Below are 50,989 nucleotides of genomic sequence, written 5' to 3' on the forward strand. Positions count from 1 at the left end.
TCACACCTGTTCCCATTCCGAACACAGTAGTTAAGCTCTCCAGCGCCGATGGTAGTTGGGGTTCTTCCCCTGCGAGAGTAGGACGCTGCTGGGCAAACCAAAAGACCTTGGAATCTAAAATGATTCAAGGTCTTTTTTTATGTTTAGTGAAACTCTTTTCTCATAAAAAGTACTCCCTTTAAGCAGCAGTTCAATCTGTTGACTTAGGGGGAGCTTTTCATTAATTGTATTATTTCCTGTTTTTTATTATTTTCTAACGGAATAATTGCTCTCTTTCTTTACAATTTATCACGCATTAACTAGCCGTAATTCCCCACTTCAAGTCTTGAGGGTACCCCACCAAGAGTAAGTGGGGGATAAACGGCCGGTAAATTCCTGATAAGTTCAACTAACCATCAGTGGGGGATGGAGAATCCCCCCATTGATCACTTTATCTATGAAAACTGTGTTAATTGATTAATAACCTTCAGCTTATCGACAAAGTGCTGATAGTTTTCATCACCTGGTTCAGTCTGGATCATTTCCTGCTCGCAGTCTGAGCAGATAAATGCCGTATATACTTTAATACCTTTGGTTTTCTCCTGATTACAAACGTTGCATAGTTTTTTAGTTATGGTTTGTTCACTCATCTTCCCCACCTCCATTTTCTATCATTTCCTAATCTAATAGTTTCTATACATGTTTATTATTTTTACTATCCTATTCATTGTTTTGTGCATTGGGATCGGTCAGGTATATAGTTGACGAAATAAATACAATGAAAATATCGGCCTGGTGATTGAGAGGTTTCATAACGGCCTCCATTTCACAACTTAAATTTTCCATGCTAGTATTAGTATCGTACAATCGAAATTAGGTATATCATCATTAAGGAGTATTTATTTATATGAGTGATTCCCAAAGTCAGTTACCCTTATTTCAAGTATTATTGAAGCACGCAGGTTTAGATGCATCCTCGTTTCATGTTCCTGGTCATAAAAACGGAATGATTTTTTCGAATGAGGGATATGATGTATTTAAGTCGATACTGCCTTATGATTTAACAGAGATTACGGGATTGGATGATTTGCATCACCCGGAATCTGCCATTAAGGAAGCCCAGGAGTTAACGGCTCAATTGTACGGGGTTGAATCAACCTTTTTCTTAGTCGGAGGAACAACAGCGGGGAATCTGGCTATGATTTTATCTGTGTGTGAGCCAGAGGATTGTATTATTGTGCAGCGTAATTGTCATAAATCTATTATGAACGCTATTGAGCTGGCTGGGGCTAAGCCTGTCTTTATTTCCCCGGTTTATGAGGAACAAACCGGACGTTACAGCCGAATAAATGCATCTACTGTTTATGAAGCCTTAGCTGCCTATCCCCATGCAAAGGCACTGGTTCTGACTTATCCTGATTATTTTGGCCATACATACAATATTCAGCCTATGATCGAAGCTGCTCATCAATATCAATTACCTGTTCTCGTAGATGAAGCACATGGAGCTCATTTTATTTTAGGCGATCCATTTCCGCCTTCTTCCGTTTCATTAGGTGCCGATATTGTTGTACATTCCGCTCATAAAATGCTTCCGGCCATGACTATGTCCTCCTTTTTGCATTTTCAGTCAGCACTGGTATCAAAGGATAAAATCAGACACTATTTGCAAATGGTACAATCCAGCAGTCCTTCCTATCCACTGATGGCCTCGCTTGATTTAGCAAGGCATTTTTTGGCCCATATAGATGAAGCGCAGATTAAACAGATGATTGCCCATGCTCACCAAATCAGGAGTATGTTGGATGAATCCCCGCTTTGGGATGTAGTACCTGTTTATAACCAGGTGGATGATCCATTAAAGATCACTTTGCAAATTCACCCAGATTTGGAGGCGCAGAAAGTACTGCATACGTTTGAACAGCATATGGTTTATCCGGAATTAGCAACAACAAGCCAGCTCCTTCTTATTTCAGGATTGGGCATGAATGAAAGAGATCTACAAAGAATACCTCATGTTGTAAATAACTTCGATCATCAATTAAAAAGGGTGAAGGGACATGGTAAAATAGAAGTAACAGCTGTTCAACCTCCTGAAATAAGCGAGTTTCCTTATTCATTAAGGAATTTACAGGAAATGGATAATATGTGGGTTGCCTGGGAGCATGCGATTGGAAAGCCTGCAGGAGAAATGATTATTCCATATCCCCCAGGTATTCCCCTGCTTATTAAGGGAGAACGAATAGAACGCTGGCACAAGGAAGTTATTATGCCCCGTTTAAAGGCAGGACAGCATATACAATCTGAAAGTAATGATTTACAAAAAGGTTTACGAACTTTTGTTGAATAACTACAGAGGAGAATGAACAAGTGAAAGGACTATTTATTACTTTTGAAGGTGGAGAGGGAGCAGGTAAAACCTCTATTATTGAAGAAATAAACGAAAAGCTACTTGAAAAAGGCTATCAAACCATTAAGACCAGAGAACCTGGCGGGATAAAGATTTCGGAAAAAATACGTGACGTTATTCTGGACCGCTCCCATACGGAAATGGATGCACGCACGGAAGCCCTCCTTTATGCGGCTGCCAGAAGACAACATCTGGCAGAAAAGGTGATTCCAAAGCTGGAACAAGGGTTTATTATATTGTGTGACCGTTTCATTGACAGCAGTCTGGTTTATCAGGGCTACGCAAGAGGATTAGGGATTGAGGATGTCTATGATATTAACCGGTTTGCCATTCAGGATTGTATGCCGGATGTAACCTTTCTCTTAGATATACCGCCTGAAAAAGGGATGGAACGAATACAGGGAAATGCTGAAAGAGAACAGAACCGGCTGGATTTAGAGGATCTGTCCTTTCATAAAAAGGTATATGAGGGCTACCAGTTGATCGCTGACCGCTTTCCTGAACGAATTAGACGTATTGATGCGGGACAACCTTTTAAACAGGTTTTGGAAGCCTCATTAAAGGAATTAGATGCATATTTAAGATAATCAACATTTTACGAATCGTTCATATGGTATAATATAGGCCTTCTATTTTAGGCCTATAACCATTGCGATTTTACTTCTTTAACTCTTCTATTCACTCTGCAAGTCCTGATTTTCCCAGTAAATCACTCCAGAATCATTGTATATTGTAAAGCTTGTTTATAGGAAAATATGATAAAATAGATGTAACAACCTGAGCGGTAGGTATTTGTGGTTATTTCATATTTTAAAGGGTTCACGGCCCGGAAAGGACAAGGAGGGAAAAACCATGAAATTATTACTTGCTGTTGTGCAGGATAAGGACGTCAACCGTTTAACCGACGCTCTGTCAGAAGAGAACTTTCAGACAACGAAGCTTTCTTCAACAGGTGGGTTTTTACGGGAGGGAAATACCACATTAATCATCGGTGTGGATGATGATCGTGTGGATCCTGCACTTGATATTATCAGAAAGAATTGCAGTCACAGGGAGCAAATGGTAGCACCGATTTCACCAATGGGCGGAAATGCAGATTCTTATATTCCTAAACCTGTTAAAATTGAAGTCGGCGGAGCAACGGTATTTGTCCTGCCTGTTGATGCATTTTATCAATTTTAAATTGAGAATGAGGAGGGCGTGGGTTTGAAGATAGGCCAGGAGATTCGTTCGCAGTTAGATCCTTCACAAAAAAATCCACCATTAAAATCGGTACAAGGGAACAGCTTTCATTCCGCTATTCGTACAGAACAGCAGCAGATGAGGGAAACAGAGCTGACACGTCTGCTGGAGCAAATAACGGCTCAAGGGGATAAAGTAGCTCGTTTTCGTTCCTTTAAAGACTTATCCAAATTTAAGGGGTTAGTCAAACAATTTGTAAAAGAGACTGTTCAATACGGTTTAGATTTAAAGCAGACGAGGAATTTCTCGATGAACGGACAAAGCCGGAAGTTGACGACGGTGGATACGATTGATGAAAAATTGGTTGAATTAACAGACTCTGTTTTTGACCAGGAAAAAAAATCGATGGACATTTTAGAGCAAATAGGTGAAATCAAAGGATTATTAGTGAATTTATATACGTAGAAAGTAGTGACGGATTGTGAAGACATGGAGTGAGTTTGAAGCTGTTCAGCCAATTGTCTCTCAAATGCTGAAAAACAGTATTAAGAAGGGGAGAATTTCCCACGCCTATTTATTCCAGGGACCCAAAGGCACGGGTAAAAAGGAAGCAGGCTTATTATTAGCCAAAAGCTACTTTTGTCAGTATAAAGAGGATTATAAACCGTGTGATGAGTGTCGCGATTGCAGGCGGATTGATTCTGGAAATCATCCGGATGTCCATATGATTGTCCCTGATGGTCAATCGATTAAAAAGGAGCAAATTGCTCATCTGCAAAAGGAATTCACCTATACAGGTCTGGAATCCAATCAAAAGGTATATATTCTGCAATCGGCTGATACAATGACGACGAATGCTGCAAACCAATTATTAAAGTTCCTGGAAGAGCCTAAACGAAGCACATTAGCCATTCTCTTGACGGAAAATGGACAATCTATTCTTAACACGATTCGTTCCAGGTGCCAGATTATGTCGTTTAAATCCTTAAATACAGATCAGTTGGAAAAGCAGTTGGCAGCCAGTGGTATGAGTGAATCCTTTCGAAAATTAACGGCATCGTTAACGAATGATTTAGAGGAAGCTCAGATGATGGCTGAAGATGATTGGTTTGCTAAAGGCCGAAGTATAGTGATAAAATTAATAAAGGTACTATTAGAAGAAAAAGATGAAGCGTTTCTTTTTCTTCATCAACAATGGTTGCCCCATTTTCAGGATAAGGAACAGAACCAATTGGGCTTGGATTTATTACTCATTTGGTATCGTGATTTTGTTTCCTATACGATAGAAAGAGAAGAAGCCATTATATATACAGACGAAAAGAAGAAGTTTGAAAATTTCTCCTTTTCTTTATCTCGTCATCAGGCTACGCAAGCGTTAAAGCAAATATCTGAAGCCAAAAATAAACTTAAGGCAAATGTAAATCCTGCACTTGTCATGGAGGAATTAGTGCTTCAATTACAGAGGTGATCAAATGGTTGAAGTTATCGGAGTACGGTTCAAACAGGCGGGAAAAATCTATTACTTCGACCCAAATGGTCTGCCATTAACGACAGATAATTATGTTATTGTTGAAACGGCGCGTGGCATTGAATTTGGGAAAGTAGTGATTGCACCCAGACAGGTTGATGAGGAGGATGTTGTCCTTCCTTTAAAGAGAGTGATTCGTGTTGCTGATGATAAGGATAAAGTAACCGTTTTAGAAAATAAAGATAAGTCACAGGAAGCCTATGAGGTCTGCAACGAAAAAATTGCTCATCATGATTTGGATATGAAGCTTGTAGATGCAGAATATACCTTTGATCGAAATAAGGTTATTTTTTACTTTACAGCCGATGGACGTGTCGATTTCCGCAATTTGGTTAAGGACCTGGCAGCTATATTTAAAACACGAATTGAGTTACGGCAGATTGGTGTTCGTGATGAGGCTAAATTACTGGGTGGTATCGGCCCTTGCGGAAGAATGCTTTGCTGTTCAACATTTTTAGGAGATTTTGAACCCGTATCAATAAAAATGGCAAAAGATCAAAACCTATCCTTGAATCCAGCTAAAATTTCAGGTTTATGTGGTCGTTTAATGTGCTGTTTAAAGTATGAAAATGACGATTACGAACAGGCAAAGAAGGAATTGCCGGATATCGGTGAACCTATAGATACACCTCATGGCCCAGGAAAAGTCGTAGGACTAAACATATTAGATCGTGTTGTTCAAATTGAAATTGAAGATGGTACACGAGTGATTGAATATACATTGAAAGAGCTGATCAACGAAGGAGTTGTATCTACGTAAGCCACAAAGTAATGGGGTGGGGAACCAGCGTGAATAAAAAGGAATTATTTGATCGATTTACGTATTTGGAAAAACAAATTGGTGAACTACATGAACAGTTTGGTGAATTAAAAGGAAACTTGGTTCAACTCATTGAGGAAAATCATCATCTTTCAGTAGAAAACCATCACTTACGCAAAAGGTTGGAATCAGAGCAGGACCAAAACGTAGAACAGAAAGATAAGGAAAAAGGAGTACCTGATGACGAAGAAACAGCCCAAAGTGCTGTAGGGGAAGGCTATGATAACCTGGCCCGTATATATGAAGAAGGCTTCCACATTTGCAACGTGCATTTCGGAAGTCCACGAGGAGAAGAGGATTGTTTATTTTGCCTCTTATTTTTAAATAAACAGGCTTAAGAACATAGGCGGAAGTGCCCGTGTGTGTCCAGCTGCGGCTCCACAGTCGTTTATGGAAGGAAGTCCTGCTGGTTTCCGGTCGCTGGAGCTGGTCGTGGCTTCTCCGATTTTTTATCCACAATGGCTCAATTTTACCATTTGCTATATAATAAAAAAAGCTGAGGCAGCTGCCTCAGCTTTTCTGTACCCTTTGTCGGAACGCCGGCAAGGGATGGTATTACATAAGAGAGGTTCGTGGTAAGCGTGATGCTTAAGGATGATGAACGACTGGATTACTTATTATCAGAAGAGGATATGCGCATCATTCAAAGCCCGACTATTTTTGCCTTTTCATTAGATGCGGTTTTATTATCGAAATTTGCATATGTACCGATTAAAAAGGGAAATATCCTGGATTTATGCACCGGAAATGGGGTTATTCCTTTGTTGCTCTCCCGGCGTTCAAAAGCAAAGATTACAGGTGTGGAAATTCAGAATCGGCTGCATGATATGGCGATGCGTAATGTAGAGCTGAACAAGCTGAATGAACAAATTCAGATGGTGAAAGGTGATTTGCGTGATATGCCTGAAACGTTGGGGCATGGAACGTATGATGTTGTAACATGCAATCCCCCTTATTTTCAAACGCAAACCAAAGAGGGGCGAAATCTCAATGATTATCAGGCGATTGCCAGGCATGAGATTTACGGGAATTTAGAGGATGTAGTGAAATCCTGCAGCAAGCTCGTTCGTCCCGGGGGTAAGGTTACCCTGGTCCATCGCCCGGGTCGTTTAGTGGATTTAATCACTTATTTTCGGAAATACCGCCTGGAACCCAAACGAATTCAGCTGGTTTATCCTAAATTCGGAAGGGAAGCGAACACCCTTTTAATAGAAGGAACTCGGGATGGGAAAGCTGATATCAGGATTTTACCTCCTTTGTATGTATACAATGAGGAGAACGAATATACAGAGGAATTACAGGAAATTTTGTATGGCAATAGATAGACAGGAAAGGCAGGAAAACCATGCAAATTCAAAAAAGCTATGAAAACCATGAGGAAGGTGTCCTTTATATTGTTCCAACTCCGATTGGAAACCTGGAGGATATTACATTTCGTGCATTACGAACATTGAAGGAAGTGGATATTATTGCTGCTGAGGATACCAGACAGACCCAAAAGCTGCTGAATCATTTTGAAATATCCACGCCGACGATGAGCTATCACGAGCATAATAAGGAAAGCGCTGGTCACAAAATTGTCGGATTTATGGAAGCCAATAAACAGGTAGCGTTAGTGAGTGATGCAGGTATGCCTGTGATTTCCGACCCTGGCTTTGAAATTATAGCTGAAGCCAATCGGATGGGAAGGGTTATTGTATTACCAGGTGCCAATGCTGCTCTCTGTGCTTTAATAGGCTCAGGATTACCGGCCGAACAGTTTTATTTTTATGGGTTTTTGCCACGGAAAAAGAAAGAGTTAAAAGCAGTTCTGGATGATTTGAAATACATAAAGGCAACCCTTGTTTTTTATGAGTCTCCCCATCGTATAAAAGAAACGGTAAAAGGATTGGAAAGCAGTTTGGGATCTGACCGCAGAATGGTTCTGGCAAGGGAACTTACGAAGCGTTATGAGGAATATATCAGGGGGACGAGCCAGGAGGTTTTACAGTGGTTAGGCAGTGAGGAAGCACAAATACGGGGAGAATTTTGTGTTGTAGTGGAAGGTTCCGATGAAGACAGACTGGAAGAGGACAAGTGGTGGGAAGGCCTCTCTATCATCGATCATGTGAATGCATATACCCAAAATCAGAATATGACAAATAAGGATGCGATAAAGCAGACGGCAAAGGACAGGGGGATGCAGAAAAGAGAGGTTTATCAAATCTTTCATCAATCATAAAAAGGGTTGCCATGAACTGGCAACCCTTTTTCCCATTCCAAACCAATTGAAGACTATGCGTCAACTTTATCTTTAAGTTCGCTTAATAATTGTTCAGCAGCCTGTTTGCTTAGGGTTAACTTCCCATCAGCAAAAGATATATTATCATCAGATACTTCCCCTGTCAGCAGGCAAGTATTTGATGGCGCGTATTTTTTCAAGACGATTTGATCATCATCTACGTAAATTTCTAAAGAATCCTTTTCGTGGATATCCAGTGTGCGACGCAATTCAATTGGAATAACCACACGGCCCAACTCATCTACTTTACGTACGATTCCTGTGGACTTCATGTACATTTCCCCTCTCGATCATTTTTTATGTGTTTTATTTCTCTTTCGCCAACTTTCGACATAAAGTTTATCACTGGCTGACAATGTCTGTCAATTGATTTGTCTGGCATTTATTGCTTGAATAAAACATTTATTTACATGTCTTTTATTACCCTGTGAAAGGAAAGTTAAACCTCATAATTTAAAAATTTTATCAGAATAACCTTACTTCATAAAAAGGCTTCAGATTGAAGTTTCACTTTACCACGTTTAACTGACTGTAATCTCCATGGAAAAGGGAGGGATAACAGTCAGTAAGAACCTGATAAGTTCAACTAACAATCTGAAGTTTATAAAAAGGCTTCAGATTGAAGTTTCACTTTATCACGTATAACTGACTGTAATCTCCCTGGAGAAGAGAGGGGATAACAGTCAGTAAGAACCTGATAAGTTCAACTAACAATCTGAAGTTTATAAAAGGCTTCAGATTGAAGTTTCACTTTATGTATAGTAGTCTGTTAGGTATGGAAATCATGAGGTTAAAGCGTTAAAATGGTAAAGTATAAAGGTAACCGTAATAGGCTATACAAGTGATGGATTCATTTTTTCGAATGATTCGATAAGCTAAGGAGGTAAAGGAAGTGCCTGAGGAAAAAAATACGTTTTATCTTACAACGCCGATTTATTATCCCAGTGGAAATTTACATATTGGGCATGCGTATACGACTGTAGCCGGGGATGCGATGGCTCGTTATAAACGCTTACGTGGCTATGATGTCATGTATTTGACAGGAACGGATGAACACGGGCAGAAAATTCAGCGCAAGGCACAGGAAGAAGGGGTTTCCCCTATTGAGTATGTGGATGACATTGTAGGCGGAATTCAGTCTCTGTGGGATAAGCTGGATATTTCCCATGATGATTTTATTCGTACAACACAGGACCGGCATAAACGGATTGTTGAAAAAATCTTTAAACAGTTGCTGGATCAGGGTGATATTTACCTGGATCAATATGAGGGCTATTATTGTACTCCTTGTGAATCCTTCTTTACTGAACGTCAACTGGATAATGGAAACTGCCCTGACTGTGGACGTCCGGTTGAATTAGTGAAAGAGGAATCCTACTTCTTTAAAATGAGCAAATATGTGGATCGGTTATTACAGTTTTATGAGGATAACCCTCAATTTATACAACCGGAAACACGTAAGAACGAAATGATTAATAATTTCATAAAACCTGGTCTGGAGGATTTAGCTGTTTCCAGAACCACTTTTGATTGGGGAATTGAAGTTCCTGGTGATCCGAAGCACGTCATCTATGTCTGGATTGATGCGTTAACGAACTATATTACCGCTCTGGGCTATGGAACCGATGATGACGAACGCTATCAGAAGTATTGGCCAGCGGATGTTCATTTAGTAGGAAAGGAGATTGTCCGTTTCCACACGATTTATTGGCCAATCATGTTAATGGCCTTAGACCTTCCTCTTCCTAAGAAGGTTTTTGCCCACGGATGGTTACTGATGAAAGACGGTAAAATGTCCAAATCAAAAGGGAATGTAGTTGACCCGGTAGATTTAATTGATCGTTATGGATTAGACTCGCTTCGCTATTATTTATTACGAGAGGTTCCATTTGGCTCTGATGGTGTCTTTACGCCTGAAGGGTTTGTAGAAAGATCCAATTTTGATTTGGCTAATGATTTAGGTAACCTGCTAAATCGTACCGTGGCTATGATTGACAAATATTTTGACGGGGAAATTCCTGCTTTAAAAAATGGTGAGGAAGATGTGGATCAGGAGCTCGAACAGTTTGCCATTGAGACGAAAAATAAAGTTGAGGACTCCATGGAAAATATGCAATTCTCAATTGCCCTGGCTGATTTATGGAAGTTCGTCAGCCGAACCAACAAGTATATTGATGAAACCACTCCATGGATTTTAGCCAAGGACGAATCCAAAAAGGAACGCCTTGGGAATGTGATGGCTCATTTGACAGAATCCATTCGTCATATCGCGATTATGCTTCAGCCATTCTTAACAAGTACGCCGGACAAGATTTTTAACCAGGTTGGTATTAAGGATGAAGCATTGAGATCCTGGGATAGTCTTTCTCAATTCGGTATGATTCAGGCTGGAACCAAAGTTCAAAAGGATCAGCCTATTTTCCCTCGTCTGGATGCGGAGACAGAGGTACAGGCGATAAGGGATATGATGACAGGTTCTGCACAGCCTGAAGAGAGTGAGAATGAGGAAAAAGAAGAAGAGAAGCAGGAAGAGGTTACCATTGATGACTTTATGAAGATTGACTTACGGGTTGCGGAAGTCACTGAGGCTAAAAAAATGAAAAAGGCTGATAAATTGCTCCGTATTCAGTTGGATTTAGGCACAGAAAAACGTCAGGTGGTCTCTGGAATTGCTCAGCATTACTCTCCTGAAGATTTGAAAGGGAAGAAGGTTATCTGTGTAACGAACCTCAAGCCTGTAAAACTCCGCGGAGAACTTTCTCAGGGGATGATCCTGGCCGGAGAGGATGATCAGGGAAACCTGTCCTTAGCCAGTGTAGATCAGACGCTTCCAAATGGAGCAAAAGTAAAATAACTGAAAAAGGTTAGGTGCCTGGCACTTAGCCTTTTTTTACTAACGGCAAGTATGATTTCTATAAGGAAGGTGAGACGATGTTATTTGATACACATGTCCATTTAAATGTAGAGCAGTTTGAAGAAGATCGTGAAGAAGTTATGAAACGTGCAAGAGATGCCGGTGTCGAATATATGGTCATTGTCGGCTTTGACCGGGAAACCATTCCAAAAGCTATTGAAATTGCTGAGCGAAATGATACGATTTACGCTGCGGTGGGCTGGCATCCTGTTGATGCCATAGATATGACAGATGAGGACCTGAATTGGATTGAGGAGCTTTCCTCTCACCCTAAAGTGGTCGCCCTGGGTGAAATGGGGCTTGACTATCATTGGGATAAATCCCCTCATGATGTGCAAAAGGAAGTCTTTAGAAAGCAGATTTCTCTTGCTAAAAAGGTGAATATGCCTATCATCATTCATAATCGTGAAGCTACTGAGGATATAGTTGAAATCCTTGAAGAGGAAAATGCAAAGGAAATTGGCGGCATCATGCATTGCTTCAACTCTACACCTGAGCTCGCCCAGCGCTGTCTGGATATAAACTTTCATATCTCATTAGGAGGAATTGTGACGTTTAAAAATGCCAAGGAACCAAAGGAAGTAGCGAAAATGGTTCCACTAGACCGTCTGCTGATTGAGACTGATTGTCCGTTTTTAGCCCCTCATCCGTACAGAGGAAAGCGGAATGAACCTGCCTATGTGAAACTGGTAGCCGAAAAAATCGCTGAATTAAAAGAGTTATCCTATGATGAGATTGCAACTATAACAACAAAAAATGCCAAGGAATTTTTTAGGATAGAAGATTAAGAGAATGTTACAAAACCTCCTTTGTTTATTACATTTCCATTAAAAAAGGGCCAAAGGTGTTTAAAAATCATAGAAAAACCAATAATATTTAAGGAGTCAAGCACAGGTTTGGCTCCTTTTCATTTTCTGGCCGGACATTTAATGTTTGACAAGTTGTATGTGGTTATATCAGACACTGCGTACAAAAGGAGGCAAAAGCAGATATGCGAAACCTATTAAGTCGTGCATCATCTTTTGTGAAAAATTACAGGAAGATGGTCATGATGGTAGCCAGTACGATTGTGCTCGTTGCCTCACTGGGGATTCTAATCTATGAAACAACGAAAAAAGATGTTGTTCTGGTAATCAATGGTGAAGAGCAATCAGTTCGTACACACGCTGATACTGTAGAAGAGCTATTAAGCAGCAGAGACATAAAAGTAGATAACTATGATGAAATACATCCGGAAACAAGTGAAACCATCGAGCAGGGAATGAAAGTAGCCTATACAAAAGCAAAACAGGTTACTGTAAAAGTAGACGATCAATCTAATCAATATTATACGACTGCACAGACCATTGGTGAGTTTTTAAAGGAAAAAAAGATTACATTTAACTCCCATGATCAGCTTTCCGTTGAAAAATCGGATGAGGTCAAAGAAGGACTGGAGATTAAGGTTGATAAAGCCTTCCAGATTACCTTAAATGACGGCGGAGAGAAGAAAAAGGTCTGGACAACAGCAGATACGGTAGAAGAGTTTCTCAAGCAGGAAGAGATTAAACTGGATGACAACGATAAATTAAAGCAGAAAAAGGATCAGTTAATTGCCAAAAGTGATTCTATTGATATAACGAGAGTTGAAGTTGTAGAAGACGTCGTAAAAGAAAACGTAGAGTATGGTACTACAACCAGAAGTGATGACTCCATGACCAAAGGCCAGCGAAAGGTCATACAGGAGGGTCAGGAAGGTCTTGTCACCAAGCGTTATGAAGTGACACTTGAAAATGGTGAAGAAGTGGATCGGGAACTTATTGATAAACAAGTAGAAAAAGAGAGTCAGGATCAAATTGTAGCTATGGGAACGAAGCCAGCAGGTCCGACTCCGACCGTTTCCCGTGGTGATAATGGTGAGGTTGTTGAGGAGTATATGATGACTGCCACTGTCTATACAGAAAAATGTAACGGCTGCAGTGGTATCACCAGCACAGGTATTGATCTGCGTAATGCACCAAATAAAAAGGTTGTCGCTGTAGATCCAAATGTTATCCCACTAGGCTCTAAAGTATGGGTTGAAGGCTATGGATATGCTGTAGCCGGAGATACAGGCGGAGCCATTAAAGGAAGCCGTATTGATTTATTTAAACATTCCAGTAAATATAATGGCGGTTATGGACACCGTAAAGTAAAGGTGAAGGTATATAAGTAAGACAGAGGATGACCCCTCTGTCTTTTCTTTTGCTTATAAAAGCTTTATTCTAAAAGGATAGAGACTGGAAGTACAGGAGGATAACAGACGTGTACATCAGGGAAATCATTATAGTAGAAGGTAAAGATGATACAACAGCTGTAAGAAGAGCCGTCAATGCAGATACTATTGAAACAAATGGTTCTGCCATCAATCAATCAACCTTAAATCAAATCAGGCATGCTCAGGAAAAACGTGGGGTCATTGTGTTCACCGATCCGGATTATCCTGGACAGCGTATTCGCAGTATTATAGAGGAAAACGTGCCTGGCTGTAAGCATGCATTTTTGCCACGAAAAGAGGCAATAAGTTCAAAAGGTCTCGGTATTGAACATGCTTCTCCGGATGCTATTCGCGAGGCTTTAAGCAATGTATATGAGTTAACCGAGAAACCAGACAATATTTTTACGAAGGCAGACCTGCTTGAATTCGGACTTGTTGGAAATCCAAAAGCGAGTGATAGGAGAAGGAAGTTAGGAGACAAACTAAGAATAGGATTTACCAATGCCAAGCAGCTGGAAAAGCGTCTCAATATGTTTCAAGTCTCAAGATCTGATTTTACATCAGCTATGGAAGAGATATTGCAGGGGGAACAATAAATGGAACACCAAAAGCCAATTGCCACTCCTTCAAGAACGAAGGAGATTTTGAATAAATATGGATTTTCATTTAAAAAAAGCCTGGGTCAAAACTTTATGATTGATTCCAATATTTTAGAAAAACTGGTGACGAATGCCGGAGTGACTGGAGCTGCAGGAGTTATTGAAATAGGACCGGGGATTGGTGCTTTAACAGAGCAACTCGCTAAGCAGGCCAAGGAAGTGCTGGCATTTGAAATTGACCAGCGATTACTTCCGGTCTTAGAGGATACACTTTCTCCCTATTCTAACGTATCCGTTATTCATCAGGATATTTTAAAGACAGATGTCACGCACTTTATTAAGGAGCGGTTTCCTGATCAGGAAGTTAAGGTCGTCGCCAACTTACCGTATTACATTACGACACCGATATTAATGAAACTGCTGATGGATCAATTGCCAATCACGGATATTACGGTGCTTATTCAGAAAGAGGTAGCTGAACGGATGTCAGCACAGCCCAATACGAAGGAGTATGGCTCATTATCTATAGCGGTTCAGTATTATACGGAAGCAAGGGTCGTTATGAATGTTCCTAAATCAGCGTTTATGCCACAGCCTAATGTGGACTCATCCGTTTTGCAGCTCAAGATGCGTAAAGAGGCACCGGTTTACGTGGAAAATGAATCCTTCTTCTTTGACCTTGTACAAGCCTCCTTTGGGCAGCGAAGAAAAACATTAATGAATAATCTCAGTCGGCATTTTAAAGGTCAAATGTCAAAGGATGAAATTTCAGCAATATTGGATAAGGTTCAGATTGACGGGCGGAGACGGGGGGAGTCACTGTCCATTGAAGAATTTGCGAGCCTGGCCAATGGGCTTTATACGTATGTGAATTAAAATATATCTAAGGAAGTAATGGATAGCAGAGGATTGTTCTGAATTTCAGGGCAATCCTTTTTTAAAAGATTTCTTATAGATATTTATATTTTGCATTGGCTCTGAGGGCATGTTTTTTGAAGTGTATATCCACTCCTGCCTCAAAACACCTTTCTGCAATCCCTGGATAACTGTCACACCTTAATTCTCCTTAAAATAAGCTATTGTAGGAGTTCGTGTTTATTTCGAGGAGGATTCGTTATGAAGTGGCAAAAGGGAGACATTGTAACAAGAATATCTTATCAGCATGATCTGTTGTTCCGTGTTCAATCCGTGGAAAACGAGCTTGTGAAGCTTTATGGAGAAGAATATCGTCTGGAGGCTGACGCAGCACCTGATGACCTGGTGATGGTCGAACGGGAGGAATTAACCAGAAGAAAAAAGGCCGAGAAGGAAAAAGAGGATTATTCCTTCCGTCTGTTTAGACAGGATTACCAACTGATGCGCAAAAAAAGGGAGCATGAGACGACGAGCGGATATAACCAAGAAATCAGACACTTCCAGATACCTCCTAGAATTTTACACATAGATGGTGATCCAATCTTTCTGAAAAAATGTATTAACCTGTATCAGCGGCTTGGACTACAGGTGCATGGGGTTCATGTTTATGAAAAGGAAATGCCTGATCAAATCCAGTCCCTATTGAAAAAAATCCAGCCGGATATGATTGTGATCACCGGCCATGATTCCTTTTCAAAAAATAAGGGAGATAAGAACGATTTAAGAGCTTATCGCCATTCAAGATATTTTGCGGACACGGTTCGGAAAGCCCGGGAGTATATGCCTAACCTGGATCAACTCGTTATTTTTGCCGGTGCATGTCAATCCCATTTTGAATCGTTAATCCGGGCAGGAGCTAATTTTGCGAGCTCTCCATCCAGGATTAATATTCATGCTCTGGACCCGGTTTATATTGCAGCCAAAATCGGTTTTACTTCCTTTATGGATCATATTCAGGTCTGGGATGTTCTCCGGAATACACTAACCGGTGAAAAAGGTATTGGCGGCGTGGAAACGAAAGGATTATTTCGAACAGGTATGCCATATTCGGACGACGGTGAGGATGAAGAGATCCGCCCTTATTAGCCTGGATTCGTGAAATGTTATAAAAAGTCAGGAAATGTACAGCAAAGTCGAATAATTGTATTTTTTATGCATTTTTATGCCTGTTTTCGGAAAAATAAGAAGGAATAGTCCATTATGCGTTGACATAGACAACAAGTAGCTGATATAATGTAAGATTTTCTTTGACTAAACGCGTTGTTTGTGTTATTATTAATAACAGTGAGGTGGAGTGAATTGCCAAAAACATTAGCGGAAATTAAGCAATTATTGGATGGACGTATTGGGAAAAGGCTAACCTTAAAGGCAAATGGTGGCCGTAGAAAAACCATTAAACGCAGTGGCATTTTAGCTGAAACATATCCGGCTGTTTTCATCGTTGAACTGGATCAGGACGAAAATTCTTTTGAGCGGGTATCTTACAGCTATGCTGATGTGTTAACCGAAACTGTAGAATTATCATTTGTGGATGACCTTAGTAAAATGGCTTGAGGAAGCAGTAAACCGTGGTTTACTGCTTTTTTACTTATCAGCTGTTCTCTATATGACCTGCTAGGGAGTACATACAGAAACAAGGACAGGTACTAAGACCTGTCCTTGTTTTCGTTGGTTAGCTGACCCTCTGCCATTTGAATGGCCCTTTTCACCATGTTTCCGGCATCTCTGGCACGAATACCGCCCCAGCCTTCTTTCTGCACCGTGTCGTAAAAACCTAAATCCTTAGCGATCTCTTCTTTAAACTGGTCTGACATAATCCCTCTTCGTCTGCCCAAGGTTCCCAGCCCCTTTCGAAGATCAAAAGTTTTTACGACATTCTTATTATCCCACTGAATTTAAGAATAATAAGAGTAAATGATTGGATACCTTCTTCCATTTAATGGGTTTATTACGTATTAACTGGCCGTAATATCCTGATAAGTTCAACGAACCATCAGTGGGGGATGGAGAAAACCCCCCACTGATGGAAGTTTCCCTTTATCGTCAAGCTTTCTCAAGTTATGTTACAATTTAAAGACTGATAATTGAATACGTGAGAAAGTGCAGGTGAGAGCGTATGATTGTGGAAAAGGCTCCCGCTAAAATTAACTTAACCCTTGATGTTTTACATAAACGAGATGACGGTTACCATGAAGTGGAAATGATTATGACGACTGTAGATTTATACGATCAGATACAAATAATGGAGGTAGAAGCAGATACGATCCAAGTACAATCCGAAATGCGATTTGTTCCTGATGATCATCGTAACTTAGCTTATCAGGCTGCCGAAAAAATAAAGGGAAAGTTTAATATTACAAAAGGTGTAAAGATCTGGATTTATAAGCAAATACCGGTGGCAGCAGGACTGGCTGGTGGCAGCAGTGATGCCGCTGCGGTATTACGAGGCTTAAATCAATTGTGGGATTTAAATTTAACGCAGCAGGAACTGGCTGAAATCGGGACAGAAATCGGCTCTGATGTGGCTTTCTGTGTTTATGGAGGTACAGCTCTTGCAAAAGGAAGAGGGGAACAAATCAAACCTCTGCCTGCACCCCCGAAATGCTGGGTGATCTTAGCCAAGCCTGCAATTGGTATTTCGACGGGTACCATTTACGGAAATTTAACAGAAAACCATATCAATCAGGTACAAACAGACAGTATGATCCAGGCCATTACGGATCAGGACTATCAGACGGTCTGCCAAGAATTAGCGAATGTATTAGAAGTCGTTACCATGGAAAATTATCCGGAAGTAAAACGGATGAAGTATCAAATGCTAAAGTCAGGTGCCGACAATGTACTGATGAGCGGAAGCGGCCCTACCATTTTTGGTCTTACACAGAAAGAATCCCGGGCAGAACGGGTGTATAACAGTTTAAGAGGCTTTTGTGAAGAAGTTTATATCGTCCGTATGTTAGGGTAATGACTTGAATAAATCCGTATAAAGATGTAATATTCAGATATAATAGTTCGGTTTATGAGGTGTGAGCCATGAAAAGAAGTGAAAGACTCGTTGCAATGACTAATTATTTAATCAATCATCCGAGAAGACTTGTTTCATTGCCGTTTTTTTCGGAGCAATATGATGCAGCAAAGTCTTCCATAAGCGAGGATTTGGATATTGTCGATCAAATGTTTAAGGCCCAGGGAATTGGTAAGCTTGAAACGGTTGCCGGTGCTGCCGGAGGAGTAAAATATATCCCTTTATATTCAAATGAGAACAGTGAACAGTTTATCAATGAACTGTGTAATCGTCTGGAGGACCCGGCCCGTATTCTTCCAGGTGGTTATTTATTTATGAGTGATCTGCTTGGGGATCCTGAACTGATGCGCAACTTAGGGAAGATATTTGCTACTGCCTTTGCGGATAAAGAAATCGATTATATTGTCACTGTTGCAACAAAAGGTATTCCGTTAGCCTATGCAACAGCCAATATTCTGAATGTGCCAGTTATTATTGTTAGACGGGATCCTAAAGTGACGGAGGGATCTACCGTAAGTATTAATTATGTTTCTGGTTCATCAAGAAAAATACAAACGATGGTGTTATCCAAGCGAAGCCTGCCGGAAGGATCAAATGTGTGTATTATTGATGATTTTATGAAGGCCGGGGGCACCATTACGGGTATGCAAAGTCTTTTAAAAGAATTCAATGCAAATGTACAAGGGATAGGTGTTTTGGCCGAAGCAGAGGATGAGGAAGAAGAACGGGTCGTAAATGACTATATTTCTTTAATAAAAATACAGGACGTGGACATAAAGGGTAATAAAATTGAGGCCTTAAAAGGAAATTACTTTGACCTTTAAAGAGGAGCACAGTTTCATATATGAAGCTGTGTTTTTTTAGATTTGCAAAATTTATAAAAAAATTTTAAAAATTGGAAGGAATTTTTGCCCATTTGTGGAATATTGCATATAAGTTCTAAGGGAAAAGGTGGTGAGACATAATGGAAGTAACTGACGTAAGATTACGCCGCGTCAACACAGATGGAAGAATGCGGGCAATTGCATCAATTACCTTGGATCAAGAGTTCGTTGTGCACGATATTCGTGTCATTGACGGTAACAATGGCTTGTTTGTAGCGATGCCAAGTAAGCGTACTCCTGATGGTGAATTTCGGGACATAGCACATCCTATTAATTCTAATACTCGTGGCAAAATTCAGGACGCTGTTTTGGCAGAATATGATCGTGCAGGAGAAGAAGTTGAATATGAAGAAGCTGGTGCCTCTTAAATGAAGCGAAGCGAAGTCTAATCTTAAGGGATTAGGCTTCTTTTTTTGCTCCTCCCCGCTTTTATTTATCAAGCTACGGCTCTATACGCTCCCCTTGTATTTTTAGTTCATGTTTGCTTTATAATTTGCTATAATATGAGGGAGTCAATACATACTAAATTTTAGATATAAGATTACAGGAATTGTGGATGGAGGGTACTGAATGTCACAACGATTTGCAGTGGTTTTAGCTGCTGGGCAGGGTACAAGAATGAAGTCCTCTTTATATAAAGTGCTTCACCCCGTGTGCGGGAAGGCGATGGTTCAGCATGTAACCGATCAGCTGAATGAATTAAAGCTTAGCCAATTGATAACTGTGGTTGGATTTGGCGCGGAAAAGGTCAAAGATGAGCTGGGGGATGCCACGGAATTTGTGATACAGGAGGAACAGCTTGGTACGGGGCATGCTGTGATGCAGGCTGAGGAATTGCTAAGTGACAAGGAAGGCACCACACTTGTTGTCTGTGGGGATACTCCTTTACTTACAGCGGAAACGTTAGAAGCATTTGTTTCCCATCATGAAAAGGAAGAGGCCAAGGTTTCTGTACTTACAGCTGGAGCCGACGACCCTGCAGGCTATGGTCGTGTAGTACGGAATGAAGCCAATGAGGTAGAAAAGATTGTTGAACACAAAGATGCATCACCAGAAGAACTTGCCATAAAGGAAATTAACACAGGTACATACTGTTTTGATAATCAGGCTCTTTTTAACGCCCTCAAGGATGTTTCCAATGATAATGCACAAGGGGAATATTACCTGCCTGATGTGATTGAAATTTTAAAATCACAGGGTGAAAAAATTGCTGCCTACCAGACCGATAACTTTGCGGAAACAATGGGTGTTAATGACCGTGTAGCCTTATCCCGTGCGGAAAAGCATATGCGAATTCGGATAAATGAAGGTCATATGCGTAATGGAGTCACATTGATTGATCCTGAACATACCTATATTGGTCCGGATGTAAAAATTGAACAGGATGTCACCATCGAACCCGGCTGTAACATTGATGGTTCTACAGTAATTAGAACGGAAGCATTTATTGGAGCCAACACCGAAATTAAAAACTGTGAAATTGGATCTGGAACAACGATTAAGCAAAGTGTAGCCCATGATAGTAAAATTGGAGAATATGTTAAAATTGGACCATATGCACATATAAGACCATCATCTGATATTAAAAACAACGTGAAAATCGGCAACTTTGTAGAAGTAAAAAAGTCCGTGTTTGAAGAAGGAAGTAAAGCTTCACATCTGAGTTATGTCGGGGATGCTGAGGTAGGCAAAGAGGTTAATATTGGCTGTGGCACGATAACAGTAAATTATGATGGGGAAAATAAACATAAGACCATTATTGAAGACGGGGCGTTTATTGGATGTAACTCCAACCTTGTCGCGCCGGTTACGATTGAAAAGGGTGCCTATGTAGCAGCAGGTTCCACCATTACCAAGAATGTGCCTGAAGAATCCTTATCTATTGCCCGCTCCCGTCAGACGAATAAGGAAGGCTACGTGGAAAGACTTAAAAATATTAGAAAAAAGTAATTGGAGGTCCAAATAAAGATGCCTAACACATACAAAGACCCATTCTTAAAGGTTTTCACCCTGAATTCCAATCCGGATCTTGCTCAGGAGATCGCGGAGAATATAGGTACAGAATTGGGAAAGTGTTCTGTAAAAACATTTAGTGACGGTGAAATACAGATTAATATTGAGGAAAGCATCAGAGGCTGTGATGTGTATGTGATTCAATCCACCTCTGATCCGGTAAATGACCACCTGATGGAGCTGCTCATCATGATTGATGCTTTAAAACGAGCATCTGCAAAGACGATCAATGTTGTCATCCCGTATTATGGCTATGCAAGACAGGACCGAAAAGCCCGTTCAAGAGAACCGATTACCTCAAAGCTTGTGGCGAACTTATTAATGACTGCAGGAGCAACACGCCTTATTACCCTTGATTTACATGCTCCCCAGATTCAAGGCTTTTTCGATGTTCCGGTTGACCAATTACTGGGTGTAACCATTTTATCAGAGTACTTTAGTAAAAAAGGTATCGATGACCCTGTGATTGTATCTCCTGACCATGGAGGCGTAACACGGGCCCGCAAAATGGCTGATCTGCTAAAGGCACCCATCGCCATTATTGATAAACGCAGACCGAAGCCAAACGTTTCCGAGGTTATGAATATTGTTGGTAATATTGAAGGAAAGACCGCTATTTTAGTGGATGATATTGTTGATACGGCGGGCACGATTACCCTGGCTGCAAATGCCTTAGTTGAAAATGGTGCCAAAGAAGTATATGCTTGTGGTACGCATCCTGTTCTTTCCGGTCCAGCAATTGAACGTGTTCAGAATTCCAAGATTAAGGAATTAGTGGTAACCAACTCGATTCCACTTCCTGAAAGCAAAAAAATAGACAAGGTTACCCAATTGTCTGTTGGACCATTAATCAGTGAGGCCATTACCCGTGTCCATGAACTTAGATCTGTAAGTGACTTGTTTGAATAAAAAATACGGAGACGACCAGCTGGAAAAGAGAAGCGTAGATGATTTGTGGCAGGAAAGCAGATTTGCTTTTTACGGCGGAAAAAGCAGCAAATGTCCCGATAAGAGCTTTTTAGAAAGTCAGTATTCAAGAATCAACACCAAAGAATAAACATAATTTTTTCATTGTTTCATGAAGAACCATAGAGGTTTATCAAAGAAAGGAAAAGGAAAAAATAAAATCAGTGTAAAAATTTGGAGGTTGATGAAGTTATGACAGCAACTATTAAAGCTAATGAAAGAAAGGATCTACGTCGATCAAATAATAGGGAATTACGCCAAAATGGATTTATTCCAGCGGTTGTATATGGTAAGGAAAAAGAACCTATAACTGTTTCGGTAAATAACCTGGAATTGATTAAAACCGTTCGTGAAGAGGGTCGTAACTCCGTATTTTCTCTGGAGGTTCAGGGGAATAAGCCTTTAGATGTCATGTTATATGACTATCAGTCTGATGCGCTCAAAGGTGAAATTATTCATGTTGACTTTTACCTGGTAGACAAGTCTTCAGTTGTAGATGTAGAAGTATCTATTAACTTAGAAGGAGATTCAGAAGGTGTAAGAGATGGAGGCGTACTGCAGCAGACCCTGCATGAGCTTCATGTTCGTGCCAGACCTAATGAAATTCCTGAAGTGATTAATGTAGATATTTCTGAACTGAAAATTGGAGAAGGAATTGTTGTTGGGGACTTAAAAGGCAGCAAGGACTATGAAATTCTGAGTGACGATGAAACGACAATCGTAACGGTTCTGCCTCCTCAAAATGCAAATACTGATGAGGAAGGCGCCGATGAGGAAGAGCCGGCAGAGCCAGAAGTCATTAATGAGAAAAGCAATGATGATGAAGAAGAATAAATACGTAATATAGTAAAAAAGGGGCCAAATTCCTAATTTGGCCTTTTTTACACTTTAAGAAGATCGTACACCAATTATGGGATTGAAAGAGGGAAAAGCAATGAAATGTATTGTGGGACTGGGTAATCCGGGCTCTAAATTTGAAAACACCCGACATAATATTGGATTTCAGGTGATTGATTATCTGGCAGAGAGAAATCACTGGTCCTTAAACAGAGAAAAATATAATGCTTTATATACGATAGAACATTTGAACGGTGAAAAAGTGCTTATTTTAAAGCCGCTTACATATATGAATTTATCAGGGGAAGCTGTCCGCCCGTTTATGGACTTTTATGACCTGGATATTGAGGATTTGCTGGTTGTTTATGATGATCTGGATTTGCCCGCAGGAAGGATTCGTCTGCGGCAAAAGGGTGGACATGGTGGACACAATGGCATACGCAATATTATTGACCAGACGACACTAAAAAATTTTAAACGCATACGTATAGGCATTGGGCGACCAGAAACGAATGTACCGATTATTGATTATGTATTAGGCAAATTTACAGAGGAACAGAAGCCAAAAGTTGAGGATAGTGTGAAAAGTGCAGCAGAAGCCTGTGAAATGTGGCTGGAAAAACCATTTTTAGAAGTCATGAATCATTTCAATTCTTAATATATTTGACTGTATAAGATCCCGCTGCCACGGGCAAACTTTTAATAAGTTTGTACCGAGGGAGGGTTGGTAATGGCTGTTATTTACCGTTGCCGCCATTGCGGAGATAAAATTGGAGAACTTCAGCAACCATATGTTCATGAGGAAGATCTAGGTCTTCATATTCTTTCCAATGAAGAGCGGAATGAAATGATTGATTACACAAAGGATGGTCATATGGAGGTTAAGGCCATCTGTGACCATTGTGAGGATGCATTAAACAATCATCCAGACTATCATGAACTTGACAGCTTTATTCAATAGCAGCACGATGGAATGAAAAAACAAGCTTTGGTGTTGGTCCACCAAAGCATTTTTGTACGTCTTAAGGGGGAGTAAGGTTTGCAGGGTTTAAAAAACTACCTTCAGGAACAAAATGATATACAAACCATTATTTCAGGCTTTTCATCAGGAATGAAAGAGCAGCTCGTGTCAGGTCTGTCCGGGGCAGCTCGCAGTGTTTTTATTTCCTTGCTTAATGAATCACTGGATAAGCCGGTCTTAGTTCTGACCCACCACTTAAGTCAGGCTCAGGCACTTTATGAGGATTTATTAGATTTAAGTCATGAGGAAGATGTTTACCTGTATCCGGTTAATGAACTTATGGCATCAGAAATTGCTGTTGCCAGTCCTGAGCTATTAAGCCAGCGGATGGAATCGTTAAACCAATGGATTCACAAGCGAAAAGGAGTGTTTATTGCTCCTATAGCTGCTTGCAAACGAATACTGCCTCCTATAAAAAGCTGGGAACAGTCACAGCTTTCCTTCCAAGTTGGTGAGACCATTTCTATTAATGATTATACACAATCCCTGGTTGAAATGGGTTATCGCAGGGAGGATATGATTTCGGCTAAGGGTGAATTCAGTATTCGCGGGGGCATTATTGATTTGTTTCCGCTGACAAGTGAATACCCGGTCAGAATTGAACTCTTTGATGATGAAGTCGACTCTATTCGTTATTTTGACTCGAATTCTCAGCGCTCTTTTAATGAAAAACTGTCATCCATTACAGTTGGACCAGCTGAGGAGGTCCTGCTGACGGACGAGGAGCGACTGACGGGTGCACAAAGACTGGAACAGGCCCTGAGTCAGTCCTTAAAGAAAATGAAGGACGATAACGCTAAGAAGGAATTAGTGGAAAATATTGATTATGATATTGAACGGCTAAAAAATGGCGAAACCTTTCAGGAGATTTATAAGTATAGTTCCTTATTTTATGATCAGGCCGCTAGTTTGATAGATTACCTTCCGCAAAATGGACTGGTTGTCATTGATGAAATGAGTCGAGTGGAAGAAACAGCCACCAGACTGGATCAGGAGGAAGCAGACTGGTATGCAAATTTGCTGGAGCAGAATAAAATGGTGCGTGACCTCAGCGTCTCTTTTTCCTGGAACGATATTCAGGAAAAATTAACAGGGTATTCCAAGCTGTATATGTCGGTCTTTTTACGTCATATTGCCAATACAAATCCGGAAAATTTAATTAATATTTCCTGCCGTGCTATGCAGGAATTTCACGGGCAAATGAACCTGCTGAAAAGTGAACTGAACAGATGGGATAAAGCGGGCTTTTCTGTGTTTATTGTGGCTCCTACCAAAAACAGGGTAGAGAAGGTGCAGTCTGTTCTGGAAGATTACGGGATGGAGGCCAGAGTTGCTGATCAGGGAATTGAGTTTCCTTTAAAAACACCAACCATTGTAGAAGGACAGATAAGTGGAGGTTTTGAACTTCCACTCTTTCGTGTTGCCGTAATCACTGAACAGGAGCTATTTAAAAAACAAACGAAACGCCCGAAAAGAAGGCAGAAGATTTCCAATGCAGAGCGGATCAAAAGCTATCAGGAACTAAAAATCGGGGATTATGTCGTTCATGCCAATCATGGTATTGGCAAATATGTAGGGATTGAAACACTGGAGCTAAATGGACTTCATAAAGATTATTTACTTATAAAATATTCTGGTGATGACAAGCTTTATGTACCCATTGACCAGATTGATCTCGTTCAGAAATATGTGGGTTCTGGTGAAGGAAAGGAACCTAAGCTGTATAAGCTGGGCGGAAGTGAATGGAAAAAGGTTAAAAATCGGGTCCAATCCTCAGTTGAAGATATTGCCGATGATTTAATCAAACTTTATGCCGAACGGGAACGGACGAAGGGCTTTGCATTCTCTGAAGATAATGACATGCAAAGAGAATTTGAAGCGGCTTTTCCTTATGAAGAAACAGAGGATCAGCTCCGTTGTATTGAGGAAATCAAACAGGATATGATGAAGTCGCGACCGATGGACCGTCTGCTTTGCGGGGATGTTGGCTACGGGAAGACAGAGGTTGCGATCCGTGCGGTATTTAAAGCCATTCTGGATGAAAAACAGGTAGCGATCCTTGTTCCAACAACCGTCCTGGCTCAGCAGCATTTTGAAACCTTCCAGGAGCGGTTCCAGGATTATGGCATTAACATAGGACTTTTAAGTCGTTTTCGTTCAAGAAAGCAGCAAAAGGAAACGATAGACGGTCTGAAAAAGGGTCTGGTGGATGTTGTCATCGGAACTCATCGGATTTTATCCAAGGATATTCAATACAAGGACCTCGGTTTGTTAATTGTGGATGAAGAACAGCGCTTCGGGGTGAAGCACAAGGAAAAGATTAAGCAGTTTAAAACCAATATTGATGTTTTAACGTTAACAGCAACACCAATCCCGCGTACCCTACATATGTCCATGCTTGGTGTCAGGGATTTATCTGTCATTGAAACACCGCCTGAAAATCGGTTCCCTATTCAAACGTATGTGATTGAATATAATCCACAGTTTGTTCGGGAGGTTATAGAGAGGGAGCTTTCCCGCGGAGGTCAGGTTTTCTTTCTTTATAATCGTGTGGAAAACATCGAACGAATGGCTGCCGAAATTGATGTGTTAGTAGAGGATGCCCGGGTGACGTTTGCCCACGGGCGTATGAATGAAAATCAGCTGGAAAATGTGATGTTTGACTTTTTAGAGGGGCATTCGGATGTTCTGGTCAGTACAACGATTATTGAGACAGGTGTGGATATTCCGAATGTAAATACTCTGATTGTTTACGATGCAGATAAAATGGGACTGAGTCAGCTCTATCAGTTACGGGGGCGCGTGGGTAGATCGAATCGGATTGCGTATGCGTACTTCACTCATCAGCAGAATAAAGTGCTGACAGAGGTGGCCGAAAAACGACTGCAGGCGATAAAAGAATTTACCGAGCTTGGTTCCGGATTTAAGATTGCGATGCGTGACTTATCCATTCGTGGAACAGGAAATCTGTTAGGTGCAGAACAGCACGGATTTATCGATTCTGTAGGTTTTGATATGTATTCCAAGATGCTTAAGGATGCTATCGATGCGAAAAAAGAAGGAAAAACCTATGAAGAAGCCAAGCCATTTGACGTAGAGATCAATGTCAACCTCGATGCTTATATACCACCTTCTTATATAGAAGACGAAAAACAGAAAATTGATATGTATAAGCGTTTTGGGGCTGTTGAAAAAATGGATGAGATTCTGGATCTTCAGGATGAATTGATGGATCGCTTCGGTGAATACCCGAAAGAAGTGGAAAACCTCCTGCAAGTTACCAAGCTTCGTATTATGGCCAGACAGGAGCGTATTGAATCCATAACCGAGAAGAAGTTAAATGTTGAGCTTCTTATGGATGGGGAAGAAAGTCAGCAGGTAGATGGATCGAAGCTGTTTGAACTAGCCAATGAATATGGCCGGTTAATTCAGCTTGGAACAGAAAACAATAAACTGAAAATGGTATTTAAATTCAGCCGGGATCATGCTTACAAACGCTACGATGTGATTTCCGAGTTTCTGACAAAGCTGCCTCGTGTGAAACAGCAGGAGGTCGCTTCTTCCTAAATATACATGGATGTTTGGGTAAACGTGGGTATACGGTTAGTTTGAAGGCCATTAAAGCTCATGAATTCCTGCTTAAGGCCTTCACACACCTTCCACCATGCCTGACCAGTCGCCTCCGCTTTTCTGTCCAGCTGCGGCTCCTAGGTCTGCGCGGATATAAGCCAAAGCCATTCCGTGGCTAATGCCACTTCATGTCTTTGTCTTACCCCGCCAGACCTGACCAGTCGCCTCCGCTTTTCTGCCTTAATTTTTACCAACTTGTGTATAGTTTGCCCTTGTTGTTAAATACTAACTTTACGAAACGGTGCAAGAGAAAGTCACCATACGTAATCACATCCAAGAAAGCGAGGATTGAGTGAGTAAATGAAAGCAACAGGTATTGTTCGACGCATCGATGATTTGGGAAGAGTTGTTGTACCAAAGGAGATTAGAAGAACGTTGCGTATTCGGGAAGGCGATCCTCTTGAAATTTTTGTTGACCGTGAAGGAGAAGTCATTCTTAAGAAATATTCTCCTATAAATGAATTAGGTGATTTTGCGAAAGAGTATGCAGAGGCTTTATTTGACACATTGGGACATGCCGTTTTTATATCCGACCGGGATGAATTTATTGCTGTAGCGGGAGGCTCGAAAAAAGAGTACTTAAACAAAAAAATTGGATCTCATATAGAAAAGATTATGGAAGATCGTAATGTCGTTTCAGAAAGTAATGAACAAAGCATTGAATTTCTTGAAGGACAGGAAGAAACCATTTCTTCGTACGTGATGGCTCCAATCATAGCTAATGGGGACCCCGTAGGCTGTGTTGTATTAACCTCAGAGGAGGCGTTAGGAGAAGCTGAGAAGAAAGCGGCTGAGACGGCAGCAGGCTTTTTAGCAAGACAAATGGATTAATCAGTTTATTAGAGGGCTGGCTCATCATTGGGTTAGTCCTCTTTCGATGTTTTCCCCGTATTGTAACGAAAGATGGCTCCTGTGCTATAATGATGCCATACATAGAGAAGAGGAAAGGCGAACGTTATGAGTCATAGACAGGTGTTTAAGGGAGCATTGCTATTAACGGCAGCAGGAATATTAGGAAAGCTTTTAAGTGCAGGATATCGTGTTCCGCTTCAAAACTTAACAGGAGATACGGGGTTTTATATTTATCAGCAGGTGTATCCCTTTATCACCATTGCGTGGATGATGTCTGTTTATGGTTATCCTGCAGCCATCTCAACGTTCAACCTGGAAACTAGGCAGGAAAAGCATTCGGGAAGTCACATTACGTTATATATCCCGATTTTTATATTTTTGTTTTTCCTTAATGGAATCGTATTTCTGTTTTTATATTTCGGTGCTCATCGAATGGCGGGGTGGATGGGTGATCCCCATTTAGAGGTACCCATTCAGTTTGCTTCGTTGCTTTTTTTGCTCATCCCCTTTACCTCGTTCTTACGGGGAAGTTTCCAAAGTGCAGAGGATATGCGCCCTTCAGCTGTTTCTCAAACGGGTGAGCAGCTTGTACGGATCGGGCTCATTTTATGGTTTACGTATACTTTTCTTCAGCAAGGGAAATCTCTTTACGATATAGGAAGCCGGGCAGCATTATCTTCTTCTATTGCGGCTTGTGCAGCAGTACTCATATTGGTTCTATCGCTTCTGTTTTTCTACAGGCGACACCAGATTCATTTTTCCATGAAGATGATCTCCATCAGAAGAATGATAAAAGTTCTTTTTGAAACAAGTATGATTGCGGGATTAAATTATATGCTGCTCATCCTGTTACAGCTTGTGGATGTGTTTACGATTATACCTGGATTACAGGAGTATGGACTGACCTTAAATGAGGCGAAAGCGGAAAAAGGGATCTATGATCGGGGACAGCCCTTAGTTCAATTAGGAGTGGTGTTTGGATCCTCCTTATCCTTGGCGCTGATACCAGCTATTTCAAAAATGAAAGCCAGGGGTGCCGTAAAATTAGAGGAGCAATCGGTAAAAAGAGCCATAAAATTTACATTGCTTTTTGCAACCGCAGCAACCATAGGAATCATTTTAATTTTTCCATCGACTAATATTCTGTTATTTAAAACAAATGTGGGTACAGAGGCGCTGAGAATCTTTATGGTTATGATTTTATTGGTATCGATCACGCTGACACTGTCGACATTTTTGCAGGGGCTCGGTTTTGTGAAAAGACAGGCACTCTTGTTTGGACTAGCCGTCGTAATGAAAGGGATACTAAATGTCCTATTGATTCCTGCTTTCGGTATTCAGGGAGCGGCAACGGCTTCAGTTGTGAGTGTGCTGATTTTGGCGGCAGCCTTTGCTTTGCTGTTTAAACGATATACAAGCCTTTCCTATCGCCGGATTTTACCCTGGAAATCCTTTGTTTTCTCTTTAAGTATAATGGTAATCATCGTCCTCATGATGAAGCTGTTATTCTTAAATGGTGAAGTGAACCATCGAATGGATGTTTTAGGATATATTATGGCGAGCAGCAGTCTGGGGGCCCTATCGTACTTTGGAGCCCTCATTTGGAGTGGAGGGTTTACCCTGAGGGAATTACGGCTCTTCCCGTATGGAAAGCAATTAACCGAGTGGGTTGTCAGGAGGAGAAGACCATGAAAAAAAAGATTACGATTTTAGGATTAGGTGCAGGAGATATCAATCAGATTCCGCTGGGGGTCTATCGTCAATTGGTTTCCTCTGAGTCAGTTGTCCATACACGGACGATGGATCATCCTGTTATAAAGTCACTGGAAGCGGATGGGGCACAGTTTCAATCCTTTGATGACGTATATGAAAAGCATGATTCATTTGAGCCTGTTTATCAGGAAATTGTTCAGAATCTATTACAGGCAGCAGAGAGTTCTCCGGTCATTTATACCACACCGGGACACCCGATGCTGGCGGAAAGAGCCGTTCAAATTTTACTGGACAAGGCTGAACAGGATCCGGCTGTGCAGATCCACATAGGACAGGGTCAAAGCTATCTCGACGCGTTATTTGCCAGTCTGCGAATCGATCCTGTCGAAGGGTTTCAATTTCTGGATGCAACATCATTTAAACGCTTGGAAGTACAATTTGACCAGCACGTTGTATTTACCCAGGTATATGATCAAATGATTGCCTCGGAAGTAAAGTTAACGTTAATGGAGGATTTGCCGGACGATTATCCTGTTACCGTTGTACATGCAGCAGGGAGCGAGGAGGAGTGGATCAAAGAGGTTCCTCTGTTTGAATTGGATCGTTCCGTGCCTTTAAGTAATTTAATCAGCGTTTATGTACCCCCGGCTCCTCCAGAATTGCGTCATCACCAATTCAACCGTCTTCGTGAGGTCATTGCGATTTTAAGAGGGCCTGATGGATGTCCGTGGGATCGCAAACAAACCCATGAATCCCTGCGTCCGTATTTACTTGAAGAGGCCTATGAGGTGATTGAGGCCATTGATGAACAGGATGATGAAAAGCTTACCGATGAATTAGGGGATGTTCTCCTTCAGGTTATGCTTCATGGGAAAATTGGTGAAGATGAGGGGTATTTCAGTGTAGATGATATAATCCAGCATATTACCGATAAAATGGTTCGCAGGCATCCGCATGTTTTCGGGAATGTAAACCTGAATACCTCTGATGAAGTAGTTAAGACCTGGGATGAAATAAAAAGGGATGAAAAAGGCGGATTTGAGGAAGAATCGATTGTCGATGATATTGAGAAGTCACTTCCGGCATTACTGACTGCTTATGAACTGCAAAAGAAGACCGCTAAAATTGGTTTTGACTGGGAGGACTTTCAACCTGTTTTGGATAAAATTATGGAGGAAATAAAGGAATTTAAGCAGTCCTTAGCGAAACAAACAACTACCGAAATGGAAAAGGAACTGGGAGATATCCTGTTTTCCATCGTTAATCTGGCCAGACATTATAAAATAAATCCTGAAATTGCCCTGCAGCAAAGTAATCAAACCTTTAAGCGCCGTTTCCAATTTATCGAAAAGCGGACAAAGGAACAGGGGAAAACCCTGGATGATATGACTTTAGAGGAAATGGATCAACTCTGGAATGAAGCAAAGTCTAACGAAAAAGAGAGGTAAAGTCTATGCGATTAGATAAATTTTTAAAAATTTCACGTTTAATTAAAAGAAGAACATTAGCTAAGGAAGTAGCTGAACAGGGAAGAATTCAATTAAACGGACAGCCTGCTAAAGCATCAACCAAACTATCCGCAGGGGATGAGTTAACCATACGCTTTGGTCAGAAGCTGCTGACCGTAAAAGTAAACGATCTCCGTGAAACTGTAAAGAAAGATGAAGCTCAGAGTCTTTATACAGTTGTAAAGGAAGAGCCCGTTCATCAGGACTAGTTTTTTCACGCCTTAACGGGCCGTAATCCCCCCATCGATGTTTCACTTAATATCTATTAAAAGCTTATATTTGAGGGAACAACCCGTGCGAATACGGCCATTTAAAAAATATAAACTTTTAAGTTCTATACTTGTCCTTTCTATCATAGATTTTTAATGATAAGGAGGGGCGAGTATATGAATTATGAAAACCAATTTTATCCGAGCACAAGAGAACCACAGGAACATCATGTAAAGGTACTGAACCGAAGAGAGCTTGAAATTACAGGAGTTAAAGAAGTAGATAGCTTTGATAATGAAGAATTTTTACTTCAAACCTCGTTTGGCTACCTGGTTGTACGCGGCGAAAACCTGCATATGAAGAATTTAAATTTGGACGAGACTTTAGTATCCATTAAGGGGCGGGTATATGAATTATCATATATAGACGACCAGCAGGGAGATAAAGCTAAAGGTCTCTTTAGCAAGCTATTTAAATGAGTTTATCCCTGCAGTTTATAACCATGCTTGTGATGGCCGGTAGCGGAATTTACCTTGGGATGGCTGCAGATACCTTTCACAGATTCAATGATCGAAAAAAGCGAAAGCCTTGGATTCATTATTGTAATGAGATTCTGTTCTGGATTTTGCAGGGTTTAATTATATTTTATATCTTATACTTAACGAATTATGGACAAATTCGCTTTTATATCTGGTTAGCCCTTATTTTTGGTTTTGCGTTTTATCAAGCGCTTCTAAGGGTATGGTATTTAAAGGTTTTGGAGCATCTCATTCAGTTTTCCGTTACCACCTGGCAAGTATTGCGGAGGCTCATTCAACGTTTGGTGATCGCCCCGCTTTCCTGGATGCTAAAGGTGCTTACCTACCTCTTAACTCTTTTCTGGACGGCTGTAATCTGGGTCCTGTTAATTCCATGGAAGCTATTCAGAAGACCTCTGATATTTCTATGGAAGCAAATAAAAAAGCTTATTCCGGAGAATGTCAAAAAATATATTCTTTCTTTTTTGGAACTTTGTAGTAAAATAATAAATAACCTGGTTGACATTTGGAAATCCATTTTTGCAAAAAGGAGGTAAATCGACGATGAGTTCGGCTAATAAACGAGTAACCAGACTGGATTCAAATTATGTACGAGAATATGATGCATATGTAGAGCGGCAAAATAAGCGAAAAAAGCGTCTTTATCGTCGCTTAACCCTTTTTGCAATTGTTGCAGTGAGTGTATTTGCTTATTTAATCACCTTTCACTTAAATCAGCGTGAACTGTATAAAGAAAAAGTCAGTGAATATGAACAATTAAATGAAGAATTGGATAAACTAGAAGTAAAAGAAAAGAACCTGCAACAGGAAATTGACTTATTAAATGATACAGATTACATTTTACAAATTGCCAGGAAGGACTATTTTCTTTCAAAAGACGGGGAAATTATCTTTAATGTACCCGACGATGAGTCGTCTTATTGACACTTTTTTAAGTGCATATATATAATATATAGGAAGTACACTTTTTTAAAATTCTAAGGAGGAGCATTTTTTTTATGTCAGTTGAAGTAGGCAGCAAGCTGAAAGGCAAGGTAACAGGCATCACAAATTTTGGAGCTTTTGTAGAACTGCCTGATGGATCTACAGGATTAGTTCACATTAGCGAGGTAGCAGATAAGTATGTCAAGGACATTCATGAGTTTTTGACAGTAGGAGACGAAGTAGAAGTCAAAGTTATTAATGTAAGTGAAGGAAAAATTGGACTTTCCATTAAAAAAGCAAAGGAAAACAAAAATCCTAACAACAACAAAAAACGTGGAAATCCAAAGAGACGCAGTGAATCATTTGAAGCCAAAATGAACCGTTTTCTTAAAGACAGTGAAGATCGCTTAGCTTCTTTAAGAAAGAACACGGAATCTAAACGTGGTGGACGTGGTGCTAAAAAAGGTTAACTTGCTGTCTGACTGTATAAAATCAAAATGAATCATTTAACGTAAATAGATATAAGGAGAAGCCCTGGAATGTAAATCCCGGGCTTTTTTAATGCTAAAAAAGATATACGGTCTATTAGCATAGCTTCTGCTTCATACTGAATCATACGGTTGATTTCCTTTGTTCAATAGGCCCGGCAAATCTTCTTTATATGATGAAAACCCCATTCCAGAGACTCTTCTTGTCCTGAAATGGGGTTTTTCTATTTAGCGCCTTCGCTTTTCTTATGTCTAGCTACGGCTCCTAGGTCAAGGCGGACATAAGCCAAAGTCATTCCGTGTCTAGAAACCACTTCATGTCTTCGTCTTATCGCGCTAGACCTAACCAGTCGCCTTCGCTTTTCGTATGACCCGTACGGGATTCGAACCCGTGTTACCGCCGTGAAAGGGCGGTGTCTTAACCACTTGACCAACGGGCCGTAGTAAAAGAAAGATAATATGGTAGCGGCGGAGGGGATCGAACCCCCGACCTCACGGGTATGAACCGTACGCTCTCGCCAGCTGAGCTACGCCGCCAATAGTTTATATCTGAAACGCACAAAAAATATAATACAACAGGATGTATATTGTGTCAACCATCCATTATTGATTTTTATCCAGCATTATTCTGGTTGTCCACTTTTACGTTATCAGTGAAAAAGACTGGTAAAATTTTGATGATGTCGAGTGATTATGACACACATTGTTTCAAATGAATCAAACGTTCTTTTTTTCTTGTTGAATTGAAAAATCATTTTCAGAAAGACGTCGAAGATTTTTTTATGGTTGTCCTCCTGTTTTGACAAAAAAATTAGTTGTTATGTGGTTAAATCAATAGGTAAAGGAGTGATCGACCATGATTGAATCTGTAACAAGAAATCAATCAAAATCATTATACCAGCAGCTTCGTTTTGCTTTGATAAATGCTAAAAGGAAGACGAAAGAACTTTCACAGCGAAAACTTATTGAAGAGGGTTGGCTTCTTTTATTTGCTGGATTTTTATTAGGCAGAGCCATTATCCTTGAATCGGTTTCACCCTTTGCGGTTGCTTTCTTTGCTTCAATTTGGATGATCAGACGGAAATTATCCTTAAAAGTAGCTTTTGCCGTACTGGCCGGCAGCTTGACGATTTATTGGGAGCATTCCCTGTTCTTACTTAGCAGTATCTTTTTATTTTGTGTTCTTGCGGGTATTTTCAGAAAAACCACCAATCAGCAAAAATGGCTTCCTGTTTTTGTTTTCATTTCCTGCATCATACCGAGAATTTCCGGATCTTATCTGACGGGGCAAATGGAAACTTACCAGTGGGTATTATCCATCGTAGAATCCAGTTTAAGCGTGATTCTTGTTCTCATTTTTATGCAGAGTGTGCCGATATTATCACCAAGTGCAGTAAAAAAAGATTTAAAAAATGAGGAAATTGTCTGCATGATGATTTTGCTGGCTTCGGTGTTGACCGGAATGATCGGCTGGATTGTTCTTGATGCATCGGTGGAACAGGTCTTTTCCCGTTATGTCGTGTTATTACTGGCTTATATTGCCGGTGCAGCTATCGGATCAACAGTAGGTGTAGTGACAGGGCTGGTTCTGAGTCTTGCCGATGTTGCGAGTCTGTATCAAATGAGTTTGTTAGCGTTTGCCGGTCTGCTGGGCGGACTTTTAAAGGATGGTAAGAAAATTGGAGTAGGCTTAGGCTTGTTTGTCGCCACGCTTTTAATTGGAATTTATGGAGAAGGTCAGGGGGCCCCATTTAGACCGGTTATGATTGAGACGGGCCTTGCCATTGCACTATTTTTTGCGACACCTGATGGATGGATTCGTAAAATGGCCCGATATATTCCAGGAACAAATGAACATACAGAAGAGCAGCAGCAATATTTGCAAAAGGTCAGGGATGTGACAGCACAAAGAGTGGAAACATTTTCTGATATGTTTCAGGCTCTCTCCAAAAGCTTTTCGCGAATTGATGGGGTTACCCCTCAGACGCAGGATGGAAAAGAACGAGATTATTTTCTAAGCAACGTAACAGAGAAAACGTGCCAGTCCTGTTTCAAAAAGGAAAGCTGCTGGGTACATAAATTTGACCAGACCTACGACTATATGACTGAGATTATGGCTGAGATGGAAAAAGGAACCTTTGATAACAAACGAAAATTAAAAAGAGATTTTGAAAATCACTGTGTAAAATCCGGGAAAGTTTATGAAACCATGAAAAATGAGCTCTCCTTTTACGAGGCTAATCAGCGTCTGAAAAAACAGGTGAAAGAAAGTCGAAAGTTTGTTGCGGAACAATTGAGAGGCGTTTCCGATGTCATGGACAATTTTGCTAAGGAAATTATGAAGGAACGGCAAATTCATGAGCAGCAGGAGCAGGAAATTGTACAGGCTATTCGGAATCTGGACTTTGAAATTGAGAAGCTGGATATTTATAGTCTGGATCCGGGCAATATTGATATCGAAATGAACCTGTCTTTTTATGATTACCATGGAGAAGGATCAAAAGTCATTGCCCCGGCTCTGTCGGATATTCTGGAGGAAACGGTTATTGTTGATAAGGAAGAAGTATCCCCGTTTCCTAATGGCTATGGTTATTTTACCTTTAAATCAGCAAGACAGTACAATATTCAAACCGGCGTTGCCCACGCGGCAAAAGGTGGGGGATTAATTTCCGGAGACAGTTATTTAACGATGGAACTTGGAAGTGGCAGATATGCGCTGGCGATAAGTGATGGCATGGGTAATGGAGAACGGGCCTATATGGAGAGTATGGAGACATTACGGTTATTAAGACAGATATTGCAATCAGGAATTGATGAAAAGGTTGCGATAAAATCGATTAATTCCATATTGTCCTTACGCACCACAGATGAAATTTTCTCTACTTTAGATTTAGCAGTTATTGATCTCCACCACGCAGGGGCAAAGTTTCTGAAAATCGGGTCCACACCGAGCTTTGTCAGACGGACCTCAGATATCATTAAGGTAGAAGCAGGGAATCTGCCAATCGGTATTATTAAGGAATTTGATGTGGATGTGGTTAGTGAGCAGCTGAAACCGGATGATATTCTGATTATGATGAGCGACGGAATCTTTGAAGGACCTGATCATGTAGAAAATGTGGATATGTGGCTGAGAAGGAAGATTAAAAGTATAGAAACCAATGATCCGCAAGCCATAGCGGATATTATCCTGGAGGAGGTTGTGAGGACCAAATCCGGTGAAATTGATGATGATATGACCGTATTGGTAGCCAAACTGGAAGAACATATTCCGAAATGGGCTTCCTTTCCGCTTCATAAGGCGCAGTAAAGTTACTGCGTCTTTTCTGTTGTCCAGCTGCGGCTCCCAGGCCCAAGCAGACATAAGCATAATCCACTACGCGGCCAAAGAGCAGGCCACTCCGTGAATTATGCTTATGCTGTCGGACCTGACCAGTCGCCTCCGCTTTTCTATTGTCCAGCTGCAGCTCCCAGGCCCAAGCGGTCATAAGCAGAATACCCTCCATGGCCAAAAGCGGCCACTCCGGATATTCTGCTTATGCCGTAGGGCCTAAACGGTCGCCTCCGCTTTTCCGTTGTCCAGCTGCGGCTCCTAGGTCCAGGCCGACATAAGCAAAAGCCATTACGTGGCAAAAAACACGCCACTCCATGTCTTTTGCTTATACGGCAGGACCTGACCAGGCGCCTTCGCTTTTCTGTGTATATTTTCTTTTTTTCTGGGCAAGGATGGTAGTAGATTTTAGGAGGGATTTGCATGAAGAAAGGTACGATTAAACAGATTCTATTAATTACGGATGGTTGTTCGAATCAAGGGGAAGATCCGGCTTCTATCAGTTCAATTGCCTATCAGCAGGGAATTTCGGTAAATGTAATTGGTGTGCTGGAGGATGATGATTCGGAGCAGCCGGAGGGATTGGAAGAAGTAGAGGACATTTCGTCAGCTGGTGGTGGTGTGAGTCGAATTGTATACGCACAGGCTTTATCGCAGACGGTTCAGATGGTTACGAAGCAGGCCATGACCCAGACACTGCAAGGGGTTGTGAATCAGGAGCTTCAGCAAATACTTGGTGATGAGAAATCTATGGAAGATTTGCCACCGGAAAAGCGCGGAGAAGTGATGGAGGTTGTAGAAGATTTAGGAGAAACCAGTGATTTGGAGGTTTTAATTCTAGTAGATACAAGTGCCAGCATGAGCCCTAAATTGGCAACTGTAAAAGAATCATTAGAGGATTTATCTTTAAGTTTAAATGCAAGAACAGGGAAAAATCGGTTTGCGATTTACAGTTTTCCTGGTAAAAAGCAGCCTGTCAATGAAATCATGCCATGGACGAATAAACTGCAAAATATCTCGTCTGTTTTTCCTAAATTAACGAGCGGAGGAATTACACCTACTGGTCCTGCACTAAAAGAAGCTATCCATCATTTCCAATCCACACCAAAATTAGAGGGATGGAGTTCAGAAAATGGGGATATCTACGAAGAAACCGGTTTTTAATTTACGTCCGGGTACAAAAATAAGAGGAAAATGGCATCAAAATACCTATCAAATTGTAAAAGTCCTTGGTTCCGGTGCTATAGGGACTGTATATTTAGCCCTTTATAACCAGCGGTCGGTCGCATTAAAAATCAGTCATCAACCCTCAGCGATTACAACAGAAGTGAATGTATTAAAAGCATTTGAAAAGGCCCAGGGAAAGCGTCTCGGGCCTTCTTTAATTGATGTGGATGATTGGGTGCCAAAACAAGCGGATTCCTATTCGTTTTATGTGATGGAATACCTGAAGGGCCAGAGTCTGAATTCGTTTATTCAGCAAAAAGGTGATGATTGGCTCGGGATAATGATGATTCAGCTGCTGGGAGATTTACATCAATTGCATCAGATTGGCTGGGTTTTTGGGGATTTAAAGCCTGAAAATTTAATTGTCACTCATTCTCCATCGAGACTTCGGTGGATAGATGTTGGCGGAACCACAAAACAGGGCCGGGCAATAAAAGAGTATACAGAGTTCTATGATCGGGGGTATTGGGAGCTTGGTTCACGGAAAGCTGACCCGGCCTATGATCTGTTTGCCGTTGCGATGGTGATGATACAGGTTTACTATCCCGATCGATTTGATAAAGGTCATCAGCCCTATCAGACACTAATGAATAAAATAAAAGCAAACCAACAGCTCAGATCATATCGTACATGTCTTGAGAAAGCCCTGCGTGGACAATATTCATCAAGCGCTCAAATGCAGAAAGAGCTGGCCCAGAAAATTGCGGAAAAAAGAAAACAGCCAATACCGAGAAGTCAACCGTCTGCTGCAACATCGAAACAAAAGAGCTATACCTCTGTACAGCAAAAATCCTCCCCTCCGAAATGGTTGGAATCTTTGGGAATTGCTACGGTAACTGGGGTGCTCTACGTCTTCTATTTACTTTTGCAGGTCATCTCTACTTTTTAACTTTAGTTCTTGGTTTAGTAGTGGTACCATATGAATATGGATAAGCAGAGCAGGAAATGGAGTGGGTGGATTGCTGGAAGATAAAGTTTTATCATTCTGTCATCGACACCAATTGTTTCAGAGTGGAGATCCTATTTTTATTGCGGTTTCCGGTGGTGCCGATTCCCTGGCCCTTCTCCATTTTTTCACTTCTATTCGGGAGCGTTACCAGCTATCGATTACGGCCCTGACCTTGGATCACAGGCTGAGAGGAGAGGCCTCCCGGCAGGATGTTCAATTTGTTGAGAAGCTATGCCGGGAGTGGAATGTAGCATGTATTTCAAAAAGCCTGGATGTGGCAAAGTATCAAAGAGAGCATAAGGCAGGTGTGGAGGAAGCAGCCAGAGAGGTCCGTTATCAATTTTTTGAGAATGAGATCAGGCAGTCCCATCATCCTGTCCTTGCTATGGGACATCACGGAGATGACCAGACGGAAACCATGTTTATGCAGCTGACGCGGGGAGTTCTTCCTAAGGGAATCCCTTATAAGAGGAGTTTTGCAAACGGATGGATTATTCGCCCTTTCTTATGCTTAACCAAGCGGGAAATTGAGGATTATTGCCATCATCATCAGCTGTCGCCGCGTTATGATGAAACCAATACAGATGAAGCTTATACCAGGAATGCTTTTCGTAAACGCCTGGTTCCCTTTATCAAAAGGTACAATCCAAGTATTCATGAAAGTCTGCAGACAATGAGTGAATCCCTGCAGGAAGATGAAGAATTTTTATTGGCTGAAGCTCAAAAAGCGGTTGATCAGACCGTCAGCACAGGCAAAGATGGGGAGGATAAAACGATTGATCTGGTACGGTTTCAGACTTATGCACGTCCTTTACAAAGAAGGGCCTTTCATCTAATATTAAGGTATCTCTATCGTTCTAAAGGACAAGACTATTCAGCGATTCATGCAGAGAAACTTCTTCAGCTTTTGGAGACAGAAAGACCTAACCTTCACCTTGATTTTCCCGGTGGATTAAAAGTAATAAAATCCTATCATCAATTACTACTGACGTTTAAATCCAAGGAAATCCGGACGTATCGTCAGGAGGTTTATCCTGGTGAAACGATTATTTTACCGGATGGAAGAGAGCTGGATGTAAAAGTGGAAGAAGCAGGTGAAAGGCCGGAAGAATCAAGCCCGTTTGAATTTGTTTGTGATGTTTCGCACCTGTCTTTTCCGCTTATTATTCGAACACGGGAAAAAGGTGACAGGATTAGAATTCGGGGTCTGGGAGGCAGTAAAAAGATTAAAGATATCTTTATTGATGAAAAAATTCCCGGACACAAGCGGGAAGAGTGGCCAATTATCACAGATAGCATGGGAAAAATTATTTGGTTATTGGGACTGAAAAAAGGGGATGTTATAAGTAGTCCCTCCAATAATAAGTGGCTTCGGATTTATTTAAGACATAAATATTGAATACATAAAATAGGAGGAGCTTTGGAAATGCATAACGACATAGAGGAAATTTTAATTACCGAAGACCAGATTCAGAAAAAGATTCAAGTCATTGCGGATCAATTAACAGACGAGTATCAGGATCGTTTCCCGCTGGCTGTAGGTGTGCTTAAGGGTGCATTGCCCTTTATGGCTGATTTGCTGAAGAGGGTTGAAACCTATCTGGAAATGGACTTTATGGATGTCTCCAGTTACGATGGGGGAATGAAGTCGACCGGTGAAGTGAAAATTATTAAGGATTTAAACACAAAAGTAGAAGGAAGAGATATCCTCATTATTGAAGATATTATTGATAGCGGGCTGACCCTAAGTTATTTAGTCGATTTATTTAAGTATCGTAAAGCTAATTCGATTAAAATTGTAACCCTGCTTGATAAGCCGACAGGACGGCAGGCGAAAATCAAAGCAGACTTGGCAGGCTTTGAAGTGCCGGATGCCTTTGTGGTTGGCTATGGACTTGATTATCAGGAAAAATACCGTAATTTACCATACATTGGTGTACTAAAGCCTGAAGTATATTCCATGAAATAATCCATATTTTTTATGCATGAAACCAATGTTCTTTGTTTAAATATTTAAAGAGGGTTATCAGTTGAGTATCAGGAATTTAATATGGTACTATTTATTATAGTTTTCTCGCTTGGGAGGAGGTAAGAAATGAACCGGGTATTCCGCAATACGATATTTTACTTAATTATCTTCTTAGTGGTAATTGGCATCGTGAGCTTAATTAACGGCCCGAATCAGGAAACCAAACAATTAACTTACACTGAATTTAAAGAGGCGTTAAATAACGGTCAAATAGAAGAAATGACCGCTCAGTATACAAATTATGCTTACGCCATTACTGGTGATATGTCACAGGAAGATAATAATAGCACTGCTTTTGCAGCAGAAATACCTGCAAATGAAGAAATATTTTCAACTATTGATAATGTGGCATCAGAACAAGGAATTGAAATGGACGTTGAGCCAAAAGAAGAGCCTAGTGCTTGGGTAACCTTCTTCACCTCAATTATTCCATTTATTATTATATTCTTCTTAATTTTCTTCCTGCTCAATCAAATGCAGGGCGGCGGCGGCCGGATGATGAACTTTGGGAAGAGTAAAGCTAAACTTTACAGTGAAGATAAGAAAAATGTTCGTTTTAAAGATGTAGCTGGAGCAGACGAGGAAAAGCAGGAATTAGTTGAAGTTGTTGAATTCCTGAAAGATCCACGTAAATTCGCAAAAATTGGTGCACGAATTCCTAAGGGTGTTCTGCTTGTAGGACCTCCGGGAACCGGTAAAACCTTGCTTGCACGAGCTGTAGCTGGTGAAGCTGGTGTACCGTTCTTTTCCATAAGTGGTTCAGACTTCGTGGAAATGTTCGTAGGTGTTGGTGCTTCCCGTGTACGTGATTTATTTGAAAATGCCAAGAAAAACTCCCCGTGTATCATCTTTATTGATGAGATTGACGCAGTAGGCCGTCAGCGTGGTGCAGGACTTGGAGGCGGACACGATGAGCGCGAACAAACCTTAAACCAGTTGCTTGTTGAAATGGATGGATTTGGTGCAAATGAAGGAATTATTATCATTGCCGCTACTAACCGTCCTGATATTCTTGACCCTGCCTTATTACGTCCAGGCCGTTTCGACCGGCAAATTCCGGTTAATCGCCCGGATGTTAAAGGTCGTGAAGAAGTATTACAAGTACACGCCAAAAACAAACATCTTAGTGATGATGTCAATGTAAAAACCATTGCGATGCGTACACCAGGGTTCTCTGGTGCAGATTTAGAAAACTTATTAAACGAAGCAGCCCTGGTAGCTGCTCGTGCGGATAAAAGTGTCATTGAAATGGAAGATGTGGATGAGGCTATTGACCGAGTCATTGCAGGTCCATCCAAGAAGAGCCGTGTCATTTCGGATAAAGAACGAAATATTGTGGCCTTTCACGAGAGTGGACATACAATTATTGGAATGGTACTCGATGATGCGGATATGGTCCATAAGGTAACAATCGTTCCTCGCGGTCAGGCGGGAGGATATGCCGTAATGCTGCCTAGAGAAGATCGTTACTTCATGACCAAGCCGGAACTCCTGGATAAAATCACAGGACTTCTGGGTGGGCGTGTAGCTGAAGAAATCACGTTTGGTGAGGTCAGCACAGGTGCCCATAATGACTTTCAGCGTGCGACTGATATTGCCCGCAAGATGGTTACCGAATATGGTATGAGTGAAAAACTCGGACCATTGCAGTTTGGTAGTAACCAAGGTGGCCAGGTATTCCTCGGCCGGGACATTCAAAACGATCAAAATTACAGTGATAAAATTGCTTATGAAATTGACACTGAAATTCAGAGAATCATTAATGAATGTTACGATCGTGCGAAAAGTATCCTGACTGAACATCAGGAACAACACCGCTTAATCGCAGAAACGTTGCTTGATGTAGAAACCCTGGATGCTGATCAAATTAAGAGCCTGTTTGAAGATGGACGTTTACCTGAAGTTGTAAAAGAGGTTAAAGAGGATGAAGTGAAAGAAGGCGAATCCTCTGATAACAACGAAGCTAAACAGGATGACGTAAGGGTGAACATTCAGTCTAAAGATGAGGAAGAGAAGACTGAAGACACCAACCAAAACACAGAGTCAGATCAAACTTCAGATGATCATGACAATAAATAATTTCACAAAAAAAGGCTTCAGTCAAAACGATGACTGGAGCTTTTTTTATGACCGCTTGGGCCTGGAAGCCGCAGCTGGACAGAGAAAAGCGGAGGCGACTGTTCAGGTCATGCGGGATAAGACGAAGACATGGAGTGGCATGGTTTTGGCCACGTAATGGCTTTGGCTTATATCCGCTTTGACCTAGGAGCCGCAGCTGGACAAACGGGCGCTTCCGCCTTTGTTTAAGTTTAAGCAAATGAAAATCCTTTTTATAAACAATATGGTATGATGATTTCGTGTAAGCTTATCTTGGAAAAAGACATTGATAAATGTTTTAATACAAGGGAACAAAAAGTAGTAAGGAAATGTAAAAGGTGAAAGGATTGTTTGATGATATGAGTGATTATTTAGTTCGAGCAACAGCATTTGATGGATATGTACGTGCATTTGCAATTCAGTCTACAGAAACGGTTAATGAGGCTACAAGCAGACATGATACATGGGCAACAACTTCAGCAGCTCTGGGACGTACCTTGTCCATTTCAGCAATGATGGGCGCCATGTTAAAAGGGGATGACAAACTGACCGTTAAGGTGGAAGGAAACGGTCCGGTTGGTGCAATTATTACGGACGCCAATGCCAAAGGAGAAGTACGTGGATATGTTCAAAATCCGCATGTGGATTTTGACTTAAATGAAAAAGGAAAACTGGATGTACGGAGAGCCGTTGGAACAGAAGGCTTTATCAGTGTCGTGAAGGACCAGGGACTGAAGGACTTCTTTACTGGACAAACCCCTATTGTTTCAGGTGAGATTAGTGAGGACTTCACTTATTACTTTGTTACCTCTGAACAAATCCCTTCATCGGTAGGCGCTGGTGTTCTCGTCAATCCGGATTTATCCATATTGGCAGCTGGCGGTTTTATTATTCAAGTGATGCCAGGAGCAAGTGATGAAATTATCAGTCAACTGGAGGAAAGGATTCAACAGATTCCATCGATTTCACAACTGATCAGAGAAGGAAAAACACCGGAAGAGATTCTGGACATTATTTTAGAAGGCGGGGATATGAAAATATTAGGAACGCTGCCTGTTTCCTTTCAATGTGAATGCTCCAGAGAACGTTTGGCAAATGCGATTACAAGCTTAGGAAATGATGAAATTCAGGATATGATTGAAAAGGACAAAGGAGCAACAGCTACCTGCCATTTTTGCAATGAGGTCTATGAGTTTACAGCTGATGACCTGCAGCAGTTAAAATCATAAGCTTAGTGAAGAGGTGGAACAAAATTGTCTAAGAGGCTTTTATGGGGAATGATTACCGTCTTAATAGTCACCAATATTACAACCGTTCTGCTTTTCACAAACGGAAATCAGGCCTCTATTGATGAATTCGAGGATGGACGTAAAGTTCCAAATGAAGTAGCCGTTGTAGGTGATGAATCGATAAAAGCAGAAGAATGGATGGATGGATTGGAACAGAATTATGGAGAAGACTATTTGAAATCAACGATAAATCAAAAGGTTGTATTCCAGTTAGCTGAAAAACAGAACCTTTCCCTTAATGAAAAACTGATTCAAAAAGAGCTGGCAACCGTGGAAACCGCCTCAGGAATCATGAGTGACAAAGAAAGGGAGCGTAAAAGAGAGCAGTGGAAAAAGAACATTCGTTATCAGAATCTGCTCGAGCAGCTGTTGACTCAGGATATTGAAGTGACGGATTCCGAAATTGCTCAGGTATACGAGGAGGAACCGGATCAGTTTGATTTCCCGACCTCCTACCAGCTGTCACAAATTATTGTGGAAGATGAGTCCACAGCCCAAAAAGTTATTCGTGAGCTGGAAGGAGGTGCCTCTTTCTCCAGCTTGGCGAAAGAGTATTCCATTGATGAAAACACAAGTGAACAAGGGGGCATTTTGGGGTATTTCCCGGAAGACAGTACGTATCTGCAGGATATTTATTTTGAAACCGCTGAGAATATGGAGGAGGGTTCATATAGTCAGCCCTTTGAAATTGAGGACGGAACTGTGATCATTTATCTTCATCAGGTTCTGCCGGGGATTGATCTGCAATTAGAAGATGTTCGTAACGAAATCAGGCGGGAAGTCGCCAAAAATAAAATGACCCAGGAAATCTCTGCAGAATATTTATGGGGAGAAGTCGGAGTTAACTGGATTTATGGCGATCAATCATAGATTGTTGTTGTTTTCGTATTAGCGGTAACATACTATGTAAAACAGCCATGAAAATATCTTCATGAATTCAAAGGGAAATTAGTACCAAAATGTTTGACATTTCTGTCAGGTTCTCATATTCTATAATTAAAGTTTATAAAACATATTAAAATACTCGGAATTAGGGGTGTTAAGATGGAAGTGTTTGAAAATATTGTGGATGTTATTGGAAATACGCCGATTGTTAAGCTGAACGGTGTGGGTAACGAAAACAGTGCAGATATTTATGTAAAGCTCGAGTATATGAATCCGGGAAGCTCCGTTAAGGACCGTATTGCCAAGGCTATGATTGAAGATGCGGAAAAGAAGGGTGAATTAAAGCCGGGGGATACGATTATTGAACCGACAAGCGGAAATACCGGAATTGGACTGGCGATGGTTGCAGCGGCGAAAGGCTATCGTACCATTTTAACTATGCCTGACACGATGAGTAAGGAGCGTCGTAACTTACTGCGTGCTTATGGTGCAGAGCTTGTCCTGACACCAGGAAGCGAAGCCATGAAGGGTGCTATTGCCAAAGCAGAGGAATTAAAAAATGAACATGGATACTTCATGCCGCAGCAATTTGACAATGAGGCAAATCCTCGTGTTCATGCTGAAACAACAGGTAAGGAAATTGTTAAACAAATGGGCGATCAGTTAGATGCCTTTATTTCAGGTATTGGAACGGGTGGTACCATTACAGGTGCAGGAGAGGTTCTTAAAGAAAATTATGATAACGTTAAGCTTTATGCTGTTGAACCGGAAAACTCTCCTGTTCTTTCAGGTGGTAAGCCTGGTCCTCATAAAATCCAGGGTATTGGAGCAGGGTTTGTACCTGAAGTATTAGATACCAAGGTTTATGATGATGTCATAACGGTAGCAAACGAAAGTGCCTTTGAAACGGCGAGAGAAATTGCCAAGTCTCAGGGAATTTTGGGCGGGATTTCATCAGGCGCCGCTGTATATGCGGCGAAAAAAGTCGCTAAAGAACTTGGCAAGGGCAAAAAAGTACTGGCTATCCTTCCAAGTAACGGTGAGCGTTACCTGTCTACTCCTTTATACAATTTTGAAGATGAATAAGAAAAATCTTTGGACCAGATACGTTCTGGTCCTTTTTTAATGTCTAGGAAATTATAAAATTACGAATTTGTGGATAAAACATCATGAGAGGCCACGTCCGGCTCCAGCGCCCAGCGACTAGCGTGACTTTTCCTTCACCTCGTCCGATAAGTCAACATCAACTCTCTTCGTTCGTTGTGTTTCCTTTATCTCCTACGGCTCAGTCCAGTCCGTACGCCGCTAAACGGGCGCTTCCGCCTTTGTTCATGATGCACATCCAAATGGGTCAAAAGAAGCAATAGCTATTGCACTCTGAAAAAATATAAATTCTTTGATAAGATGAGGGAAATGGAAAAGATTTAGATGGGAGAGAACAAAATGAATCAGATGATCCGCATCGGCGATAAAAGCTATGATTTAAATAAAAAGACACTAGTTATGGGTATTTTAAATGTAACCCCTGATTCATTTTCTGATGGTGGAAAATTTTTTGATGAACAACGGGCCGTGGAGCATGCAGAAACGATGGTTCAAGATGGTGCTGATATTATTGATATCGGTGGAGAGTCCACACGACCTGGACACACCCCCGTTTCGGTTCAGGAGGAACTGGAACGGATAATCCCTAGTATTAAGGCTGTGAGGAAGGCTGTGGATGTGCCAATGTCCGTAGACACATTTAAAGCCAGGACAGCCGATGAGGCACTAAAAGCGGGTGCTCATATCATTAATGACATTTGGGGTGCAAAAAAAGATCCGGAAATTGCCGATGTAGCTGCCGACCATCACGCACCAATCATTTTAATGCATAATCGAAATAACCAAGATTACAACGACATTATTGAAGATATGAAAAAGGATCTGGCAAAAAGCGTGGATATAGCCAAGAAGGCAGGCGTAACAGATAAACAAATTATATTGGATCCTGGTGTAGGCTTTGCAAAGTCGATGGAGGAAAATCTGCTGGTATTGCGTCGCCTGGATGAGATTGCAACCATGGGGTATCCACTTTTATTAGGAACGTCCAGAAAACGTGTGATTGATTATGTATTAGACCTGCCTGTTGATCAGCGTATAGAGGGAACAGGTGCAACGGTCTGTTTAGGGATTGAACGAGGAGCAGGAATTGTCAGGGTACATGACGTTAAGGAGATAGCCAGAATGACGAAAATGATGGATGCAATGCTGGGAAAAGCAGGTGATAATCATGGATAAAATACATGTAAGGGGAATGAAGTTTTACGGATACCACGGGTTGTATCCGGAAGAAAACAAACTGGGTCAGCGGTATATCGTTCATTTAACCATTGAATTGGACCTTTCAAAGGCAGGAAAGACCGATCATATGGATGATAGCATCGATTACGGAAGAATTTTTGAAGTAACGAAGGAAACAGTTGAGGGACGAGCCAGGAAGCTTGTGGAAGCATTAGCTGAGGACATTGCCAGTCAACTGTTTCATGCGTTTCCGACAATCAACGCCATAAATGTGGAAATTGAAAAACCAGAAGCTCCTATTCCAGGACAATTTGATGCTGTAGGGGTAGAGGTTTACCGGGAGAATCCATTATGAATACAGCTTATATTGCATTAGGATCAAATATCGAACCAAGAGAAGGCTATTTGGAAAAATCCATTGCTTTAATTTCTGAGCACCGTCATATCCAGGTGAGAGCAGAATCAGAAATTTATGAAACCGCACCTGTAGGTTACACAGACCAGGGGACCTTTTTAAATATGGTGATTAAAGTGACAACCGACCTGTCACCTTATGAATTATTGACATACTGCCAGGATATTGAACTAAAATTGGACCGGAAAAGGGAAATCCGTTTTGGTCCCAGAACTATAGACCTTGACATTTTACTGTATAATCAAGAGAATATGAATGATGGAAAGTTAACGATTCCTCACCCGAGGATGCATCAAAGAGCCTTTGTTTTAATTCCACTTAACGATATACAGCCGGATTTAATGGTCAACGGTCAGACGGTGCGTGAGTTAATGGAAGCATTACCAGAAAACGAGGATAAAGGAGTAGCGAAATGGAAGCCGAGAAGTGGGGAAGAAGAATTCGATCCTTTCGTAAATTAAAAGGATATACTCAGGTAGATTTTGCAAAGCATATTGGCTATTCCGTTTCAATCTTAGGGGAAGTGGAACGCGGAGCAAGGCTGCCTGATCAAACCTTTTTGACCAGAGTTTCAACAGTTCTTGATATTTCCATTGAGGAACTTACTCCGGAAGACTAGGTACTTGAATACCCCTAAAGGGAATGGTAAAGTAAGAAAACGTATAAACCATATGAAACCAATGTTTAATTCACATTTCAAAAGACTATACTAATGAATTAGAAGCTAGGGCAGCAGCTTCCTGAATCAGCCTATTCATCAATAGATTATACAAAAAAAGCTGCCAGTTCATTCTGGCAGTTTCTTTACATAGTTATGCTAAAAATATTGGAGTGATGACGTTGACAGAGGAAATGAACGACCTCGTACGGGCAAGAATGGAAAAGCTTCAAAGCTACCAGGAACAGGGGATAAATCCGTTTGGAAGTAAGTTTGAGCGGACTCATTTATCAGCAGATTTAATAGAAGGATATGACGAATATACAAAAGAGGAATTAGAGGAAAAAGAATTCCCGGCCACAATCGCAGGACGTATAATGACAAAGCGTGGAAAAGGAAAAGCCGGCTTTGCCCATATTCAGGATCTTAAAGGACAGATTCAGATTTATGTGCGTAAGGATGCTGTTGGAGAAGAAGCCTATGAGTTATTCCAGTCAGCGGATTTGGGAGATATTGTCGGTGTATCCGGTACAATGTTTAAAACAAAAGTAGGGGAACTCTCTGTAAAAGCCAGTGAGTTTCACATGCTTACGAAGTCTTTGCGTCCGCTACCTGACAAATTCCACGGACTAAAAGATGTAGAGCAGCGCTATCGTCAGCGTTATTTAGACTTAATTATGAATCCGGATAGCCGGGATACCTTTATCACCCGCAGTAAGGTTCTGCAATCCATGCGGAAGTATTTAAACACAAGAGGGTTTTTAGAAGTGGAAACCCCTATGATGCATTCAATTCCAGGTGGTGCGTCTGCCCGTCCATTTGTTACACATCATAATGCACTGGATATACCTTTATATATGCGTATAGCCATTGAATTGCATCTCAAGAGATTAATAGTTGGTGGCATGGAGAAGGTTTATGAAATTGGACGAGTATTCCGTAATGAAGGTGTATCCACCCGGCACAACCCTGAATTTACAATGATTGAGCTGTATGAGGCCTTTGCAGATTTTCATGATATTATGGAACTTACTGAGAACTTAATTGCTCATATTGCAAAAAATGTGTTAGGTACAACCAAAATCCAATACGGCGATGAAGAAGTTGATCTTGAGCCTGAATGGAAGAGACTCCATATGGTTGATGCCATCAAAGAATTTGTGGGTGTTGATTTCTGGGAGAACATGAGTGATGAAGAAGCCCGCAGCCTGGCTAAAGAGCATGGCATTGATATTGAGGATAATATGAAGTTTGGCCACATTGTCAATGAATTCTTTGAACAAAGAGTGGAGGAAAAGCTCATTCAGCCTACCTTTGTTTATGGTCATCCTGTGGAGATATCCCCGTTGGCTAAGAAAAACGAGGAGGATGACCGATTCACAGATCGTTTTGAACTGTTCATTGTAGGAAGGGAACACGCAAATGCCTTTTCCGAGTTAAACGATCCGGTCGATCAAAGAGAACGCTTTGAAGCTCAGTTACAGGAAAGAGAAGAAGGAAACGACGAAGCCCATATGATGGATGAAGACTTTCTTGAGTCACTGGAATACGGTCTTCCTCCAACCGGCGGATTAGGGATTGGTATTGATCGTCTCGTTATGCTGCTTACCAATTCCCCATCTATTCGCGATGTTCTATTGTTCCCTCAAATGAAAAATAAAGAATAAGCATACAGGAAGCCATAGCAGTTCATCTCTGCTGTGGCTTTTTTGTTGGTTAAGGTTCTATGGAAGTTTGCTGTTTAAATGTATATGACAAGGGATAATATTATACGTAATTAGTTTCTGATTCTTATAAGCTGAATCATAATTATACGAAAACTATATTTACAACAGATCTTGTGGTGCCTATTTTCTGAACAAAATAGATAACAATCAGGAGATTCAACCTCCCCTCAGAACCGGAACAAGAGTGCTGATGAGGTTATATAATCAAAAATGTATATCATGCGGTTCTAACAACTATACAGTTCAAAATCGCTTGCAAGTTTCTGAAAAAAATAACATTAATAAAACTGCTTGATTTCGTAAATAATCCATGGTACATTATTAATCGTTGCTTGCGAGGCAACAAAAACAAAACATTGATTAAGCCAATAATTGGTTCTTGAAAACCAAAGGCAAATCATGATAAATTATTAATTGTCGCTTTAAAGAGCGAACAAAGCGAACAAAACAATTTAAAAAAGTTATTGACTTTGAGTTGATAGCTTGATATAATAATTAAGTCGCTTTGAGAGCGACATCGTTCGAACCTTGAAAACTGAACAAAACAACCAGTACGTCAATTCGCTATTTAAATAGCATTTTGAATATGAGCATTATGGATTTTAACATCCAAACTTATTGGAGA

50 protein-coding genes, 2 tRNA genes, 1 rRNA gene and 1 pseudogene are annotated in these 50,989 nt (G+C 41.0%); 49 read left to right on the plus strand and 5 right to left on the minus strand.

The features are described from left to right. A 5S ribosomal RNA gene (gene rrf, locus ABD006_RS17335) occupies window positions 1-94 on the plus strand; the annotation flags it as partial. A gap of 340 nt (window positions 95-434) precedes the next feature. On the opposite strand, the gene ABD006_RS17340 is transcribed toward rrf, so the two are convergent. Next, window positions 435-629, minus strand: coding sequence for a sigma factor G inhibitor Gin (locus ABD006_RS17340; RefSeq protein WP_343843875.1), 195 nt, complete (start codon window positions 627-629; stop codon window positions 435-437). A 257-nt stretch (window positions 630-886) separates the two neighbouring features. Here ABD006_RS17340 and ABD006_RS17345 point away from each other — a divergent pair, with 257 nt between their 5' ends. The 9 genes from ABD006_RS17345 (at window position 887) to rsmI (ending at window position 8,140) form a co-directional block, all read left to right on the plus strand. Next, complete coding sequence (locus ABD006_RS17345; RefSeq protein WP_343843878.1) at window positions 887-2,329, plus strand: aminotransferase class I/II-fold pyridoxal phosphate-dependent enzyme; 1,443 nt, start codon at window positions 887-889, stop codon at window positions 2,327-2,329. 20 nt (window positions 2,330-2,349) lie between these two features. Beyond that, window positions 2,350-2,976 carry a dTMP kinase gene (gene tmk / locus ABD006_RS17350; RefSeq protein WP_343843881.1) on the plus strand — a complete coding sequence of 209 codons (627 nt, stop codon included), beginning with the start codon at window positions 2,350-2,352 and terminating at the stop codon, window positions 2,974-2,976. Window positions 2,977-3,241: 265 nt separating this feature from the next. Beyond that, window positions 3,242-3,571: a cyclic-di-AMP receptor gene (locus ABD006_RS17355; RefSeq protein ID WP_044153537.1), complete on the plus strand. Its 330-nt coding sequence runs from the start codon at window positions 3,242-3,244 to the stop codon at window positions 3,569-3,571. Between the two features lie 18 nt (window positions 3,572-3,589). After that, a complete protein-coding gene (locus tag ABD006_RS17360; protein WP_343843885.1) occupies window positions 3,590-4,036 on the plus strand; it encodes a YaaR family protein in 447 nt (148 codons plus the stop codon). A 16-nt stretch (window positions 4,037-4,052) separates the two neighbouring features. Continuing rightward, on the plus strand, window positions 4,053-5,039 hold the full coding sequence (gene holB, locus ABD006_RS17365; RefSeq protein WP_343843887.1) for a DNA polymerase III subunit delta': 987 nt from the start codon (window positions 4,053-4,055) through the stop codon (window positions 5,037-5,039). Between the two features lie 4 nt (window positions 5,040-5,043). Beyond that, window positions 5,044-5,859, plus strand: coding sequence for a PSP1 domain-containing protein (locus tag ABD006_RS17370; RefSeq protein WP_343843889.1), 816 nt, complete (start codon window positions 5,044-5,046; stop codon window positions 5,857-5,859). A 29-nt stretch (window positions 5,860-5,888) separates the two neighbouring features. Further along, window positions 5,889-6,257, plus strand: coding sequence for a DNA replication initiation control protein YabA (gene yabA / locus ABD006_RS17375; RefSeq protein WP_343843892.1), 369 nt, complete (start codon window positions 5,889-5,891; stop codon window positions 6,255-6,257). Window positions 6,258-6,503: 246 nt separating this feature from the next. Next, window positions 6,504-7,244 (plus strand): tRNA1(Val) (adenine(37)-N6)-methyltransferase, encoded by a 741-nt coding sequence (locus ABD006_RS17380; protein ID WP_343843895.1) that lies wholly within the window; start codon window positions 6,504-6,506, stop codon window positions 7,242-7,244. Window positions 7,245-7,264: 20 nt separating this feature from the next. Further along, window positions 7,265-8,140, plus strand: coding sequence for a 16S rRNA (cytidine(1402)-2'-O)-methyltransferase (gene rsmI / locus ABD006_RS17385; protein ID WP_343843898.1), 876 nt, complete (start codon window positions 7,265-7,267; stop codon window positions 8,138-8,140). A 53-nt stretch (window positions 8,141-8,193) separates the two neighbouring features. On the opposite strand, the gene abrB is transcribed toward rsmI, so the two are convergent. Then, entirely contained in the window at window positions 8,194-8,472 is a 279-nt protein-coding gene (gene abrB, locus ABD006_RS17390) for a transition state genes transcriptional regulator AbrB (RefSeq protein ID WP_044153545.1), read from the minus strand. Between the two features lie 620 nt (window positions 8,473-9,092). Here abrB and metG point away from each other — a divergent pair. The 7 genes from metG to veg all read left to right on the plus strand — a co-directional run bounded on the left by metG (window position 9,093) and on the right by veg (window position 16,418). Further along, entirely contained in the window at window positions 9,093-11,054 is a 1,962-nt protein-coding gene (gene metG, locus ABD006_RS17395) for a methionine--tRNA ligase (protein ID WP_343843900.1), read from the plus strand. A 77-nt stretch (window positions 11,055-11,131) separates the two neighbouring features. Further along, complete coding sequence (locus ABD006_RS17400; RefSeq protein WP_343843902.1) at window positions 11,132-11,902, plus strand: TatD family hydrolase; 771 nt, start codon at window positions 11,132-11,134, stop codon at window positions 11,900-11,902. 203 nt (window positions 11,903-12,105) lie between these two features. After that, the gene (locus ABD006_RS17405) at window positions 12,106-13,308 is read left to right on the plus strand and encodes a resuscitation-promoting factor (RefSeq protein ID WP_343843905.1); all 1,203 of its coding nucleotides are present in this window, start codon (window positions 12,106-12,108) and stop codon (window positions 13,306-13,308) included. Between the two features lie 89 nt (window positions 13,309-13,397). Beyond that, window positions 13,398-13,946, plus strand: coding sequence for a ribonuclease M5 (gene rnmV, locus ABD006_RS17410; RefSeq protein ID WP_343843908.1), 549 nt, complete (start codon window positions 13,398-13,400; stop codon window positions 13,944-13,946). Then, window positions 13,947-14,825, plus strand: a complete 879-nt coding sequence (gene rsmA, locus ABD006_RS17415) for a 16S rRNA (adenine(1518)-N(6)/adenine(1519)-N(6))-dimethyltransferase RsmA (RefSeq protein ID WP_343843910.1) — start codon at window positions 13,947-13,949, stop codon at window positions 14,823-14,825. 240 nt (window positions 14,826-15,065) lie between these two features. Then, window positions 15,066-15,950 (plus strand): sporulation peptidase YabG, encoded by an 885-nt coding sequence (gene yabG, locus ABD006_RS17420; RefSeq protein WP_343843913.1) that lies wholly within the window; start codon window positions 15,066-15,068, stop codon window positions 15,948-15,950. Window positions 15,951-16,163: 213 nt separating this feature from the next. Beyond that, window positions 16,164-16,418: a biofilm formation stimulator Veg gene (gene veg / locus ABD006_RS17425; protein ID WP_044153556.1), complete on the plus strand. Its 255-nt coding sequence runs from the start codon at window positions 16,164-16,166 to the stop codon at window positions 16,416-16,418. A 92-nt stretch (window positions 16,419-16,510) separates the two neighbouring features. Here the strand turns inward: veg and ABD006_RS17430 are convergent, their stop codons facing one another. Continuing rightward, window positions 16,511-16,699, minus strand: coding sequence for a small, acid-soluble spore protein, alpha/beta type (locus ABD006_RS17430; protein ID WP_343843916.1), 189 nt, complete (start codon window positions 16,697-16,699; stop codon window positions 16,511-16,513). Between the two features lie 281 nt (window positions 16,700-16,980). On the opposite strand from ABD006_RS17430, the gene ispE reads away from it, so the two are divergent. From ispE to ABD006_RS17515, 18 genes and pseudogenes are all read left to right on the plus strand, one after another. After that, a complete protein-coding gene (gene ispE, locus ABD006_RS17435) occupies window positions 16,981-17,829 on the plus strand; it encodes a 4-(cytidine 5'-diphospho)-2-C-methyl-D-erythritol kinase (protein ID WP_343843918.1) in 849 nt (282 codons plus the stop codon). Window positions 17,830-17,897: 68 nt separating this feature from the next. Next, complete coding sequence (purR, locus tag ABD006_RS17440; RefSeq protein ID WP_343843920.1) at window positions 17,898-18,713, plus strand: pur operon repressor; 816 nt, start codon at window positions 17,898-17,900, stop codon at window positions 18,711-18,713. Between the two features lie 140 nt (window positions 18,714-18,853). Further along, the gene (gene spoVG / locus ABD006_RS17445) at window positions 18,854-19,141 is read left to right on the plus strand and encodes a septation regulator SpoVG (protein WP_044153562.1); all 288 of its coding nucleotides are present in this window, start codon (window positions 18,854-18,856) and stop codon (window positions 19,139-19,141) included. A gap of 202 nt (window positions 19,142-19,343) precedes the next feature. Then, window positions 19,344-20,723, plus strand: a complete 1,380-nt coding sequence (glmU, locus tag ABD006_RS17450) for a bifunctional UDP-N-acetylglucosamine diphosphorylase/glucosamine-1-phosphate N-acetyltransferase GlmU (RefSeq protein ID WP_343843924.1) — start codon at window positions 19,344-19,346, stop codon at window positions 20,721-20,723. Window positions 20,724-20,741: 18 nt separating this feature from the next. Then, entirely contained in the window at window positions 20,742-21,695 is a 954-nt protein-coding gene (locus ABD006_RS17455; protein ID WP_343843927.1) for a ribose-phosphate diphosphokinase, read from the plus strand. A gap of 249 nt (window positions 21,696-21,944) precedes the next feature. Continuing rightward, on the plus strand, window positions 21,945-22,586 hold the full coding sequence (locus ABD006_RS17460) for a 50S ribosomal protein L25/general stress protein Ctc (RefSeq protein WP_343843929.1): 642 nt from the start codon (window positions 21,945-21,947) through the stop codon (window positions 22,584-22,586). Window positions 22,587-22,686: 100 nt separating this feature from the next. Beyond that, window positions 22,687-23,247: an aminoacyl-tRNA hydrolase gene (pth, locus tag ABD006_RS17465; protein ID WP_343843931.1), complete on the plus strand. Its 561-nt coding sequence runs from the start codon at window positions 22,687-22,689 to the stop codon at window positions 23,245-23,247. A 72-nt stretch (window positions 23,248-23,319) separates the two neighbouring features. Beyond that, window positions 23,320-23,550 (plus strand): anti-sigma-F factor Fin, encoded by a 231-nt coding sequence (fin, locus tag ABD006_RS17470; RefSeq protein ID WP_343843934.1) that lies wholly within the window; start codon window positions 23,320-23,322, stop codon window positions 23,548-23,550. A gap of 78 nt (window positions 23,551-23,628) precedes the next feature. After that, a complete protein-coding gene (mfd, locus tag ABD006_RS17475) occupies window positions 23,629-27,177 on the plus strand; it encodes a transcription-repair coupling factor (protein ID WP_343843937.1) in 3,549 nt (1,182 codons plus the stop codon). 363 nt (window positions 27,178-27,540) lie between these two features. Then, entirely contained in the window at window positions 27,541-28,071 is a 531-nt protein-coding gene (gene spoVT, locus ABD006_RS17480; protein WP_343843940.1) for a stage V sporulation protein T, read from the plus strand. Between the two features lie 126 nt (window positions 28,072-28,197). Continuing rightward, entirely contained in the window at window positions 28,198-29,784 is a 1,587-nt protein-coding gene (locus ABD006_RS17485) for a putative polysaccharide biosynthesis protein (RefSeq protein ID WP_343843943.1), read from the plus strand. Next, entirely contained in the window at window positions 29,781-31,253 is a 1,473-nt protein-coding gene (yabN, locus tag ABD006_RS17490; protein ID WP_343843946.1) for a bifunctional methyltransferase/pyrophosphohydrolase YabN, read from the plus strand. Before ABD006_RS17485 ends, yabN begins: the two co-directional genes overlap by 4 nt. Before the next feature lie 5 nt (window positions 31,254-31,258). After that, complete coding sequence (locus tag ABD006_RS17495) at window positions 31,259-31,522, plus strand: RNA-binding S4 domain-containing protein (protein WP_343843949.1); 264 nt, start codon at window positions 31,259-31,261, stop codon at window positions 31,520-31,522. A 177-nt stretch (window positions 31,523-31,699) separates the two neighbouring features. After that, window positions 31,700-32,002, plus strand: coding sequence for a sporulation protein YabP (yabP, locus tag ABD006_RS17500; RefSeq protein ID WP_044153579.1), 303 nt, complete (start codon window positions 31,700-31,702; stop codon window positions 32,000-32,002). After that, window positions 31,999-32,250: pseudogene (gene yabQ, locus ABD006_RS18035) on the plus strand (spore cortex biosynthesis protein YabQ); the annotation flags it as partial. The gene yabP and the pseudogene yabQ, both read left to right, overlap by 4 nt. A gap of 14 nt (window positions 32,251-32,264) precedes the next feature. Then, the gene (locus ABD006_RS17505) at window positions 32,265-32,540 is read left to right on the plus strand and encodes a hypothetical protein (protein WP_343843952.1); all 276 of its coding nucleotides are present in this window, start codon (window positions 32,265-32,267) and stop codon (window positions 32,538-32,540) included. 65 nt (window positions 32,541-32,605) lie between these two features. Beyond that, the gene (locus tag ABD006_RS17510; protein WP_343843955.1) at window positions 32,606-32,986 is read left to right on the plus strand and encodes an FtsB family cell division protein; all 381 of its coding nucleotides are present in this window, start codon (window positions 32,606-32,608) and stop codon (window positions 32,984-32,986) included. Window positions 32,987-33,060: 74 nt separating this feature from the next. Next, window positions 33,061-33,456 carry a S1 domain-containing RNA-binding protein gene (locus ABD006_RS17515; RefSeq protein WP_343843958.1) on the plus strand — a complete coding sequence of 132 codons (396 nt, stop codon included), beginning with the start codon at window positions 33,061-33,063 and terminating at the stop codon, window positions 33,454-33,456. 386 nt (window positions 33,457-33,842) lie between these two features. Here ABD006_RS17515 and ABD006_RS17520 read toward each other — a convergent pair. Then, window positions 33,843-33,914: transfer RNA gene (locus ABD006_RS17520), tRNA-Glu, on the minus strand. 20 nt (window positions 33,915-33,934) lie between these two features. Then, window positions 33,935-34,011: transfer RNA gene (locus ABD006_RS17525), tRNA-Met, on the minus strand. A 319-nt stretch (window positions 34,012-34,330) separates the two neighbouring features. Between ABD006_RS17525 and spoIIE the strand changes: the two genes are divergently transcribed. From spoIIE to lysS, 14 genes are all read left to right on the plus strand, one after another. Then, the gene (gene spoIIE, locus ABD006_RS17530; protein WP_343843960.1) at window positions 34,331-36,784 is read left to right on the plus strand and encodes a stage II sporulation protein E; all 2,454 of its coding nucleotides are present in this window, start codon (window positions 34,331-34,333) and stop codon (window positions 36,782-36,784) included. A 444-nt stretch (window positions 36,785-37,228) separates the two neighbouring features. Further along, window positions 37,229-37,969 (plus strand): vWA domain-containing protein, encoded by a 741-nt coding sequence (locus ABD006_RS17535; protein ID WP_343843962.1) that lies wholly within the window; start codon window positions 37,229-37,231, stop codon window positions 37,967-37,969. Continuing rightward, on the plus strand, window positions 37,938-38,921 hold the full coding sequence (locus tag ABD006_RS17540) for a serine/threonine protein kinase (RefSeq protein ID WP_343843964.1): 984 nt from the start codon (window positions 37,938-37,940) through the stop codon (window positions 38,919-38,921). The genes ABD006_RS17535 and ABD006_RS17540 overlap by 32 nt, the downstream gene beginning before the upstream one ends. Before the next feature lie 61 nt (window positions 38,922-38,982). After that, window positions 38,983-40,380, plus strand: a complete 1,398-nt coding sequence (tilS, locus tag ABD006_RS17545; RefSeq protein ID WP_343843967.1) for a tRNA lysidine(34) synthetase TilS — start codon at window positions 38,983-38,985, stop codon at window positions 40,378-40,380. A 27-nt stretch (window positions 40,381-40,407) separates the two neighbouring features. Next, window positions 40,408-40,950, plus strand: a complete 543-nt coding sequence (gene hpt, locus ABD006_RS17550; protein ID WP_044153590.1) for a hypoxanthine phosphoribosyltransferase — start codon at window positions 40,408-40,410, stop codon at window positions 40,948-40,950. Window positions 40,951-41,076: 126 nt separating this feature from the next. Then, window positions 41,077-43,089, plus strand: coding sequence for an ATP-dependent zinc metalloprotease FtsH (gene ftsH / locus ABD006_RS17555; RefSeq protein WP_343843972.1), 2,013 nt, complete (start codon window positions 41,077-41,079; stop codon window positions 43,087-43,089). A 377-nt stretch (window positions 43,090-43,466) separates the two neighbouring features. Continuing rightward, the gene (hslO, locus tag ABD006_RS17560; RefSeq protein ID WP_343843975.1) at window positions 43,467-44,336 is read left to right on the plus strand and encodes an Hsp33 family molecular chaperone HslO; all 870 of its coding nucleotides are present in this window, start codon (window positions 43,467-43,469) and stop codon (window positions 44,334-44,336) included. Window positions 44,337-44,360: 24 nt separating this feature from the next. Further along, entirely contained in the window at window positions 44,361-45,266 is a 906-nt protein-coding gene (locus ABD006_RS17565) for a peptidylprolyl isomerase (protein WP_343843978.1), read from the plus strand. A gap of 174 nt (window positions 45,267-45,440) precedes the next feature. Then, window positions 45,441-46,367: a cysteine synthase A gene (cysK, locus tag ABD006_RS17570; protein ID WP_343843981.1), complete on the plus strand. Its 927-nt coding sequence runs from the start codon at window positions 45,441-45,443 to the stop codon at window positions 46,365-46,367. Window positions 46,368-46,724: 357 nt separating this feature from the next. Then, window positions 46,725-47,561, plus strand: a complete 837-nt coding sequence (folP, locus tag ABD006_RS17575; RefSeq protein WP_343843984.1) for a dihydropteroate synthase — start codon at window positions 46,725-46,727, stop codon at window positions 47,559-47,561. After that, on the plus strand, window positions 47,554-47,919 hold the full coding sequence (gene folB / locus ABD006_RS17580; protein ID WP_343843987.1) for a dihydroneopterin aldolase: 366 nt from the start codon (window positions 47,554-47,556) through the stop codon (window positions 47,917-47,919). The genes folP and folB overlap by 8 nt, the downstream gene beginning before the upstream one ends. Next, window positions 47,916-48,440: a 2-amino-4-hydroxy-6-hydroxymethyldihydropteridine diphosphokinase gene (gene folK / locus ABD006_RS17585; protein WP_343843990.1), complete on the plus strand. Its 525-nt coding sequence runs from the start codon at window positions 47,916-47,918 to the stop codon at window positions 48,438-48,440. The genes folB and folK overlap by 4 nt, the downstream gene beginning before the upstream one ends. Continuing rightward, on the plus strand, window positions 48,392-48,598 hold the full coding sequence (locus tag ABD006_RS17590) for a helix-turn-helix domain-containing protein (protein WP_343843993.1): 207 nt from the start codon (window positions 48,392-48,394) through the stop codon (window positions 48,596-48,598). Before folK ends, ABD006_RS17590 begins: the two co-directional genes overlap by 49 nt. 233 nt (window positions 48,599-48,831) lie before the next feature. After that, window positions 48,832-50,304, plus strand: coding sequence for a lysine--tRNA ligase (gene lysS, locus ABD006_RS17595; protein ID WP_425542244.1), 1,473 nt, complete (start codon window positions 48,832-48,834; stop codon window positions 50,302-50,304). The last annotated feature ends 685 nt before the right edge of the window (window positions 50,305-50,989 follow it).

The organism is Salinibacillus aidingensis, assembly GCF_039522525.1.
GTDB classification, from domain to species: Bacteria; Bacillota; Bacilli; order Bacillales; family Alkalibacillaceae; genus Salinibacillus; species Salinibacillus aidingensis.

What these genes read in the sequence shown, in the direction of transcription:
- ABD006_RS17340 (WP_343843875.1), bottom strand. Translation starts at nt 629, where the DNA reads ATGAGTGAACAAACCATAACTAAAAAACTATGCAACGTTTGTAATCAG.
- ABD006_RS17345 (WP_343843878.1), top strand. Translation starts at nt 887, where the DNA reads ATGAGTGATTCCCAAAGTCAGTTACCCTTATTTCAAGTATTATTGAAG.
- ABD006_RS17355 (WP_044153537.1), top strand. Translation starts at nt 3,242, where the DNA reads ATGAAATTATTACTTGCTGTTGTGCAGGATAAGGACGTCAACCGTTTA.
- ABD006_RS17370 (WP_343843889.1), top strand. Translation starts at nt 5,044, where the DNA reads ATGGTTGAAGTTATCGGAGTACGGTTCAAACAGGCGGGAAAAATCTAT.
- ABD006_RS17380 (WP_343843895.1), top strand. Translation starts at nt 6,504, where the DNA reads ATGCTTAAGGATGATGAACGACTGGATTACTTATTATCAGAAGAGGAT.
- rsmI (WP_343843898.1), top strand. Translation starts at nt 7,265, where the DNA reads ATGCAAATTCAAAAAAGCTATGAAAACCATGAGGAAGGTGTCCTTTAT.
- abrB (WP_044153545.1), bottom strand. Translation starts at nt 8,472, where the DNA reads ATGAAGTCCACAGGAATCGTACGTAAAGTAGATGAGTTGGGCCGTGTG.
- ABD006_RS17400 (WP_343843902.1), top strand. Translation starts at nt 11,132, where the DNA reads ATGTTATTTGATACACATGTCCATTTAAATGTAGAGCAGTTTGAAGAA.
- ABD006_RS17405 (WP_343843905.1), top strand. Translation starts at nt 12,106, where the DNA reads ATGCGAAACCTATTAAGTCGTGCATCATCTTTTGTGAAAAATTACAGG.
- rsmA (WP_343843910.1), top strand. Translation starts at nt 13,947, where the DNA reads ATGGAACACCAAAAGCCAATTGCCACTCCTTCAAGAACGAAGGAGATT.
- yabG (WP_343843913.1), top strand. Translation starts at nt 15,066, where the DNA reads ATGAAGTGGCAAAAGGGAGACATTGTAACAAGAATATCTTATCAGCAT.
- ispE (WP_343843918.1), top strand. Translation starts at nt 16,981, where the DNA reads ATGATTGTGGAAAAGGCTCCCGCTAAAATTAACTTAACCCTTGATGTT.
- purR (WP_343843920.1), top strand. Translation starts at nt 17,898, where the DNA reads ATGAAAAGAAGTGAAAGACTCGTTGCAATGACTAATTATTTAATCAAT.
- spoVG (WP_044153562.1), top strand. Translation starts at nt 18,854, where the DNA reads ATGGAAGTAACTGACGTAAGATTACGCCGCGTCAACACAGATGGAAGA.
- glmU (WP_343843924.1), top strand. Translation starts at nt 19,344, where the DNA reads ATGTCACAACGATTTGCAGTGGTTTTAGCTGCTGGGCAGGGTACAAGA.
- ABD006_RS17455 (WP_343843927.1), top strand. Translation starts at nt 20,742, where the DNA reads ATGCCTAACACATACAAAGACCCATTCTTAAAGGTTTTCACCCTGAAT.
- ABD006_RS17460 (WP_343843929.1), top strand. Translation starts at nt 21,945, where the DNA reads ATGACAGCAACTATTAAAGCTAATGAAAGAAAGGATCTACGTCGATCA.
- pth (WP_343843931.1), top strand. Translation starts at nt 22,687, where the DNA reads ATGAAATGTATTGTGGGACTGGGTAATCCGGGCTCTAAATTTGAAAAC.
- fin (WP_343843934.1), top strand. Translation starts at nt 23,320, where the DNA reads ATGGCTGTTATTTACCGTTGCCGCCATTGCGGAGATAAAATTGGAGAA.
- spoVT (WP_343843940.1), top strand. Translation starts at nt 27,541, where the DNA reads ATGAAAGCAACAGGTATTGTTCGACGCATCGATGATTTGGGAAGAGTT.
- ABD006_RS17485 (WP_343843943.1), top strand. Translation starts at nt 28,198, where the DNA reads ATGAGTCATAGACAGGTGTTTAAGGGAGCATTGCTATTAACGGCAGCA.
- yabN (WP_343843946.1), top strand. Translation starts at nt 29,781, where the DNA reads ATGAAAAAAAAGATTACGATTTTAGGATTAGGTGCAGGAGATATCAAT.
- ABD006_RS17495 (WP_343843949.1), top strand. Translation starts at nt 31,259, where the DNA reads ATGCGATTAGATAAATTTTTAAAAATTTCACGTTTAATTAAAAGAAGA.
- yabP (WP_044153579.1), top strand. Translation starts at nt 31,700, where the DNA reads ATGAATTATGAAAACCAATTTTATCCGAGCACAAGAGAACCACAGGAA.
- ABD006_RS17505 (WP_343843952.1), top strand. Translation starts at nt 32,265, where the DNA reads ATGGTATTTAAAGGTTTTGGAGCATCTCATTCAGTTTTCCGTTACCAC.
- ABD006_RS17510 (WP_343843955.1), top strand. Translation starts at nt 32,606, where the DNA reads ATGAGTTCGGCTAATAAACGAGTAACCAGACTGGATTCAAATTATGTA.
- ABD006_RS17515 (WP_343843958.1), top strand. Translation starts at nt 33,061, where the DNA reads ATGTCAGTTGAAGTAGGCAGCAAGCTGAAAGGCAAGGTAACAGGCATC.
- spoIIE (WP_343843960.1), top strand. Translation starts at nt 34,331, where the DNA reads ATGATTGAATCTGTAACAAGAAATCAATCAAAATCATTATACCAGCAG.
- ABD006_RS17535 (WP_343843962.1), top strand. Translation starts at nt 37,229, where the DNA reads ATGAAGAAAGGTACGATTAAACAGATTCTATTAATTACGGATGGTTGT.
- ABD006_RS17540 (WP_343843964.1), top strand. Translation starts at nt 37,938, where the DNA reads ATGGGGATATCTACGAAGAAACCGGTTTTTAATTTACGTCCGGGTACA.
- hpt (WP_044153590.1), top strand. Translation starts at nt 40,408, where the DNA reads ATGCATAACGACATAGAGGAAATTTTAATTACCGAAGACCAGATTCAG.
- ftsH (WP_343843972.1), top strand. Translation starts at nt 41,077, where the DNA reads ATGAACCGGGTATTCCGCAATACGATATTTTACTTAATTATCTTCTTA.
- hslO (WP_343843975.1), top strand. Translation starts at nt 43,467, where the DNA reads ATGAGTGATTATTTAGTTCGAGCAACAGCATTTGATGGATATGTACGT.
- cysK (WP_343843981.1), top strand. Translation starts at nt 45,441, where the DNA reads ATGGAAGTGTTTGAAAATATTGTGGATGTTATTGGAAATACGCCGATT.
- folP (WP_343843984.1), top strand. Translation starts at nt 46,725, where the DNA reads ATGAATCAGATGATCCGCATCGGCGATAAAAGCTATGATTTAAATAAA.
- folB (WP_343843987.1), top strand. Translation starts at nt 47,554, where the DNA reads ATGGATAAAATACATGTAAGGGGAATGAAGTTTTACGGATACCACGGG.
- folK (WP_343843990.1), top strand. Translation starts at nt 47,916, where the DNA reads ATGAATACAGCTTATATTGCATTAGGATCAAATATCGAACCAAGAGAA.
- ABD006_RS17590 (WP_343843993.1), top strand. Translation starts at nt 48,392, where the DNA reads ATGGAAGCCGAGAAGTGGGGAAGAAGAATTCGATCCTTTCGTAAATTA.
- lysS (WP_425542244.1), top strand. Translation starts at nt 48,832, where the DNA reads ATGAACGACCTCGTACGGGCAAGAATGGAAAAGCTTCAAAGCTACCAG.